Origin of the sequence: Streptomyces sp. NPDC006012, assembly GCF_042871185.1 — a bacterium.
Taxonomy (GTDB): Bacteria; Actinomycetota; Actinomycetes; order Streptomycetales; family Streptomycetaceae; genus Streptomyces.
Genome location: NZ_JBIAIE010000002.1, coordinates 29,878 through 85,438 on the forward strand (window position 1 = coordinate 29,878; position 55,561 = coordinate 85,438).

The following is a 55,561-nucleotide window of genomic DNA, read 5'->3' on the forward strand; positions in this document are numbered from 1 at the left end:
ACCGGGGCGACCGGGGCGACCGGGGCGACCGGGGCGACCGGGGCGACCGGGGCGACCGGGGCGACCGGGGCGACCGGGGCGACCGGGGCGACCGGGGCGACCGGCCAGATCGTCAGCCCCAACTCTTCGACTCGTCCAAGCCGCCCTCGCGGAGCTGAGTGAAGGAGAACCAGTTGCCGGAGTCGTCGCGGAACAGCGCCTCCGTGCCGTACGGACGTTCCTGCGGCTCCTGGAGGAACTCCACGCCGTTCTCCTTGAGGCGCCGGTAGTCGCCGTGGATGTCGTCGGTGGTCAGCACCGCGGCGCCGAGCACCCCCTTGGACACGAGCTTCTTCAGCATCTCGGCGGACTCGGGGTCCATCGCGGACCCGCTCGGCACCATCAGGGTCAGTTCCACGTCGGGCTGGCCCACGGCCCCCACCGTCAGCCAGCGCATGCCGCCCTCGCCCATCGTCATGTCCATACGGACCTCAAGGCCCAGCTTCTGCGTGTAGAACTCCTTGGCCCGTTCCTGGTCGAGTACCCAGACGGTGACGATGCTGAGTCCCTTGATCATGGTGCGCTCCTGTCCGCGGCTGTTGGTGTCCTGCCCGGTCACCGTAGGCAGCGCCGCGCTCAGTCCGCTTCTTCGGAATTGCTCCGTGCCACGCCCGGGCCCTTCCGGAAGCCGCCCGCGTAGAGCATGGCGTAGCACCCCGGTATGAGTGCGGCCCCGCGCCCCACGTGCCGGGTCCGGTACTCGCTGGGGGTCAGCCCGGTCCGGTGCTTGAACCGGGCGGAGAACGTGCCCAGGCTGCTGAAGCCCACCAGATGGCAGATCTCGGTCACCGAGAGGTCGGCGGTGCGCAGCAGGTCCTGCGCCCGCTCGATGCGCCGGTGCGTCAGGTACTGGCCGGGCGTCTCGCCGTACGCCTCCTTGAAGGCCCGGAGGAAGTGGAAGCGCGAATAGCCGGCATGCGCGGCCACCGCGTCCAGGTCCAGGGCGGGGTCGGCCCAGTCGCGGTCCATGGCGTCCTTGGCCAGGCGCAACTGGCGCAGTCTGTCCATGAACCGATGGTGTCACGCGGCACCGACAACACCGCGACCGAGGGAACGGGGAGGGCACCGCGGGCGGCCGAAGGGGAAGGACCCCGGGACGGACACGATGCTGTCGGTTGCTTCGGGCCTGCGCGTGACGTCGGTGTGCGGCCGGCGGCCTGCCTGTGGTGGCCTGCTGACCAGGACGGACGTCATCCGGGCCGCCGAGCGGGGTTCTGGAGGGGACTCGCTTCCGTGTGGCCCGGGCGGGTCGGGGGTGGTGTCGGGCACCGGCCGCCGGGGTGGGTGTACACGGTCGGGCCGGCGCCGGTCGGGCGCAGCGGGGACACCTCGTCGGCGGGGCCCGTGATGGGCTGGTCGCAGCGGCGGCAGATCCTCACGGGGTGCCTCCTCGGTGGCGGGGGCACTGGCAGGGCGGGTAGCCGTCCGCGAGCGGTGGCAGTTCCGCGGCGGGAGGGACGACGACTGTTCGGCCGTCGCGGGTGATCTTCCCGCGGGGGTCCACCTGGTAGACCCGGATGGTCATGTAGCCGAGTCCGGGCATCGCGCGGGCCGGGATTCCGTCCGGGGTCATCGTCGGCAGTCCCTCACCAGCCGGTACAGGCCGCGGCCGACGATGCAGTCGGCGGCCGTTTCCCGTGTCCGGCACAGGCTGCACACGGGCGCGTGCGCGAACAGGCCGCGGTGCGCGCGGTCGGCTACGCAGGCGCGGCAGGCACGGGGGAACCAGTTCTCCTTGTCCCCGGGACGGATCCACCGGCTGGAGGTCCTCTGCTCGCCGAGGTCCACAGCCGTCTCGATCGTCAGCCGCTCGCCGCCCCATACACATGTGCGACCCGCAGAACGGTCCTCGTCCAGGTCGAGCAACACGGGCAGGACGAGGATTTCGAGGACCTCGACGGGGATCTCCCGGTGCGTGGCACTCATGCTGCTCCGGCCTTCGTGCTCGGCCCGACGGCGAGGATGCGCGCGATACGCTCGGCACAGTTCTCTTCGCGTCCGCGCTCCCCGGTCTCGTAGCCGAACGAGGTGACGTAGTGGGTATCGACCGCACTGGTTTGTTCCGTGGGGCAGCCATTGAGCGGGCATGAGGCGTTCGGTTGTTGTCTCGGCTCGGCCCTGGCCACCGTGGGGCTGTGTGCCTCCAGCAGGGCGCCGAGTTCTCTCAGGTCGTCGTTGTCCACGAGTCGACCATCCCAAGCACGGCCCGACCCGGGGATATGACAACCTATGACACGGAGATGATCTTGAGCCGCACTGTGACCATCACGGGCACACGCAGCACAGGCCACCGCGCGCTCACCCAGTACGCTGACCTTTTCGCCACGTACCTGCGGCCTTTTGCCGCGGAGGCCCACTTCTACATCGGCGGGGCCGCAGGCATCGACTCCCTCGCCCTCCTGTGGCTTGCCGGAAACACCTCAGCGGACCTCACCGTCGTCGTACCCGGCACCGTCGAACAGCAGCCGGCTGGGGCACGTCAGGCCATCGCCCGAGTCCGCGACCGGATTACGGAGATCGTGGAACTCGGGGCCCCAGAACTGAGGTCGTCCGCCTACCACGCCCGGAACCGGTGGATGGTCGACCACAGCGGCATGACCATCGGCTTTCCCAGGGACGGCGAGCTTGCCTCCGGGACCTGGCAGACCCTCGACTACACCCGCGACCAGGCGAAACCGCACCTGGTAGTGCCCGTATAGACGCCGGTTGGTGCACCATGCCCCCATGGAAGACAAGGCGGCTGGAGCCGCGACCTTCCGCAGACTGCGAAAGCAACGAGCGCTGTCCCTCGCCGGCCTCGCCCGCGCCCTCACAGCCACCGCTGCGGAACTCCACCACCCCTCGCTCCCGGGAATCGCCAGCGTCCAACGTTCCGTGGCACGCTGGGAGTCCGACAAGCCCACGCTGCCCGACGAGCGATACCAACTGCTGCTCGCGCACTTCTACGCCCGAACCCTCAGTGGTGACACAGCACTCGGTCCCGGCAGCGACTTCGCCGAATGCCTCCACGCGCTCGCCCTGCTCGGCGCGGGCGAGCGCCGAGCCTCCGAGATCAGGACCCTCATTCTGCGCGCGGCCACCGACGCCGGCGGCAGAATGCTCGCCCTGCTGACCCCCGCTGTCCATGCCGGTCTCGCCGCCGCACTCGACAACCCGGCCCGAGCCGACGAGCAGACAGTCGCCGCGCTGGCCTCAGTCGTCACCGACGTCGACACGGAAGTCGGGTCGCTGCCCATGGTCCGGCTCCAACTCCTTCTCACACCGGCCATCGAAGTCACCCGCCGACTCCTTACGGGGGGCCTGCCCAAGCCACTCGTGCCTCGGCTGCGCGAGGTGGCCGTCACCGGCCTGACGCTCGCCGGCCGCCTCGCCTTCGAGGCCCGTGATGACACCGCCTCCCGCGCCCTCTACTCTGCCGCCACTCAAGAGGCGGGCCGGCTCGCGCAGCCCTGGCGGCAGGCGGGCGTCCACATGAGCCACGCCCTCGTCAGCCTCTACTCAACGCGGGGACTCGACGAGGCGCGAAGACTTGCCGACCAGGCCGTCCTGGCCGCGCGCACGGGGGAGAGCACACTCGTGCGCGCTCGCGCCCACGCGTTGCAGGCCGAACTCGCCGCGCGCGGGGGGCACGAGCGGCAGGCACAGGCCGCGCTCGGCCTTGCCTGGTACGACATGGACGCCGACCACACAGGCGATCCGGCCCCCGTCGGCTTCTCCGCCGGGCACCTGCGGGGCTTCGAGGGCGTGTGCGAGCTGTACGTGGGGGACGCGGGCATGGCCCACGACCGGTTCGCCAGGTCGGCTGCGGATCTGAACACGCCGCGTGAGCAGGTGCAGCGGGCGATCGTCACAACCGATCAGGCGCTGGCCCGGATCCGTCTCGGTGACCCGCGGTCCGCAGCCGATCTGCTGCACGAGTGCGTCGCGGCGGCGTCCAGTACGGGTGGCCGGGTGCCCGCTCTGCGGCTGCGGCAGGCGCGCAAGGAGCTACAGCCGTGGCGGCGGGAGGACTGGGTGGCCGACCTGGACGATCATCTGATGGAGGTGCTGGGGAGATGACGACAACACCCCGCCGCCAGAAGGCGAACACCGCCGGCTCGGCAGGAAAAACCTCAGACCACAATCCCACAGCGGTCGGATCGGGCCCACGCCTGGGTAACCAGTGCCAGCCCTGAAGCGGCCGGTCAACAAACTGGTGTTGACGTCGCTCGTCTGTCTGGGGGTACTGACCTGAGCGTGGCTGGACACGGCGAAGTCCAGGTCGGTGTCGGTCACCCCGTCCGTCCCGCTGCTCGGTCTTCCCGCCCCGGCATCGCACGAGGAAAGGCCCCCGCCGCCCCGGACCCTGTCGGTCGGAAGGGGCGTGCAGGGGCCTTCGGCCCGGAAGGCAACCGGCAGGAAGCCGGAAGGACACCGGAGGGACGCCGGAAGGACTCCGGAAGGAAGAACCTCAGATCGCGTCGGCCATCAGCGCCGATGCCTGCGCGGCATCCTGCGCTTCGCCCTTCTGCGGTCCGCCCTTGAGCGGGACCTCCTTGACGAACAGGGACGCGAGCAGCACGAGCACCGCGACCCCCGCGCCGAGCAGGAAGGCGGTGTGCGTGCCCTCGGAGACCGCGTACTGGTACGCCTCGCGCATCGCCGCCGGCAGCTTGGCCAGGCTCGCCGCGTCGAGCTGGGCGGACGGCAGACTGGCGCCCGCGGCGCCGGCCCGCTCGGCCATGACGTCCTGGACCCGGTTGTTGAACAGCGCGCCCATGATGGCGACGCCGAACGAGGAGCCGAGCGTACGGAACAGGGTGGTCGACGAGGAGGCGACGCCCATGTCCCGCATCTCGACGCTGTTCTGCGCGACCAGCATGGTGATCTGCATCAGGCAGCCCATGCCCAGGCCGAGGACGGCCATGTACACGCCGGAGGTGAGGCGGGAGGTGCCCGTGTCCATCATCGACAGCAGGTACAGACCGGCGATCATCAGTACGCCGCCGACGATCGGGAAGACCTTGTAGCGGCCGCTGTTGGTGGTGATCCGGCCCGCGACCATCGACGTGACCATCATGGCGCCGAGCATCGGCAGGAGCAGCAGGCCGGAGTTGGTCGCGGACGCGCCCTGCACGGACTGCTGGTACAGCGGCAGGAACAGCGTGGCGCCGAACATCACGAAGCCGGTGATGAAGCCGATGATCGACATCAGGGTGAAGTTGCGGCTGCGGAAGATGTGCAGCGGCAGCACCGGCTCGGCCGCCCGGGTCTGCCAGAACACGAAGGCGACCAGCGAGACGACGCCGAGGGCGATGAGTTCCGCGATCCGCGCGGACGCCCACGCGTACTCGGTGCCGCCCCAGGTCGTCACCAGCACGATCGCGACGATGCCGACGGTCAGCAGCAGGGCGCCCAGATAGTCGATGCGCGTCTCGGTCCGCTTCTTCGGCAGGTGCAGCACCGCGCTGATCGCGATCAGCGCGACGGCGCCGAGCGGCAGGTTGATGTAGAAGGACCAGCGCCAGCCCCAGTTGTCGGTGATGGTGCCGCCGACCAGCGGGCCGCCGATCATCGCGAGCGCCATGACACCGGCCATCATGCCCTGGTACTTGCCGCGATCACGCGGCGGGATCAGGTCGCCGATGATCGCCATGACGCCCACCATCAGACCGCCGGCGCCCAGGCCCTGCACGGCCCGGAAGGCGATCAGCTCGCCCATGTTCTGGGCCATGCCGCTCAGCGCGGACCCGATCAGGAAAATCACGATCGAGGTCATGAAGGCGCCCTTGCGCCCGTACATGTCACCGAGCTTGCCCCAGATCGGGGTGGCCGCCGCGGTGGCGAGCGTGTACCCGGTGACCACCCAGGAGAGGTGTTCCAGGCCGCCCAGTTCGCCTACGATCGTCGGCATCGCAGTGCCCACGATCATGTTGTCGAGCATCGCGAGCATCATCGCGATCATCAGCGCGAGCAGGACGACGCGCACGCTCCGCTGCTGTTTCTCCTGCTCCGCTGGTTTCCCCTGGCCCGCCGGGGCCGGCTGTGTGTCCGCCATGGTGCGGTACCCCCCTGCGGCGGCTACTTACTTGCCGCCCGGCTAGTTGAGACTACACTGGGACGGTAGACGCAGTACTTGCCGGTCGTCAAGTAAGTTTCGCGGGAGCTCAAGGAGTACCAAAATGGGCATCACCATGGACGGCACCAGGCACCCGCGCCGCGGCAACACCCGCCAGCGCATTCAAGACGTGGCTCTCGAACTCTTCGCCGAGCAGGGGTACGAGAAGACCTCGTTGCGGGAGATCGCCGAGCGGCTGAATGTGACCAAAGCTGCGCTCTACTACCACTTCAAGACCAAGGAAGAGATAATCGTCAGTCTCTTCGAGGATCTGACGAAGCCGGTGGAGGAACTGATCGCCTGGGGCGAGCAGCAGCCGCACACGCTGGAGACCAAGCGGGAGATCGTCCGGCGCTACAGCGAGAGCCTCGCCGGCGCCGCGCCGCTGTTCCGCTTCATGCAGGAGAACCAGGCGACCGTGCGGGAACTGCGCATCGGCGACTCGTTCAAGGACCGCATGCGCGGCCTGCGGGACATCATCATCGACCGGGACGCGGACCTGGTCGACCAGGTCCGCTGTGTGAGCGCCCTCTTCACGCTGCACGCCGGGATGTTCATCCAGCAGGACCTGGAGGGCGACCCCGAGAAGAAGCGCGAGGCCGTTCTTGAGGTCGCCATGGATCTGGTCACCCGGGCGCACAAGGCCACCCGGGACACCGGGGCCTAGGACCCGGCCCCGCACCGGACGCCGGGAGGGGCCGGCGCCCGCCCAGACAGCGCCCGCGCAGACCCGTACGCCGTGGGCGCCCCCTCAGACCCGTACGCCATGGGCGTGCACGCCTCGCTCAGACCCGTACGCCGTGGGCGTGCAGGAAGGCGACCGGGTCCACCGCGGAGCCGTAGTTCGGGGTGGTACGGATCTCGAAGTGCAGGTGCGGACCGGTGGTGTTGCCGGTGTTGCCGGACCGCGCGATGTGCTGGCCGGTGTGGACGACCTGGCCTATCCGTACGTCGACCCGCGACAGGTGGGCGTACTGGGAGTACTGCCCGTTGCTGTGCCTGATCACGATGGCGTTGCCGTACGCGGGACCGTCGCCGGCGCCGTTGCCGCCGGCCTTGACGACGACGCCGTCGTGCGCGGCGACCACGTCGGTGCCTATCGGCACGGCGAAGTCCTGGCCGCTGTGCCTGGCCTTCCACATGCCGCCGGCCTGGTTGAAGCCCGCGGTCAGCGTGTACTTCTGCACCGGGTCGACCCAGGTGGCCGCGCTCTTGGCGGACGCCTGCGCGACGCCGGCCTGCACCGTGGCCGGGTGAGCGGGGGCCTGCGCCGTGGCGGCGGCCGCGACACCGCCTCCCAGTACGGCCGAGGCACCGAGACCTGCGACCAGGACCGCGACACGGCTGCGCAGCGGGGACCTGCGGGAAAGGCGGGACGTGACACGCGGGGACATGGAAACCTCGGGTGGTCGGGAACGGGGAACCCGGCCGGGACACCGATGGCCGCCGGTCGGGCCATCTCTTGGTAACTCCGGACCTCCCTCGCCTCCAAAACCCCCATCTACTACGCGAAGCAGTATTGAAAGCGACTAAATTAGCCACCCTTGACAAAATGCAGATGAATCGGGCACGTCGCCCAACTAGGCCGATCCGCCCCCCTCGCGACATGCCGAATGTTCCGGTTTGCCCATAAATGGAGTTTCACTATCTCGGGTAGTAACGGACATTCTGCCTGTGCGGCATGTCACGGAACCTCCGCCGCGGCACCCCCTCGAATATGACCGGCGCCACACCGTCGGCAGCGCCGACCGCCCTGCCCCGCCCCAGGGTTCGGACCGCGCGGCACGGCTAGGCTCCCCCCGTCCACATGCTGTGCACGATCACGGGGGATACCGGATGGAACCGGCGGTACTGGGCGGCAAACTGGCGTCGAGCCTGATCGGCCCGCTGGTGAGGAAACTGTTCGCCCCGGACGGTCCCGGCGCCGGACTGGTCGACCGGCCCGTCCGGCTGAGGGACCTGGTGTCCTTCCACGGCGAACAGCGCACCCTGGGCGCGAAGCAGGTGCACCGGCTCGCCGGCCGGCTGGTCGAACAGGCCGTGGCGTCCCCCGGCGAAGCACCGTTCCCGGCCGGCGAGGGGACCGCCGTGGCCGACGCCCTGGCCGGACGGCTGCTCGTCCTCGGCGACCTCGACATGGACGACGTACAGGCCGTACGGCTCGGCCACCTGGAACTGGCCCGGCGGCTGCGCGCGGACGGCCTCCCGCCCCGGGCCGGGCTGTCCGCGGACGCCGAGCTGTTCCTCGACTCCGCGACCGAGTGGGCCTGCCTGCAGATCCTGGAGTTCTTCACCAGGCGCTCGGTCTTTGTATCCCGCACCCTCGTCGAGCAGACCCGCACGCTGGCCGAACTCATCGCCAAGGTGGACGAGTTGCTGGCCCGCACCCCGCGGCCCGACGCCCGTGACACGGCGTTCGAGCGGCGCTATCTGCCGTATGTCGCCCGCCGGCACGACCACATCACCATCTACGGTGTCGACCTGCGCGACTCCCCCGACCGCTGGCCCCTGGAAGTCGCCTACCTGAGCCTGGAGGCCACCGGCGACGAGGCCGACACGGCGGGCGCCGCCCTGGATGTCGCACCGGACGGGCGCCAGGGCCCGGCCACCGTCCGCCTCGCCGCCGAGGAGGCGCTGCGCGGCCACGACCGCGTCCTGCTGCGCGGCGACGCCGGCTCGGGCAAGACGACCCTGGTGCAGTGGCTGGCCGTCACCGCCGCCCAGGGCGCCGGCGGCGGGCGCATCCCGTACGTCCTCCCCCTGCGCACCCTGGTCCGAGCGGGCTCCCTGCCGGCACCGGCCGCCTTCCTCACAGCCGTGAACTGCCCGCTGTCCCCGCCCGAGGGCTGGGCGGACCGCGTCCTGAGCGCCGGCCGGGCGCTCGTCCTCGTCGACGGACTGGACGAGATCCCCGCCGCCGAACGCCACCGCGCCCGGGACTGGCTGCTCGCCCTGGTCCACGCCTTCCCCGGCAACCAGTGGCTGCTGACCTCCCGGCCCACCGCCGTACGCGCCGACTGGCTGGCCGCCGAGGGCTTCCGGGAACTGGCGCTGGCCCCGATGCGCGGCCCGGACGTCGCCACCTTCGTACGGCGCTGGCACACGGCCGCACGCGCCGCGGAGTACGAGACGAGGCTGCTGGACGCCCTGCGCACCAAGCGCGACCTGGCCCGCCTCGCCACCAATCCGCTGATGTGCGGGCTGCTCTGCGCCCTGCACCGCGAGCGCCGCGGCTATCTGCCCACCGGCCGCAAGGAGTTGTACGACGCCGCCCTCACGATGCTGCTGTCCCGCCGGGACCGGGAGCGCGGCATGGACCCGCTGGACGAGCCGGAGCTGGGCGAGGGGGCCCAGCTGGAGCTGTTGCAACGGCTGGCGTACGCGCTCGTGCTGAGCGGACGTACCGAGATGGACGTGGAGACGGCCGAGGGGATCGTGGAGCGGTGTCTGCCATCGGTCGCCCTGCCCTCGCAGCAGCGGGAGGCGGCCGGGATCCTGCGGGTGCTGCTGCTGCGCAGCGGGCTGCTCCGCCGGCCCGCCGACGGCATCGTCGACTTCGTGCACCGCACCTTCCAGGACTACCTGGGCGCCCGCTACGCCGTCGAGGAAGGGCATCTGGACGTCCTGACGAGCCACGCCGACGACGCCCAGTGGGAGGACGTGATCCGGATGGCGGTGGCCCACGCCCGCCCCCGCGAACGCGTCACCCTGCTCAGGCAGTTGCTGGTCCGGGACACCCCTCGGCTGACCTTGCTGGCGCTGGCGTGCCTGGAACACGCGACGGCCCTGGACCCCGCGGTGCGGGCGGAGGTGGAGCGGCGGGCCGCGGAACTGATTCCGCCGGGTACGAAGGAAGAGGCGAGGGCCCTGGCCGAAGCGGGACCGCTGGTGCTGGAACTGCTGCCGGGGCCGGAGGGGCTGACGGACGAACAGGCGCGCGGAGTGACGGTGACCGCCTCGCTCCTCGGGGACGAGGAGCCGGAGGGGGCACTCGCGGTGCTGCGGCGGTTCCGGGAGCACCCGGATCTGACGGTGCGTCGCCAGCTGATGGGGACCTGGGGGCGGTTCGACACCGCCGAGTACGCGGCCGAGGTCCTGGACCATCTGGACCGGACCGGCCTCCTCGCGGTCTGCGAGTCCGCCGAACACCGTGCCGCCCTCGCCGGGATGCGCCCCTGGTACGGCATCTCCTTCCGCGGTCCGCACCGTGCCGAGGACATGCTGGCAGCCGTGGCGGCGCCCGAAGCGGTGACGGTGATCGATCTGCGGGACAACTCCCGGCTCACGGATCTGGGTGCGCTGCTGCCGTTCCGCTCGCTGGGCGGACTGTGGCTGAACGACTGCCCGGCGGCCCGGGGCCTGGACCGGCTGTCGGAGCTGCCTCTCGTGACCCTCGTAGCTTCCCTCACCGATGTGACGGGGCTGGACTCCCTGCGGTCCCTCGAACGCCTCTCCCTGGAGCAGGAACTGCCGGGCACCGACCTCACGCATTCGCTGCCGCTCGACGCACCCCTGCAGTTTCTGTTCCTGGGCCGGAACACCACCGATCGGACCGGTCTCGGCGGATTGCGGCACTGGAGGTCTCTGAGCACGCTCAGCCTCGGGCCGCTGGCCACGGAGCTGACGGCCGGCGACTGGCGGGAGGTGGCCGCGCTGCCCGCGCTGACGCACCTCTTCCTGAATGCGCGGATCATCCGGGACCTGCCGCGCTCCCTCAGCCGGATGCCCGGACTCCCCCGGGTCGAAGTCCTCCGGATCCCCGCGATGACCGGCGCCGAGGACCTCTCCGGGCTGGCGTCCAGGCTGCCGAACGTGCGCTCGGTGACCCTGCAGAGCCTGCCGGGCCGTTCCTTTCCGGTGTCCGGCTTCTCGGACCTGTTCCCCGGGGCGGACGTCACCCTGGAACGCCGCTGAGCGCGCCGAAGGGGCCGGTGCCCGAAGGCACCGGCCCCTCTCGGTCGATCTCCGCCGGAGGCTTACGCCTCCTTGCTCAGGTTGGGACCGGCTCCGCCGGCCGCCTGCTCGATCGGCGGGGCGTCGGGCAGCGCGGACTTCTCCTCGCCGCGGAAGGTGAAGGTCTTCGTCTCACCCTCGCCCTCCGTGTCGACGACCACGATGTGACCGGGGCGCAGCTCGCCGAAGAGGATCTTCTCCGACAGCGTGTCCTCGATCTCGCGCTGGATCGTGCGGCGCAGCGGCCGGGCGCCCAGCACCGGGTCGTAGCCCTTCTGGGACAGCAGCTCCTTGGCGGACTGGGACAGCTCGATGCCCATGTCCCGGTCCTTCAGACGCTCGTCCACCTTGCCGATCATCAGGTCGACGATCTTCAGGATGTCGGACTGGGTCAGCTGCGGGAAGACGACCACGTCGTCGACGCGGTTGAGGAACTCGGGCCGGAAGTGCTGCTTCAGCTCGTCCTGGACCTTGTTCTTCATGCGCTCGTAGTTGGTCTTCGTGTCACCCGCGGCGGCGAAACCCAGGTTGAAGCCCTTGGAGATGTCCCGGGTGCCGAGGTTGGTCGTCATGATGATGACCGTGTTCTTGAAGTCCACGACCCGGCCCTGGGAGTCGGTCAGCCGACCGTCCTCCAGGATCTGCAGCAGCGAGTTGAAGATGTCCGGGTGGGCCTTCTCGACCTCGTCGAAGAGGACGACGGAGAACGGCTTGCGGCGGACCTTCTCGGTCAGCTGGCCGCCCTCTTCGTAGCCCACGTAGCCGGGGGGCGAACCGAAGAGACGCGACACCGTGTGCTTCTCGCTGAACTCCGACATGTCGAGGGAGATCAGCGCGTCCTCGTCGCCGAAGAGGAACTCCGCGAGCGCCTTGGACAGCTCGGTCTTACCGACACCGGACGGACCGGCGAAGATGAACGAGCCACCCGGACGCTTCGGGTCCTTGAGCCCCGCACGCGTACGGCGGATCGCCTTCGACAGCGCCTTGACGGCGTCGACCTGGCCGATGACCCGCTTGTGCAGCTCCTCCTCCATGCGGAGCAGGCGGCTGGACTCCTCCTCGGTCAGCTCGAAGACCGGGATGCCGGTGGCGGTGGAGAGGACCTCGGCGATCAGCTCGCCGTCGACCTCGGCGACGACGTCCATGTCGCCGGCCTTCCACTCCTTCTCCCGCTTCGCCTTGGCGGCCAGGAGCTGCTTCTCCTTGTCGCGCAAGGAGGCGGCCTTCTCGAAGTCCTGCGAGTCGATCGCGGACTCCTTGTCCCGGCGGACGCCGGCGATCTTCTCGTCGAACTCGCGCAGGTCCGGCGGCGCGGTCATCCGGCGGATACGCATCCGCGAGCCGGCCTCGTCGATCAGGTCGATCGCCTTGTCCGGCAGGAAGCGGTCCGAGATGTACCGGTCGGCCAGGGTGGCGGCCTGGACCAGCGCCTCGTCCGTGATGGAGACCCGGTGGTGGGCCTCGTAGCGGTCGCGCAGGCCCTTGAGGATCTCGATGGTGTGCGACAGGGACGGCTCGGCGACCTGGATGGGCTGGAAGCGGCGCTCCAGGGCCGCGTCCTTCTCCAGGTGCTTGCGGTACTCGTCCAGCGTGGTCGCACCGATGGTCTGCAGCTCACCGCGGGCCAGCATCGGCTTCAGGATCGAAGCGGCGTCGATGGCGCCCTCGGCGGCACCCGCACCGACCAGCGTGTGCAGCTCGTCGATGAACAGGATGATGTCACCGCGGGTGCGGATCTCCTTGAGGACCTTCTTCAGGCGCTCCTCGAAGTCACCGCGGTAGCGGGAGCCGGCGACCAGGGCGCCGAGGTCCAGCGTGTAGAGGTGCTTGTCCTTGAGCGTCTCGGGCACCTCGCCCTTGACGATGGCCTGGGCGAGGCCCTCGACGACGGCGGTCTTGCCGACGCCGGGCTCACCGATCAGGACCGGGTTGTTCTTCGTACGGCGGGAGAGCACCTGCATGACCCGCTCGATCTCCTTCTCGCGCCCGATGACCGGGTCGAGCTTGGATTCGCGAGCGGCCTGGGTGAGGTTCCGGCCGAACTGGTCGAGGACCAGGGACGTCGAGGGAGTGCCCTCGGCAGGGCCGCCGGCGGTGGCGGTCTCCTTGCCCTGGTAGCCCGACAGCAGCTGGATGACCTGCTGGCGGACACGGTTGAGATCGGCGCCCAGCTTGACCAGGACCTGGGCGGCGACGCCCTCGCCCTCACGGATCAGGCCGAGCAGGATGTGCTCCGTGCCGATGTAGTTGTGGCCCAGCTGAAGGGCCTCGCGGAGCGACAGCTCCAGGACCTTTTTGGCACGGGGGGTGAAGGGGATGTGGCCGGACGGGGCCTGCTGGCCCTGGCCGATGATCTCCTCCACCTGCTGGCGGACCGCCTCGAGCGAAATCCCGAGGCTCTCAAGGGCCTTGGCGGCGACACCCTCACCCTCGTGGATCAGGCCCAGGAGGATGTGCTCGGTGCCGATGTAGTTGTGGTTGAGCATCCGGGCTTCTTCCTGAGCCAGGACGACAACCCGCCGCGCGCGGTCGGTGAACCTCTCGAACATCGTTAATCGCTCCTCAGAGCGGTCAGGCAGTAAGGGGACGCTCCCCTCTCTGTCCTTCCGCAGCTTAGTCCCGCAAGCGGGGACCGCTCATTCCAACTGCCGACACCGTCCGGATCACCTCCGCTCTCGCGGAGACAAGTTGCTGCCTCCTGACTCCGAACGCCGACATGTGCTCCAACCCGATGGTGCGAGACGATGTTCCCGCAGGCCAGACAGTTACCCTCACCATCAGTACGCCGATGGCGAACGTGAGACGGTCCGTTCTGCGCGTCGCCCCTTCCCACTAGGGATGTCTTACCCGCAGGGACTGACACTCCATGCGGAGCGCCCCGGTTCCCTCCGCTATGGGCGAACAACCTTGCGCCTGCTCGGGCCTCACACGCCCCCTCTTCCCGCACTCTGCGCAGCCACCTGGATACCTAGCGTAACCTTCAGGGGGCTTCGGCTGTTGCGCTTGGCATGGCTGGCACCGTCCCCATGGTCCCGTCCCCCCGTCGCCCCGCCGAGCCGGACTCACGGGCCCGGCACTGGTACGAGAACGCGCTGGGGTGGGCCACGGTGCCCGGCGAGCCGCTGCGGCTGCGCACGGGCGTGCGCTTCGACGTCCTGGACGTCCCGGCGGAGGCGGGCGGCGCGGCCCTCAGACACCTGGCGCCGGGCTCCCCGGTGGCCGTCGGCGGTGGCCGGATGCGGTTCCTGGTGGCCGCGGGCAGCGCGGAGGAACTGCCGGGGCTGCTGGAATGGCTCGAATGGGGCTCGCTGCCGCTGGATCTGCTGGCGCTCGGTGCGGACGGCAGCCTGGAGGCGCCGGCTCTCCCGGGGCCCGGTGCGAGCGGACCGCGACCGCTTCCCGCCGACCGTGGCCGACCCGCACTGCCCGCGCACACGCTCCCGGCACTCGCGGTGTCTGCGGTCCCGGCGCCGCGGGCCGCGCGGTCCGTACGTGCTTCCTGTCCCGTACCGCGGGCCTGTCCCGTGCATGTCCACGGGCCTGTCCCCTGCGCGACGGCCCCCTGTCCCGTGCAGGGGGCCGCCGTGTGGTTGCGGCCCCCCGAGCCGGGGTGCGAGGCAGAGACCTCGCTGCCGACGCTGTCGGCCGTGGGGGGCGGTGGGGGCGCCCCCGATCTCGTACGACTGGTGGACACGGTGGCGGCTCACTGCCACCGGATCCGGCTGCGGCGCGGGTGCGCCGGGCCTGCTGCTGTTCAGCCGTTGGCCTTCTCGTAGGCCTCGCGGATGGACGCGGGAACGCGGCCACGGTCGTTGACCTCGTAGCCGTTCTCCTTCGCCCAGGCACGGATCTGCGCGGTGTCCTGGCTGCCGCCGGCCGCGGCGCGGGCCTTTCCACGTCCGCCCGAAGCACGGCCACCGGTACGACGACCGCCCTTCACATAGGCGTCGAGAAGTCCCCGCAGCTTGTCCGCATTCGCGGTCGTGAGATCGATCTCGTACGTCTTGCCGTCCAGCGCGAACGTCACCGTCTCGTCCGCCTCGCCGCCGTCGAGGTCGTCGACAAGAAGGACCTGAACCTTCTGTGCCACCGGATTTCCTTTCATCGATAACGGAGGGCTCGGGGTCTGCGGCGTCCGCCGTTTCGCCGCCCCTTGTTATATGCAGTACTGCAGTACGTCGGAAAGCAAACCGCTTTTGCGGGAAAAACACAAACCCCCGGGAGAGACTCCGGGGTGCTCCGCAGACCGGAAACATGCGCGTTTCGGACATAGGGAACCTGGGCAACGCCGGAGGCGTGGAATACCGGACAAGCCCCGGCGATCGACGATCACAGATGCAGAAGCATCCGGCTGTTGCCCAAGGTGTTCGGTTTCACTCGTTCGAGACCGAGGAACTCCGCGACGCCCTCGTCATAGGAACGCAACAGCTCCGCGTAGACATCGGTGTCAACGGGCGTCTCACCGATCTCCACGAAGCCGTGCTTCCCGAAGAAGTCGACTTCGAAGGTCAGGCAGAATACGCGCCGAACACCGAGCCACCGGGCGGTCAGCAGCAACTTCTCCAGCAACTCGTGACCGACGCCGGCCCCCTTCAGGCCGGGCTTCACGGCAAGAGTGCGGACTTCCGCGAGATCTTCCCACATGACATGCAGGGCACCGCAGCCGACCACCTCGGCGTTGTCGTCGCGTTCCGCGACCCAGAACTCCTGGATGTCCTCGTAAAGCGTCACGGTCGCTTTGTCGAGCAGGATGCGCTCACGGGCGTACGCGTCAAGGAGGCGGCGCACGGCCGGGACATCGCCGGTCCGGGCCCGCCGGACGGTGATGGCTTTTGCGGTGGCTTCGGGACGCTCTGCTGACATGAGCGGACGCTATCGCCCGCCGTCTCCCTGCACCGAGCCGGGGTTCTCGGCCCCGGTATCGGAGACGGTATCCCCGGTTTCCGGGCCCTGGACGATGCGGACGGCGTCCCTGAGGGCCCGGCGCTGTTCGTCGCTCATCATGCCGAAGAAGGCGACGAGAGCCGCCGCCGGGTTGTCGCTGTGCGACCATGCGTCGTTCATCAGGGCGGCCGCGTAGGCGGCCCGGGTGGAGACGGCCGCATATCGATAGGCCCGGCCTTCGGCCTCGCGGCGCACCCAGCCCTTCTGATGGAGATTGTCCAATACGGTCATCACCGTGGTGTACGCGATCGACCGTTCCCGCTGAAGGTCTTCCAGGACTTCCCGAACGGTCACCGGGCGGTTCCACTTCCACACCCGCGTCATGACCGCGTCTTCGAGTTCTCCCAATGGGCGAGGCACACCTCAGAACACTAGTGGGAGAACCCGCCAATGGCGTGCTGGACGGGCACTTTTAGTGACATAGGCGATCAAAAAGGGTGCCGTTGCTGTCCGCGCGGGGTTTGGCAGGGGGCGCACCTGAGGGCTGGGGCGGCCGGGGAGGCCGAGAGAGCCGCGGGGGCGGAACGGGCGGGCGCGCGCCGCCAGGGATGCCGGGAGAGGCGGGGCGGATCGGGTGGACGCCGCCGTCCGGGCCTGGTGGGCTGCGCGCCGTGGGCGCCGAGTGCTCCGGCCGGGGGTGGAGTGCGCCGAGGACTCAGGCGATGTGTCCGCGGCGGCGGGCGGAGCGCCCCGAGGGCGCGGACGGCGGCAGCTCCGCGGTACCGAGCCGGCCTCGGGTGCCGCTGCGGCGCCGGGCAGGTCAGACCTCGGAGCGGGCGGACGCCTGTCGCACTTCCTCCGCGCGGGCGAGGGCGGCGTCGACGGCGGCGTCCTCCTTGGCCTTGGCGGTCCCGCCCTGGGTCTTGACGATCACCCGGACCACGCCGATGAAGAAGATGGCCATCACGACGGGGGGCACGAGCGCGGAGACGTAGTCCATGGCCCCAGAGTAGCCACGGGCGGGCGCCGGGCGGGGACCGCCCCTCACCCGGCGGCGAGCCGCTGGTGAGGGGGACCGGGGTTGGCGGGGGGCTTGGGCGGCTTGCGGCGCGGGAAGACCTCGCCGGGGGTCGGGATGGGCCTCGACGGCTTGCGCGGGGCGGCGGGCCGCGGCCGTTCCGTGGGGCGCTCCGCCGGCCGTTCCCGGGGCTTCTCGCCCTGCTCGCCGTTCCCGCCCTTCTCCCCGCCCGCGCCGCCGGGCAGCGCCATCAGCCGGGCGCTGCGGCGGGAGGCGGGGACGCTCGGCACGGCCGCGCCGGTCCCGCGCGTGCAGCGGTCCAGCAGGGCGGCCGCGGCGGGGTTCCCGCGCAGCGCACCGAGTGCGGCGAGGTCGTCGGCCGCGGGCCGGTGCCCGGCGGCGAGCGCCTCGTCGAGCAGTGCGAGATAGCCGACGACGGTGCCGGGCAGGGCGGCGCGATAACGGGCGAGGTCGGCCACCAGGAAGGCGCGCAGCCGGGCGGCCTCGCGCATCACCTCGTCGAGTGACCCGGCGAGGTGGAGACAGTCCTGGACGTCCTCGGCCGAAGCAGGGCCGGGGTGGAGGGCGAGGGCGAGAGCGCGGCGGAGCACACGCAGCTCCTCCGCACCGAACGCCATGCCGCCGCGGGATCCGTAGGGCGTGGGCATGCTCCGACGATACGCACTAATCAGACAAACCGGGAACAAAGGGGCGCGCGTGGCGTGTGCACCCCACCCACCTGGACGCCGTGCCGGCCCGGTCCGCACCACCGAAGGGACGCGGACCGGGCCGGACGGAGCACGGGCGGGTCAGGGCCGGGACACGTTCCGCTCGTACACGAGGCGCAGCCCGATCAGCGTCAACCACGGCTCGTGCTCGTCGATGACCGACGACTCGCCCAGGACCATCGGCGCCAGCCCGCCCGTGGCGATCACCGTGACGTCGTCGGGGTCGTCGGCCAGTTCCGCGGCCATCCGGCTCACCACGCCGTCGACCTGCCCGGCGAACCCGTACACGATCCCCGCCTGCATCGCCTCCACGGTGTTCTTGCCGATGACGCTGCGCGGCCGGGCCACCTCGATCTTCCGCAGTTGCGCGCCCTTGACCCCGAGGGCGTCGACGGAGATCTCGATACCGGGCGCGATGACCCCGCCGATGTACTCCCCGCGCGCGCTGACCGCGTCGAACGTCGTCGCCGTGCCGAAATCCACGACGACCGCCGGACCGCCGTACAGCTCGACGGCCGCGACCGCGTTGATGATCCGGTCGGCGCCGACCTCCTTGGGGTTGTCGGTGAGGATCGGCACGCCGGTCTTCACCCCGGGCTCCACCAGCACCGCGGGCACGTCCCCGTAGTAGCGCCGCGTCACCTCGCGCAGTTCGTGCAGCACCGACGGGACGGTCGCGCAGATCGCGATCCCGTCGATGCCGTCGCCCAGTTCGTCGCCGAGCAGCGGATGCATGCCCATCAGCCCCTGGAGGAGCACCGCCAGCTCGTCCGCCGTGCGGCGGGCGTCCGTGGAGATCCGCCAGTGCTCGACGATGTCTTCTCCGTCGAACAGACCCAGCACGGTGTGCGTGTTGCCCACGTCGATCGTCAGGAGCATGGCCTTACTCCGCCTCGCGCAGGTCCAGGCCGATGTCCAGGATCGGCGACGAATGGGTCAGGGCACCGACGGCCAGGAAGTCCACGCCGGTGTCCGCGTACGCCCTGGCGTTGCCCAGCGTCAGCCGGCCCGACGCCTCCAGCAGCGCCCGCCCGGCCACCAGGGCCACCGCCTCCTCGCACTCACCGGGCGTGAAGTTGTCCAGCAGGATCAGGTCCGCGCCCGCGTCGACGACCTCGCGCAGCTGGTGCAGGGTGTCCACCTCGACCTCGATCGGCACGTCCGGGAACGCCTCCCGTACGGACGTGAAAGCCTGCCCGACGCCGCCGGCGGCGACCACGTGGTTGTCCTTGACGAGCGCCGCGTCCGACAGCGACATGCGGTGGTTGACCCCGCCGCCGCAGCGCACCGCGTACTTCTCCAAGGCCCTGAGGCCCGGCGTCGTCTTGCGGGTGTCGCGCACCCTCGCCCGGGTGCCGTCCAGGGCGTCCGCCCACGCGCGCGTGGCCGTCGCGATGCCCGACATGCGGCACAGCAGGTTCAGCGCGCTGCGCTCGGCCGTCAGCAGGTCACGCGTGCGCGTGGTGACCGACAGCAGCGGCTGCCCCGCCGCCACCCGGTCGCCGTCCTCCACGTGCCGCTCGACCTCGAACTCGTCCGCGCAGACCACCGAGAGCACGGCCTCGGCGACCCGCAGGCCCGCCACCACGCCCGCCTCGCGCGCGGTGAAGTCGGCGGTGGCCCGGGCGTCCTCGGGGATGGTCGCGACGGTGGTCACGTCCACGCCGCCCGCCAGGTCCTCCTGGACGGCGACGCCCGCGATGTCCTCGACCTCCACCGGGTCGAGCCCGGCGTCGGTCAGGAGCTGGGCGAGCGCGGGGTCGAGCCCGCACTCCAGGTATGCCTCGTCGCCCTCACCGCCGCAGGCGCAGCCGTCGCCGCAGCCACCTGTCGGGGCGAGGGGAAGGTCGGGGGTGCTCACTTCTGTCACTGCTCCTGGGGACGGTACGGCCGGGTCGGGGGGAAGTCTGCGGTGTCGGTGGTGCGCACGGCCAGCGTGCGATCCGGATTCAGCCGTACGACGATGTGGCGCCGCCAGCCGTCGTCGTCGCGGCCGGGCCGGTCCTCGCGCCAGTGGCAGCCGCGGGTCTCCGCGCGCAGCCGGGCGGCGGCGACCAGGACGCGGGCCACGCACAGGAGGTTGGTGGCCTCCCAGGTGCCGACGCCCGGTTCGGCGGTCTTGCCGTCCTCGTCGAGGGCGTCGCGGGCCTCGGTGTCCAGCCGCTGGAGCTGGTCGGCGGCCTTGGCGAGGGATTCCTCCGAGCGCAGGACGCCCGCGCCGTCGGTCATGATCCGCTGGATCGCGAACCGGGCCTCGGACGGGAGCAGCGGGTGCGCGGGGCGGTCCGGCCGGGCCGGGCGGTCAGGACGGTCAGGCTGGTCCGGACGGTCCGGTCGCCCGGCGGCCTCCGGCCGGGGCGGGGTGGGGCCGGGGAGCGCGGGATGCGCGGGATGCGCGGAGAGTGCCTGCTCCCGGTGGTCCGCCTGGTCCGTCAGCTCCGCGTGGTCCGTCTGATTCGTGTGATCCGCCCGCTGCGCGCGGTCCGCCGCGATGTCGGTGGCGATCCGCTCGGCGTAGACCAGTCCCTCCAGGAGCGAGTTGGAGGCGAGCCGGTTGGCGCCGTGCACGCCCGTGCAGGCGACCTCGCCGCACGCGTACAGCCCGGGGACCGTGGTGCGGCCCCGGGAGTCGGTACGGACGCCGCCGGAGGCGTAGTGGGCGGCCGGGGCGATCGGAATCGGCTCCCGGACCGGGTCGATGCCGTGCGCGCGGCAGGCGGCCAGGATCGTCGGGAAGCGGTGCTCCCACATGTCGGCGCCGAAGTGCCGGGCGTCGAGGAACATGTGCTCGGCGCCCTGCTCCTGCATCCGGCGCGTGATGGCCTTCGCGACGATGTCCCGGGGCGCCAGCTCGGCCATTTCGTGCTGCCCGGTCATGAAGCGCACCCCGTCGGCGTCGACCAGATGGGCGCCCTCGCCGCGCACGGCCTCGGAGACCAGCGGCTGCTGGCCCTCCGCGTCGGCGCCGAGGAACAGCACGGTCGGGTGGAACTGCACGAACTCCAGGTCGGAGACCTCGGCGCCGGCGCGCAGGGCGAGCGCGACGCCGTCGCCCGTCGACACCGACGGGTTGGTGGTCGCCGAGAACACCTGGCCCATGCCGCCGGTCGCGAGCACCACGGCCGGGGCGTGCACGGCGCCCACGCCGTCGTGCTGGCCCTCGCCCATGACGTGCAGGGTCACGCCCGCCGTCCGGCCGTCCGCGGCCGTGAGCAGGTCGAGCACGAGCGCGTTCTCGATGATGCGCACGCCCGCCCGGCGCCCGGCACCGTCCTTGGCCGGGAGCGCCTCGCGCTCGCCCTCCCCGACCGCCTGCACGGCCTCCACGAGGGTCCGGGAGACCTCCGCGCCGGTGGCGTCGCCGCCCGCGTGCGCGATACGGCGGCGGTGGTGGCCGCCCTCCCGGGCCAGCTCGATGCCGCCCTCGTCGTCCGTGTCGAAGTGGGCGCCGGTGGAGATGAGCCGCCGGACCGCGCCGGGGCCCTCGGTGACGAGGATCCGTACGGCCTCCTCGTCGCACAGGCCGGCGCCCGCGACCAGGGTGTCGTCCAGGTGTTGTTCGGGGGTGTCGCCCTCGCCGATCGCCGCCGCGATGCCGCCCTGCGCCCAGCGGGTGGAGCCGTCGTCGAGCCGGGCCTTGGTGACGACGACGGTGCTGAGGCCGGCGGCCTCGCAGCGCAGGGCCGCGGTGAGACCGGCGACGCCGGAGCCGACGACCACCACGTCCGCGGTGATGGACCATCCGGGCGCGGGCGCGTGCAGCCGTATGCCTGTGCTGTTGCCGGTGCTGGTGCCTGTGCTGGTCACGAGGCGGCTCCGAGGGGTCCGAAGGTGAGGGGGAGGTTGTCGATCAGCCGGGTCGCGCCGACCCGGGCGGCCACGGCGAGGACGGCCTCGCCGGTGAAGTCGTCGTCGATCTCGGTGAAGTCGGCCGGGTCGACGAGGGCGAGGTAGTCCAGCTCCAGCGGCGGGTCGTAGTGCACGGCCTCGTCCAGGACGGTGCGGGCCGCGACACGGACAACCGCCGCGGCTCCCGGCACGGCCTTGGCCACGGCGTGTGCGTCGGCGGCCGCCCGGGACTCCCCTATGGCGCTGAGCGCCTCGGCACGCGCGCGCGTGGAGGGCACTTCGAGGGCACGCGCGCGCAGCGCCTCCTGCGCGGCATGCCGGTCGCGGCCCGCGAACAGGGCCCGGGACAGGGTGAGCGCCGTGCGCCGCTCGTCGATCGAGAGGTAGCGGTTGCGGCTGGACAGGGCGAGGCCGTCGGGTTCGCGCACGGTCGGTACGGCGACGACGTCGACGCCGAAGTTCAGGTCCCGCACCATGCGCCGGACCAGGGCCAGCTGCTGGGCGTCCTTCTGTCCGAACAGGGCGATGTCGGGGCGGGTGAGGTGGAGCAGTTTGGCGACGACGGTGAGCATGCCGTCGAAGTGCCCGGGCCGTGCGGCGCCCTCCAGCCGCTCGCCCATGGGGCCCGCGGTGATGCCCACCTGGGGCCGGCCGCCCGGGTAGACCTCGTCCACGGAGGGCGCGAACACCGCGTCGGCGCCGGCCTGTTCGGCGATCTTCAGATCGGCGTCGAGGGTGCGCGGGTAGCGGTCCAGGTCCTCGCCCGCGCCGAACTGGAGCGGATTGACGAAGACGGTGACGATGACGCACCCCTTGCCGCCGACGCGCTCGCGCGCCGCCCGGACCAGGGTGGCGTGGCCCTCGTGCAGCGCGCCCATGGTCATGGCGACGGCGGTACCGCCCGGCACCGCGAACCGGTCGCGCAGCCGTGTCAGGTCGTCGGCCGTGGCGGCGAGTTCGAAACGGCGGCGGGTCATCGGTCTTCCCCGTTCCCGGTCAGGTCGGTGCCGTCTCCGCCGTCCCTGCCGTCCCTGCCGTCAGCGAGCACCCCGAGCAGGTCCTCGGCGAGTTCCGGCTTCAGCAGCCCGTGCGCCAGCGCCCGGTCGGCGGTCGCGCGGGCCATCGCCAGATAGCCGGCGAGGCTCTGCGGGGCGTGCTTGCGCAACTCCGCGACGTGCGCGGCGACCGTGCCCGCGTCCCCGCGCGCGACGGGCCCGGTCAGCGCCGCGTCGCCGGAGCGCAGGGCGTTGTCCAGGGAGGCGCCGAGCAGCGGGCCCAGCATCCGGTCGGGCGCCTCGACACCGGCCGCGCGCAGCAGCTCCATGGACTGCGCGACCAGGGTCACCAAGTGGTTGGAGCCCAGGGCGAGCGCCGCGTGGTAGAGCGGGCGCTTTTCCTCGTCGACCCATTCGGGCTCGCCGCCCATCTCGATGACGAGCGCCTCGGCGGCCAGCCGCAGTTCCTCGGGGGCGGTGACGCCGAACGAGCAGCCGGCCAGCCGCTGCACGTCCACGGGGCTGCCGGTGAAGGTCATCGCGGGGTGCAGCGCGAGGGGCAGCGCGCCCGCGCGCAGGGCCGGGTCCAGCACCCGCGTGCCGTACCGCCCTGAGGTGTGCACGAGCAGTTGCCCCGGCCGTACGGCGCCGGTCTCCGCCAGCCCCGCCACGAGGCCCGGCAGGGTGTCGTCCGGAACGGTGAGCAGGACCAGGTCGGCGCGGCGCAGGACCTCGGCGGGCGGCACGACCGGCACGTCCGGCAGCAGCAGCGCGGCGCGGCGTCTGGAGGCGTCGGAGACCGCGGAGACGGCCGCCGGGTGGTGTCCGGCGAGTTGCAGGGACGCGGCCAGGGCCGGACCCACCCGGCCGGCACCGACGACGCCCACAGTCAGCCGCGCTGGGCGGTCCTTGAGGTCTGGCTGTTGGTCTGTATCCACGCGACGGTGACCTTCCCGTTCCAGTCCGCTCCGGGTACCGGACGATTTCTCGTCATGTTAACGCGATCGGGTCGAGGGCCGGCCGGTCGTCCACAGGCTGTGGGTTTCCGTACCCCGGACGACGCGGGCCACCCGGAGTATCCGGACCACTCGGACCACTCGGAGTACGCCGCGCACCCGGAGCAGCCGGAAATGAAGCTGCCCCGCACAGCGGGGCACGGCATGATCCGGGGCATGAATGACACGGCCGGGCAGGACGAAGGCCCCTCCGAGCAGGAGCAGGAGCAGGAGCAGCAGGAACAGCAGGAACAGCAGGAACGGCTGCGGCAGCGGCGTACGGCGGCGAACCGGAAGGCACGGCACGCGCTGGCCCGCGCGAGCATGCGGGCCACGATCCGCGAACGGCTCGAAGAACTGCGGGAGGCCGGCCCCGAGGTGTACGACCTGGACGAACAGGTCGACATGTACGGCGACCGGATCGTCGCCGCGCTGGAGGACCGGGTCGCCGCGCTGCTGGGCACGGAGGCCGCCGCGTTCTTCCCGACCGGCACGATGGCCCAGCAGGTGGCCCTGCGCTGCTGGGCGGCCCGCACCGGCAACACCGCGGTCGCGCTGCACCCGCTGTCGCATCCCGAGGTGCACGAGCGGCACGCGCTCAGCCAGGTCGCCGGCCTGCGCCCGGTCCATGTGACCAGTGCGGCCCGGCTGCCCACCGCCGAGGAGATACGCGCCCTGGCGGAGCCCTTCGGCACGCTGATGCTGGAGCTGCCCCTGCGGGACGCCGGTTTCGTCCTGCCCTCCTGGGAGGAGCTGACCGAGGTCGTGGCGGCCGCCCGGGAGCGGGACGCCGTGGTGCACTTCGACGGGGCCCGGCTGTGGGAGTCGACCGTCCGCCTCGGCCGCTCCCTGGACGAGATCGCGAGCCTGGCGGACAGCGTCTACGTGTCGTTCTACAAGTCCCTCGGCGGCTTGAGCGGCGCCGCGCTCGCCGGCAGCAGGTCGCTGGTGGAGGACGCCAGGGTCTGGCGGCATCGGTACGGCGGCGCGCTGTTCCAACAGTTCCCGGCCGCGCTGTCGGCGCTCGTCGGGCTGGAGCGCGAGCTGCCCCGGCTGCCGGAGTACGTACGGCACGCGCGCGTGGTGGCCGGCGCGCTGCGCGAGGGGTTCGCCGCGGCCGGCCTGCCGTGGGCGAGCGTGCACCCGGAGGAGCCGCACACCCACCAGTTCCAGGTCTGGCTGCCGTACGAGCCGGACGTGGTCGCCGAGGCGGCGGTACGGCAGGCCGAGGAGACCTCGGTCGCCCTGTTCATGAGCCTCTGGCAGTCCGGCGGCCCGGGCCTCGCCGTCACGGAGGTCACCGTCGGGGCGTCCGGCCTGGAGTGGACGGCACAGGACGTACGGACGGCCGTCGCGGAGTTCGCCGCCCGGCTCCCGGAGAGGGCCTCGCGGGACTCCTGATCTGGCCCGGCGCCCGGGGTCGTGCCGGCCCGGCCGCCACCGGGATCGGGCCGGGACCGGGTCAGGATCGGGCCGGGACGCCGCCGTCGGTCGACGGCGGCTCTCGGTCGACGGCGGCGTTGTCAGTGGCGGCGTGCACCATGGGGGCATGAGCGTGCGCATCGACATCGCCGGGCTGCGGCCGGAGCGGATCGTCGTCGCGCCCTCGCCCCTGGCCGAGTTGGGCATGGCGCTGCACGCGCTGGCGGAACCGGGGCACCATCCGGGTCTGCGCGGCTGGGCGACCGACGTGACCGCCCGGCTCGACGCACACCTCGCCGACCGGATGTGCGAGGCGGACTTCCTGTGGCGGACGACGTTCTCGGACCTGTTCATGCCGTTCGCAGGCATCCCCCGCGCCGTCCCGGGCACCATCCTCGCCGAGGAGCTGGACCTGGCCTGGCCCGGCTCAGTCCAAGCGGATGTGCCGCAGCCCGACGCCGGCCTGCCGTACCCGGGTCCGCAGCGGGCCCTCGGTGTTGGGCTGCAGCGTCAGCCCGGCCAGCACCGCGATCCGGTCCGCCGTCTTGGGCACCGTGGAGTGGTCGGTCCACAGATGCTCGGCGAACTCCGGCTCGCGCAGCCGCTCCAGGCAGTGGTCGAGCTGCTGGACGGCCCAGCTCTCCCGGCGCAGCCCGGCGTTCTTCCCGGCGACGTACCGCAACAGGTGGCCCGGGCCGCGCTCGCGCAGCCGCTTCAGCACCGTCTCGCGCTCGGCGAGCAACGTGAAGTGCCGCACGTCGTGGCCGAGTTCGCGCAGTCGGCCGACCGTCTCGGCGAAGTGGCCGGAGTCGGTCACCGTCATCGGCGCGATCACGACGCCGTCGTGCTTGCTCAGGGCGAGGCCGAGCACCTCGACGACGCCCTGCCGCCAGGCGGCCAGATCCTGGAAGTCCGCGCGCAGTTCGGACGGCAGCATCCGGCGCAGCCCGAAGCCGGGGTGCTCGGGGTCGCAGATCACACTGCCGGGCAGGCGGCGCTGGATCTCGTGCGCGGTCTGTGTCTTGCCGCCCCCGAAGGGGCCGTTGATCCACAGGAGCATGCGCAAGACCCTATCGATGCCCTCGCGCGCGGGTCAGCCGTGTCCGCCGGCCCGCACCAGACCCGTCTCGTACGCCAGGACCACCACCTGCACCCGGTCCCGCAGCCCCAGCTTGGTCAGGATGCGGCCGACGTGCGTCTTCACCGTCGCCTCGGACAGCACCAGCCGGGCCGCGATCTCACCGTTCGACAGGCCCTGCGCGACCAGCACCATGACCTCGCGCTCGCGGTCGGTGAGCCGCTCCAGCTCCTTGTGCCGCGGTTGCGGGCCCGCGGTGGGCAGCATCGGCGCGAAGCGGTCGAGGAGGCGGCGGGTGGTGGAGGGGGCGACGACGGCGTCACCGCTGTGCACGGAGCGGATCGCGGACAGCAGCTCGGCCGGCGGCACGTCCTTCAGCATGAAGCCGGAGGCGCCCGCCTTGAGCCCGGAGAAGGCGTACTCGTCGAGGTCGAAGGTGGTCAGGATCAGCACCTTCGGCGGATTGGGCGCGGAGCAGATACGGCGGGTGGCCTCCACGCCGTCCAGCTTCGGCATGCGGACGTCCATCAGAACGACGTCGACGGCGGTGGAGCGCAGCACCTGGAGGGCCTCGACGCCGTCCCCCGCCTCCGCGACGACCTCCATGTCCGGCTGGGCGGCCAGCACCATCCGGAAGCCGGTGCGCAGCAGCGCCTGATCATCGACGAGCAGCACGCGGATCGCCATCGGTTCCTCTTCCGTTCCTCTTCTGTTTCCGGCTTCTCGGGCCGCGGACCTCGGGCCCCGGGCCCCGATCCCCCGCCGGGGTCAATGCGCCGGCTTGAGCGGGAGCAGGGCGCTGATGCGGAATCCTCCGCCCGGGCGGGGCCCCGCGTCGAGGGTGCCGCCGACCATACCGACCCGCTCGCGCATGCCGATCAGGCCGTGGCCGTCGCCGTCGGCGCCGCCCTCGTCGTACAGCTCGTGCGGGGCGCCCCTGCCGTCGTCCTCGACGAGCAGGCCGAGGCCGTCGTCGAAATAGACCAGTCGCACGCTGGCACCCGCGTCCGGTCCACCATGCTTGCGGGTGTTGGTCAGGGCCTCCTGCACGATGCGGTACGCGGTCAGCTCGACACCGCTGGGCAGCGGGCGCGGCGTGCCCTCGACCTTGAAGTCGACGGGCAGCCCGGAGCTGCGGCACTGCTCGATCAGTTCGTCGATCTGCTCCACGTCGGGCTGCGGGACGTACTCGCCGCTCTCCTTGTGCTCCCCGGTGCGCAGCACGCCGAGCAGACGGCGCATCTCGGCGAGCGCCTGGCGGCCGGTGGAGGAGATCGTCTCCAGGGCCTTCTTCGCCTGGTCGGGCGCGGCGTCGAGGACGTACGCGGCACCGTCGGCCTGCACCACCATCACCGACACGTTGTGCGCGACCACGTCGTGCAGTTCGCGCGCGATCCGCGCGCGCTCGGCGGCGACCGCGACCTTCGCCTGCGCCTCCCGCTCCTTCTCCAGCCGGGAGGCGCGCTCCTCCAGTTGCGCGAAGTAGGCGCGGCGCGTGCGCATGGAGTCGCCGAGCACCCACGCGAGGGCGAACGGCACCGTCTGGAAGACCGCCATCGCGATCTGCCCCGCGAAGCTCGCGTCCTCGGCCGGCCAGCGGATCTGGGCGAGGGACGCCGCGCACAGGCCGGCGACCAGGGCGAACCGGGAGGCCCACTGGGCGCCGGTCGCGGCGACGGTGTAGACGATCACCAGCATGGCGAAGTCGGCGACGGTCGTCTCGATGTCCAGGCCGAACTGCGCCGCTCCGGTCGCGGTGGCCAGCAGCAGCATCGGCTCCGGCAGCCGGCGGCGCAGCGCCATGACGACGGACATCACGGCGGACACGGCCAGACCGGCGGCGACCGATCCATGGTGGTGCGACACCCCGTTGATGTTGGAGACACCCACACTGGAGAGCCCGAACAGGACGACGGCCCAGAAGGAGTCGACCAGGGTCGGGTGTGTGCGGAGGTAGTCGTAAAGGCGCTGCACGTAACCCAGAGTAGGGAAGTGTGACGGGTGCAGGGGTCAACCGGAGGGCCGATCCGCACCTGACCCACATACTCCGCTAGGTGGATGCCGTGATCATCTGCCCGCCTAGTCTGGCCGGATGACGGACGGGGCGACGAGCCGGACCGCGGGCCGGACCACAGGCGGAACCGCAGACGAATCCGCAGACGAATCCGCAGACCGGTCCGCAGACCGATCGGTGGACGAAACCGCAGATGGAACCGACGAAACCGTGGAAGAAGTGGCAGAGATCGGGAACGGAACCGCGAACGTGGTCGGGAACGGAACCGCAGACGTGATCGGGGGCGGAACCGGCGGGAGCGCGGGCGGGGCCGGTGGTGCAGGGGCGGGCGACGCGCCGGGTGCGTGGCGTGGCTGGCGGGCGGCCGCCGAGGCGGCGCTCTACGGCCCGGACGGCTTCTACTGGCGGCCCGAGGGCCCGGCTGGCCACTTCCGCACCTCCGTGCACGCGTCGCCGCTGTTCGCCCGTGCGGTGGCGCGGCTGCTGTGCCTGGTCGACGACGCGCTGGGACGGCCCGCGACGCTCGACTTCGTCGACATGGCGGCCGGGCGGGGCGAACTGGTCACCGGAGTGCTCGCCGCGCTGCCCGCCGAGGTGGCCGCCCGCGCGCGCGGGTACGCCGTGGAGATCGCCGGCCGCCCCGCGGGGCTCGACGAGCGCATCACCTGGCTGAGTGAGCCGCCCGCCGGGATCACCGGGCTGCTGTTCGCCAACGAGTGGCTGGACGACGTACCGCTGGAGGTCGCCGAGGTCGACCCCGACGGCGTGCCGCGGCTGGTGCTCGTACGGGAGGACGGGGCCGAGCGGCTCGGCGAGCCCGTGGCGGACGCCGAGGCGGCGTGGCTCGCGCGCTGGTGGCCGCTGCCGCCCGGGGAAGGGCTGCGCGCGGAGATCGGGCTGTCGCGGGACATCGCGTGGGCGTCCGCCGTCGCGTGCGTCGAGCGGGGGCTCGCGGTGGCCGTGGACTACACGCACACCGCGGGGACGCGCCCGCCGTTCGGAACGCTCACCGGGTTCCGGGAGGGGCGCGAGACGGCGCCTGTGCCGGACGGGTCGTGCGACATCACGGCACACGTCGCGCTGGACGCGTGCGCGGCCCTGGACCTGTACGCGGTGCCGAACCCGCACGCGGCACCGGCCACCGGCACGGCAGCGGACACCGGCACGGCGGCGGTCAGCGGTGCGGCGACGGTCAGCGGTGCGGCAGCAGCGGACACCGGCGCGGCAGCGGACGCGTACGACGGGCGGGGCGCCGGTGCGATGTCCCGCACGGCGCGTACGCTCCCGGACGCACGCCTGCTCACACAACGTGATGCGCTGCACACCCTGGGTCTCACCGGCGTACGTCCCCCGCTCGCGCTCGCCTCCACCGATCCCCCGGCGTACGTCCGGGCCCTCGCGAGCGCCGGTGCGGCCGCGGAACTCACCGCGCCCGGCGGCCTGGGCGACTTCGGCTGGCTGCTCCAGCCGGTCGGCATCCCCCACCCCCTCGGCACGGACCCGACCACGCCGGTGACGGACTCGATGCCCCGGTGACGGACCCGGGCCCACCAGTGACGACCCGGGCCCACCAGTGACGGACCCGACGCCCGGTGACGGACCCGGCCATGTCAGCGCTTGCCGCCATGCACCGTCACTCGCCGTTGCCCACCGTCACTTCCCGCCGCTTACCGTCGCCTGCCGTCACTTTTCGTCACTTGCCGTCACTTGTCGATGTCTCCGACCACGAAGAACATCGACCCCAGGATCGCCACCATGTCCGCGACCAGCGTCCCGGGCAGCAGTTCCGTCAGTACCTGGATGTTGTTGTACGAGGCCGAACGCAGCTTGAGCCGGTACGGCGTCTTCTCGCCCTTGCTGACCAGGTAGTAGCCGTTGATGCCGAGCGGGTTCTCGGTCCACGCGTACGTGTGCCCCTCGGGCGCCTTCAGGACCTTCGGCAGCCGCTGGTTGATCGGCCCCGGCGGCAGCTCCGCGAGCCGGTCGAGGGAGGCGTCGGCCAGTTCCAGGGCGTTGTGCGTCTGCTCCAGAAGGCATTCGAAGCGGGCCAGGCAGTCGCCCTCCTGCCGGGTCACCACCCGCAGCGTGTCCTGGAGCTGCCCGTACGCCAGGTACGGCTCGTCGCGCCGCAGGTCGAAGTCGACCCCGGCCGCCCGGGCGATGGGCCCGCTCACGCCGTACGCGTGCACGGTCCGCGGCGCGAGCGTCCCCACGCCGCGCGTGCGCCCGCGGAAGATCTCGTTGCCGAGGACCAGGTCGTCGAAGACGTCCATGCGGGAGCGCACCGCGGCGACGGCGGCACGCGCGCGTGCCGTCCAGCCGGCCGGAAGATCCTCCTTGAGGCCGCCGACGCGGTTGAACATGTAGTGCATGCGCCCGCCGGAGACCTCCTCCATGACGTTCTGCAGCACCTCCCGCTCCCGGAACGCGTAGAAGACCGGGGTGATCCCGCCCAGCTCCAGTGGATAGGAGCCGAGGAACATCAGGTGGTTGAGCACCCGGTTCAGCTCGGCCAGCAGCGTGCGCGTCCACACCGCGCGCGAGGGCACCTCCATGCCGAGCATCCGCTCCACGGCGAGCACCACGCCCAGTTCGTTGGAGAACGCCGACAGCCAGTCGTGACGGTTGGCGAGCATGATGATCTGGCGGTAGTCACGCGCCTCGAAAAGCTTCTCCGCACCCCGGTGCATGTAGCCGATCACGGGTTGCGCCTCAATGATGCGCTCGCCGTCCAGCACGAGCCGCAGCCGCAGCACACCGTGCGTGGAAGGGTGCTGGGGGCCGATGTTGAGCACCATGTCCGTGCTCTCCGCCGCACCGCCGATCCCGACCGTGGTCTCCGTCGTAGGAGTCATGCTTCCAGTCTCCCCTACGTAGGCTGGCTGTATGGAGACGGGGAGCCCGCACGAGGCGGGAACGGCGGGCGCGGCAGGTACGGCGGGCGCAGCGGGGACGGCGCGCGCCGAACCGGTGTGGCACGGGCTGCCGCCGGGGCTGCTGCGGATGCGCCGCATGCTGCTGTCGGTGTGGCTGGGAGCGGCCGCCCTGGCCGCGGGGCTGCTGCCCGGACTGCTCGCCGGGCCGCCCTGGGCCGCGTTCGCGCTGCTGCCGCTCGCCCTGCTGGCCTGGGGCCTGCTGATGCTGGGCCGCAACTGGCGTTCCTGGCGGTACGCCGAGCGCGCCGACGACCTGCTGATCAGCCGCGGGGTCCTGTGGCGCGAGGAGACCGTCGTGCCCTACGGGCGGATGCAGCTCGTCGAGGTGACCTCCGGACCCGTGGAGCGGCACTTCGGGCTGGCCAGCGTCCAGCTGCACACCGCCGCCGCGGCCACCGACGCCACCATCCCGGGCCTCGACCCGGCCGAGGCGGAACGGCTGCGGGACCGGCTCACCGAGCTGGGCGAGGCCAGATCGGCCGGCCTGTGAGCGCGCCGGACGTCGAGGACGGCATACGGCCCGGGCGGACCGTGACCGAGCGGCGGCTGCACCCCGTGACGCCGCTGCGGCGGGCCTGGGCGCCGGTCGCCGTGCTCGCCGGCTGGGCGGTGCACGACCCGAACCAGGCGCAGGAGCAGCTGACCCGGCTGACCACGGCATGGCTCCTCGCCGGGCTCGCCGTGCTGGTCACGGCGGCCGCCCTCTACGGCTTCCTGTCCTGGTGGTTCACGCACTTCGCGGTGACCGACAGCGAACTGCGCATCCGCACCGGCCTGTTGTTCCGGCGCACCGCGCACATCCGGCTGGAGCGGATCCAGGCCGTCGACGTCACGCGTCCGCTCCTCGCGCGCGTGGCGGGCGTCGCGAAGCTGCGGATCGACGTCATAGGAACCGACAAGAAGGACGAACTCGCCTTCCTGAGCGAGCGCGACGCGCGCGCCCTGCGCGCGGAACTGCTCGCGCGCGCCGCCGGGTTCGCACCCGAGACGGCGCACGAGGTCGGCGAGGCACCGCAGCGGCAGCTGATGCAGGTGCCCGCGCGCGACCTCGTGGTCTCGCTCCTGCTGTCCGGCGCCACCTGGGGTTCGCTGGTGGCCGCGCTGGTCGTACCGACCGTGCTCTGGCTGACCACCCACAGCGCGTGGACGGTGCTCGCCACCGGACTGCCGCTGATCGGCGCCGCGGGCGCGCGCAGCACGGGCCGGTTCCTGGCCGAGTACGACTGGACGGTGGCCGAGTCCCCGGACGGGCTGCGGATCGACCACGGGCTGCTCGACCGGGCGCACGAGACGGTGCCGCCGGGGCGGGTGCAGACGGTGCGGATCGTGGAGCCGCTGCTGTGGCGGCGGCGGAACTGGGTGCGGGTGGAACTGGACGTCGCCGGGTCGTCGAACACGTTGCTCGTTCCGGTCGCCCCGCGCGCGGTCGCCGAATCGGTCATCGCGCGCGTGCTGCCCGGCGTGGACGTGCCGCGGTCGGTGCACCGCCCGCCACGGCGGGCCTGGCGGTGCCTGCCGCTGTGGTGGCGGGGGCACGGCGTCGCGGTCTCCGGCGCGGTGCTCGCGTCCCGGCACGGGCTGCTGTGCCGGAGCCTGTCGCTGGTGCCGCACGCCAAGGTGCAGAGCGTACGGCTCACTCAGGGCCCCTGGGAGCGCCTGTGGCGCCTTGCCGACGCGCACGTGGACACCGGGGCCAGTAAGACCGTCACGGTCCGGCTGCGGGACGCACAGGAGGCCGCGGAGTTGCTGCGCGCACAGGCGGAGCGGTCACGGACGGGACGCAAGGACGCGCCACCGGACCGGTGGATGGCCTGAACCCGGAGACGCGCCACCGGCCCGACGGACGGTCCGAACCCAGAGACACACCACCGGCCCGACGGACGGTCCGAACCCCAGGACGCGACCGGTGAACGGCCCGAGCGCGCCCGCCCGTTCAGGACGCCGCGCTGCGCAGGCCCTGCAAGTCGATCTGTTCCGTCTCGTCGTGCGCCGTCAGGTCGATGACCTCGCCGCTGTCGCGCGTCTGCGCGTCGGCGGCCGTCGACGCGACGCCGGTCTCCGCTTCGTGGAGCGCGAGGGCCTCCTGGCCCACCACGTCGGCCAAGTCCTCGTGCTGCACGGCGTCCAGGGACGCCGACGGCGCGTCCGAATGCGCCGGCAGCGTGCCCCTCGCCATGCCGAAGAAGTCGAACCCGCCCTCGACCGCCGGGCGCCGCGTGGGCGCGGCCGGTACGACGGCCACCGCGGTCGGCACCGTGAAGTGCCCCTCGGGCCGCTGCGCAAAACCGGCGGACCCGGCGGCCTCCGGTGTGGTGCCGGCGGCCGCGTGCTCGTGCGCGGCGACCGCCTCGGGCTGCCCCGCCGCCTCGTCCTCCGGGGCGGGCCGATCGGCAGGCCCGGTGGCGGACTGCCCCGTGGACTCCGCGGCGGACTCCGCACGGTCGGCGTTCGGCCGCGTCCCGGCGGCCGTCCGCGTCACGCCGTCGTGCCCGCGCTCCCCTTTGGGCGCGGCGGCCGGGGCGGGCTCGGCGGCGTGACCGGCCGCGGGTGCCTCCCCGCCGCCGGCGAGGCGGGACCCTGACGCCGCCTCCGCATCGGCGGTACGCGCCCCGGACGCCGCCTCGCCGCCGCCGAAGCGGGACAGTGCCGCCCGGGCCCGCCGGAACAGCTCGGAGCCCTCCGGGGAGAACACCGCGAAAGCCGCCGGCCTCTCTTCGTCCCCGGACTGCCCCGCACGCGCCTCGGGTTCGTCGGCCGCGCTGCCGGAATCCGCCGTGCGCGCCTCGGCCACGACCGCCCCGGACGCCACGTCCCGGGAGGGTTCGAGAGCCCTTGCCGTGGTGCCGGGCCCGACCGCCGCCCGAGCCCCGGCAGCCCCGGCCTCGACCGCCCTGAACTCCACGGACCGGGCGCCGGGCGCCCGCGAGTCGACCGCCCGCGACCCGGCCGTACCCGGCACCGGCGGCAACGCGCGCGTGGGCGCGGCCTCCAGCTCCAGCAGCCGGCGGCCCTCCAGGGCGCTGGCGCGCTCGGTCTCCGCCGTGGCGTACCGCCGCAGCAGCGCGGCGTGCTCGTTGCGCAGCCCCGTCAGCTCCGCCCGCTTGGCGCGCAGCCGCTGCTCCAGCTTGCCGCGCAGTGCGCGCGACTCCTCCAGGTCACTCTCCAGTTCGGCGACCCGTTCCTCGTGGCGCCACTCGTCACCGGCACGCGCGCGCGTGAGGTCGGCGACCTGTTTGCCCGCATGTGTGTCCCAGCGGCGCATCACGACCGCACCCACGACCGCCGTCGCCGCGGCGGCCGCGGACAGCGAGCGGAGCACCAGCGGTTCCGAGAACACCCAGGGGCCCGACGCACAGACGAGGGAGACACCGGCGATCGCCGACGGCGGCAACAGCCTGTGCAAAGGCGGGGAATGGCGGTGGCGTCCACGTGGCATGGCCAGAAACTTACCGCGCGTAGGCGAATCGCGGTTACCCACCCCGTAAAAACGCGGTCATTCCGAAACCTTCTCGCCACCTCGGCAACGGCCCGGACGGAGTTCCTCCGCCGAATTCCCCAAGATCGTTTTCAGCGGACGGTCAATCGCCCGCTCAGCCACTGCAACATGGCCGGGATCTCGCGCTTCCAGGTGTTGAAGTTGTGGCCGCCGCTGTCGAGGATGATCGACGAGATCCGGGTCAGGTGCGTGGCTTCCACGCGTTTGATGAATTCCAGCGTGGCCTTGTAGTTGGTCTCGCCGACCTTGCTGCTGCTGACGAGCAACGAAGTGTCGGGCGCGGGTTCGTGGTCGAGGAACCAGCGCAGATCGGCGCGATTGCGCAGCGTCTTGTCGCCGTGGAAGAGATCGCCGGTCGTGGGGTCGATCGGCGCCTTGTAGTAAGGCGACAGACCCGCGCCCGCCGCGTACACACCGGGATGGTGCATCGCGAGCTTCAGGGCGCAGTAACCGCCGGTGGAATCGCCGGCGATCCCGAGGCCGCCGGGTTTTGCGCTCACCCGGTAGTGGGCGCGCAGCGCGTCGGGCAGATCCTTGGCGAAGAACGTCTCGGCGCGCGGGCCGCCGGGAACGTCCACGCACTCGGTGTCCCGGGGCGGCGCCACCGTCGGCCGCAGCATCACCAGGATCATCGGCTCCATGCGCCCTTCCTGGGCGAGTTCCCGCGCGGTACGCGGATAGTGCAGCTTGTCCACCAGGGAACGCGCCGTGCCCGGGTAACCGGTGAGGATGACGGCCGTCGGGAACCTGCGCGTGTGCTGCCCCGGCTGGAAGTACTCGGGCGGCAGGTACACATACGCGGGCGTGACGATGTGCGTCGTCCGCCCCACGACGTTGACCTGCTGCACCTGCCCGGACTTCCGCGGCAGCGATCCGCTCGTCCCGAGCGCGCGCGTGGTGCCGACCACCTGGACCGGGCCGTCGCCGAACCGGCCCGCGTGGTCGACGACGACACCCTGGCCGGTCTCCTGCCCGAACAGGTCGGCCCAACTGGCGTAGAAGCCGAAGGACTGGTTGGCGGCGAGCCCCAGGGAGGCGAACAGCGCCACCTGGGTGGCCAGGAGAAGGGCGACCCGTCCGCTGACGGCCCGCCAGGTCGCGCGGGCCAGCCGCGGCCAGATCCACACGGTGCCCGCGAACAGCAACACCGCGGACCCGACTGCCAGTACCAGCACTTTGTCGCTCGTGAGACCCATGAGCTCTCCCCGCCTGCACTTTCCGCCGCGGCCCGCCGACGCTCTCGTCACGAAGGCTTGCCCCGGGCTTTCCGTTGCCTTTGAACCGGCTTTCCGGTGGGGAGTGAACCTCCCCGGTCGAGACACCGTCCTAGAGGGCGCAATGTCGCCGGATGCCCAGATCGGCACCGGGTTCAAGGTCTCTCGCAGAACTACGGGATGCGATGTCTGTCAGGATAGATGGGGATGTGTCGGGCGAGGTTCCGCGGCGGCCGAGCGCGGCGCGGCGCATACTCCGCGGCCCGCGCCCCGAAGCCGTCCCCGCCCTGATCGGCCGGGCGGGCGCCTTCGTGGGCCTCCTGGACATCGCGGCCAGTGTCTTCCCGCGCTTCCGGCACAGCCGTATGCACGCGCTGGCCGAGGTACTGCCCGGCGCGCTCGGCCCGTTCGCCGCCGCGCTCTCGCTCAGCACCGGCGTGCTTCTGCTGCTGCTCGCGCATGGTCTCAAACGGCGCAAGCGCCGGGCATGGCGGGCCGCGGTCGCGCTGCTGCCGGCCGGCGCCGTGGCGCAGTTCGCCTACCGGCACTCCCTCGTCGGAGCGCTCATCTCGCTGGTGCTGCTCGTGGCACTGCTGCGCCACCGGGACGAGTTCGCGGCCCTGCCCGACCCGCGCAGCCGCTGGCGCGCGGTCGCCAACTTCGTCCTCATGGGGGCCGGTTCCCTCGCCCTGGGCCTGGTCATCGTCAGCGTCCACCCGAGGCGGACGATCGGCGACCCGAGCCTGGCCGACCGCCTGACGCACGTCCTGTATGGCCTGTTCGGCTTCGAGGGTCCCGTCGACTACCAGGGCGCCACCTCCTGGACGGTCGCCTTCTCCCTCGGCGCCCTCGGCCTGCTCACCGCGGTCACCACCATCTACTTCGCGTTCCGCCCGGAACACCCGGCCGCGCGCCTGACCGAGGAGGACGAGGCCCGGCTGCGCGCGCTGCTGGTGAAGCACGGCGGGCGCGACTCCCTCGGCCACTTCGCGCTGCGCCGCGACAAAGCGGTCGTGTTCTCGCCCAGTGGCAAGGCGGCCGTGACCTACCGGGTGGTCTCCGGCGTGATGCTCGCCAGCGGCGACCCGATCGGCGACGTCGAGGCCTGGCCCGGCGCCATCGAGCGCTTCATGGACGAGGCCACGGCCCACTCGTGGACCCCCGCCGTGATGGGCTGCTCGGAGACCGGCGGCGAGGTGTGGACCCGGGAGACCGGCCTGGACGCGCTGGAACTCGGCGACGAGGCGGTGGTGGACGTCGCGGATTTCTCGCTGGCCGGACGCGCGATGCGCAACGTCCGGCAAATGGTCAAGCGGATCGAACGAGCGGGTTACGAAACCCGGGTCCGGCACATTCGTGATCTCAGCGAGGGAGAACTCGAACGCATCCGGCGGGCCGCCGAGGACTGGCGCGGCACCGACACCGAGCGCGGCTTCTCCATGGCGCTCGGCCGCATCGGCGACCCCGCCGACGGCGACTGCCTGATCGCCACCGCCCACCGGTCCGACGAGGCGGGCGGCGGCGCCCCGGGCGACGCACGGAGCGAGGACCAGCCCGGTCCGTACGGCGACCTGAAGGCCATCCTGCACTTCGTGCCCTGGGGCCCGGACGGCGTGTCGCTGGACCTGATGCGCCGCGACCGGACGGCCGACCCGGGCATGAACGAACTGCTGATCGTCGCCGCCCTCCAGGCGGCGCCGAAGCTCGGCATCACCCGGGTCTCGCTCAACTTCGCGATGTTCCGCTCGGCCCTGGCCCGCGGCGAGAAGATCGGCGCGGGACCGGTGCTGCGCGCCTGGCGCGGACTGCTAGTCTTCCTCTCGCGCTGGTTCCAGATCGAGTCGCTGTACAAGTTCAACGCCAAGTTCCAGCCACGCTGGGAGCCACGCTTCGTCGTCTACCGCGCCTCCGGCGACCTGCCCCGCATCGGGCTCGCCGCCATGCAGGCGGAGGGCTTCGTGAACCTCGCCCTGCCGCTGCCCCGCTTCCTGCGGCGCCGCTCGGCCGCCGCCCGCGCGTGCGCCCACAGCGTGCCGGAACGGGACGTACGAGCCGCCTGAGCCGCGCCGGGCCACGCACTCGGCCCGTCCCACCCGGGGCCTACGCTGAGCGTATGAACTACCAGAGCGGTCGCGGCCGAGTGGCGGGCCTTCCGGCATGGGACCGCTGCGCGGTCATGGGCGTCGTGAACGTGACCCCGGACTCCTTCTCCGACGGCGGCCGCTTCTTCGACACGTCCACCGCCGTCAAGCACGGCCTCGACCTCGTCGCCGAGGGAGCCGACCTGGTCGACGTCGGCGGCGAGTCCACCCGCCCCGGCGCCACCCGCGTCGACGAGGCCGAGGAACTGCGGCGGGTCGTCCCCGTCGTCCGCGGCCTCGCCGCCGAAGGCGTCCTCGTCTCCGTCGACACCATGCGCGCCTCGGTCGCCGCGCAGTCCCTCGCGGCCGGCGCCTGCCTCGTCAACGACGTCAGCGGCGGCCTCGCCGACCCCGCGATGATCCCGGTGGTGGCCGACGCAGGCGCCCCCTTCGTCGTCATGCACTGGCGCGGCTTCCTGGAGGGCAGCACCGTCCAGGGCGTGTACGAGGACGTCGTCACCGAAGTCGTCGACGAACTGCACGCGCGCGTGGAGGCCGTCCTCGCGGGCGGCATCGGCGCCGACCGCATCGTCGTCGACCCCGGACTCGGCTTCTCCAAGGAGGCCGGGCACGACCTCACCCTCCTCGCCCACCTCGACCGCCTGCTCACCCTGGGCCACCCGCTGCTCGTCGCCGCCTCCCGCAAACGGTTCCTCGGCCGGGTCCTGGCCGGCCCGGGAAGCGCACCGCCGCCCGCCCGGGAGCGCGACGCCGCCACCGCCGCCGTCTCCGCGCTCGCCGCGCAGGCCGGCGCGTGGGCCGTGCGCGTCCACGAGGTGCGCGCCACGGCGGACGCGGTACGCGTGGCCCGCGCCATGCAGCAGGCGCGCGCCCCGGAGCACCCGGCGCCCGGTACGACGGCCGCGGCCCCCGCACACGGCACCGGAGAAAGCCGGTGAGCGCCGCCCACACCGACGTCGAACAGGTCGAGCTGGCCAACACCGCCTACTACGAGGCAGTGGAAGAAGGAGACTTCGAGAAGCTGTCCTCGCTCTGGCTCGACCCGGCCGACCTGGGCGTCGACGAGGAGTACCACGATCCGGCGGACACCGGCGTGATGTCCTGCGTGCACCCCGGCTGGCCGGTGCTCACCGGCCGCGGCGAGGTCCTGAGGTCGTACGCGCTGATCATGGCGAACACCGACTACATCCAGTTCTTCCTCACGGATGTGCACGTCTCCGTCACCGGTGACACCGCCCTGGTGACCTGTACCGAGAACATCCTCAGCGGCGGACCCGCCCCGGAGGCCGGCGCGGAGCTGGGCCCGCTGGTCGGCCAGCTCGTCGTCGCCACGAATGTGTTCCACCGCACATCCGAGGGCTGGAAGCTCTGGTCGCACCACGCCTCCCCGGTTCTGGCCGAAAACAATGCGGACGAGGACGACGACTCTTCGCCCTGAGCGGGTAGGCGCCTGCCAGGAACCGGGAAGTGGCTGGAATCACGGACCGGCGGGCAGGCCGGCCACCGGCCTGTGAGCCGCCGGGTTCCCCGAGGCGAACACGTGATGAAACCTCCCGGTACCCGGTCGGGCACGCACCCCCCGTGACCCGGCGCTGTCAGTGCCCGCAGGTAGATTCGTCCGTGGCCGGTGCGCCGACCGCACTCGGCAGGACCGGCCGTTACCGACGATGGCAGGAGTGATTCGCGTGGATCGTGTCGCGTTGCGCGGTCTGAAGGCCCGCGGGCACCACGGTGTGTTCCCCGAGGAACGCGAGAAGGGCCAACCCTTCGTCGTCGACCTCGTCCTGGGCCTGGACACCCGGCCGGCCGCTGCCGACGACGACCTGACGAAGACCGTGCACTACGGCATCGTCGCCGAGGAGGTCGTGGCCGTGGTCGAGGGCGAACCGGTGAACCTCATCGAGACGCTCGCCGAGCGCATCGCCCGGACCTGCCTGAAGCACGAAGGGGTCGAGGAGGTCGAGGTCTGCGTCCACAAACCGGACGCGCCGATCACGGTGCCCTTCGACGACGTGACCGTCACCATCACCCGGAGCCGAGTATGACCGCATCCTTCACGCACGGTCCGAGCGACCCGACCGTACAGCCGGTGCCCGCCTCCGTCGTCGAACAGGTCGACGCCGCCGACACCACCCTGCAGAACCCCAAACGCGCCGTGCTCTCCCTCGGCTCCAACCTCGGCAACCGGCTGGAGACCCTCCAAGGTGCCATCGACGCCCTGGAGGACACCCCGGGCGTCCGCATCAAAGCGGTCTCCCCGGTGTACGAGACGGAGCCGTGGGGCGTGGCACCCGGCAGCCAGCCCTCGTACTTCAACGCGGTGGTGGTGCTGCGGACCACCCTCCCGCCGTCCTCGCTGCTGGAGCGGGCGCACGCGATCGAGGAGGCGTTCAACCGGGTGCGGGACGAGCACTGGGGGCCGCGCACCCTCGACGTGGACATCGTGTCGTACGCCGAGGTCGTCTCCGACGACCCGCAGCTCACCCTCCCTCACCCGCGCGCGCACGAACGCGCCTTCGTGCTGGCGCCCTGGCACGATCTGGACCCCGACGCCCAGCTCCCCGGCCGCGGGGCCGTCGCCGACCTGCTCGGCGCCGTCACCCACAGCGGCGTGGCAGCCCGTGCGGACCTGGAACTCCGACTGCCGGAGTAGTCGTTAAGGTCGAGACGACCACGGGACGGACACGCGGAAGCGGCCGCCCACACCACCGCGCGGGGGAGCTGAACAAACACAGTGAAAGAGCTGCGCATCAGGATGCTGGCCGGCGTGTTCGTCGTCGCCGGAGTGCTGTCCTGGGCAGGCGCCCGGCTGTGGAACTCGGTGGGGACGCTCCCCAGCGTCCCGCTGGCCGCTCCCATCGTCCTCGCGCTGATCGCGGTGGTCCTGCTGTCCACGGCGCTGTCGCTGCGCGCCCGCCTCAGGGCCCAGCGGGAGCGCCGCCCGGGCGCCAAGGGCGTCGACCCCCTGATGGCCGCCCGCGCGGTCGTCTTCGGCCAGGCCAGTGCCCTGGTCGCCGCCCTCGTCGCCGGCATGTACGGCGGCGCGGGCGCCTACCTCCTGGAGATCCTCGACATCCCGGCCCGCCGCGACCAGGCGTTCTACGCCGGGTTCTGCGTCGTGGCCGGAGTCGCGGTGATAGCGGCCGCCCTGTTCCTGGAGCGCGTCTGCAAGCTCCCCGAGGACGACGACGACAACGACCACCCGGGAGCGCAGCCGGTGGCCTGACGGCCGCCGGGACCGGTCAGCGCGCCAGTATCAGGCTCATCGCCTCGGCACGCGTCGTGGCGTCCCTGAGCTGCCCGCGCACGGCCGACGTCGTGGTCGTGGCACCGGGCTTGCGGATGCCGCGCACGGACATGCACATGTGCTCGGCCTCGATGACGACGATCACGCCACGGGCTTCGAGGATCCGCACGAGGGAGTCGGCGATCTGCGTGGTGAGCCGCTCCTGCACCTGGAGCCGGCGGGCGAACACCTCCACGAGGCGGGCCAGCTTCGACAGGCCGGTGATCTTGCCGGTCTCGGCCGGGATGTATCCGACGTGCGCGACGCCGTGGAACGGCAGCAGATGGTGTTCGCACAGCGACACGATCTCGATGTCCTTCACCAGGACCATCTCGTCGTGGCCCAGGTCGAACGTCGTCGTCAGAACGTCCTCCGGCTCCTGCCGCAGCCCTGCCAGCAGCTCCCGGTAGGCCCGCGCCACCCGCGCCGGCGTCTCCTTCAGGCCCTCGCGGTCCGGATCCTCGCCGACCGCGATCAGGAGTTCGCGTACGGCGTTCTCGGCGCGTTTCTCATCGAACTCACCGATGGTGCCCTCGCCGTCCAGGGTCACGGGGTCGGTCATGGGGTGCCTCGTTCCTGTAGCTCATGGCGGACACACGAAATGCCGCGGCCCCCCAAGGCTAGAACCCAGGGGGGCGCGGCATTCATCCCGGGCTGGTGTGGCCATGACCACACCAGCAGGTCAGCTCTCCGGGCGGTCCTCCGGCGACGGCTCGACCACCGGGGCGGACTCGGCCGCCGTGGACTTGGCCGTGCTGATCGCCGGCGTGGAGCCGTTCGCACCGTTGGTCAGTGCCAGCTCCTTGGGGGAGAGCACCGGCGGGCGGGTGGACGGCGTACGCCGGGAGGAGCCGGTCCAGGCGGGCCGCGACGGGCGCTTGACGATCGACGCGAAGATCTCGGCGATCTCCTCCTTGCCCAGGGTCTCCTTCTCCAGGAGGGCCAGGACGAGGTTGTCGAGGACGTCGCGGTTCTCGACCAGGATCTCCCAGGCCTCGTTGTGCGCGTTCTCGATGAGCTTCTTGACTTCCTCGTCCACCAGCGCGGCGACCTCTTCCGAGTAGTCGCGCTGATGAGCCATCTCACGGCCGAGGAACGGCTCGGTGTTGTCGCCACCGAACTTGATCGCGCCGAGACGCTCGGTCATGCCGTACTGGGTGACCATCGCGCGGGCCGTGGTGGTGGCCTTCTCGATGTCGTTCGCGGCGCCCGTGGTCGGGTCGTGGAAGACCAGTTCCTCGGCCGCACGACCGCCCAGCATGTAGGCGAGCTGGTCCAGCATCTCGTTACGGGTCGTGGAGTACTTGTCCTCCTCCGGGAGCACCATCGTGTAGCCGAGGGCCCGGCCGCGGGACAGGATGGTGATCTTGTGCACCGGGTCGGAGTTCGGAGAGGCCGCCGCGACCAGGGCGTGTCCGCCCTCGTGGTACGCGGTGATCTTCTTCTCCTTGTCCGACATGATCCGGGTCCGCTTCTGCGGGCCCGCGACCACCCGGTCGATCGCCTCGTCCAGCATCTGGTTGTCGATCAGCTTCCTGTCGCTGCGGGCCGTGAGCAGCGCCGCCTCGTTCAGCACGTTCGACAGGTCGGCACCGGTGAAGCCGGGGGTGCGGCGGGCGACGGCCGAGAGGTCGACGTCCGGAGCGACCGGCTTGCCCTTCTGGTGGACCTTGAGGATCTCCAGACGGCCCTGCATGTCCGGGCGGTCGACCGCGATCTGGCGGTCGAAGCGGCCGGGGCGCAGCAGCGCCGGGTCGAGGATGTCCGGCCGGTTCGTCGCAGCGATGAGGATCACACCGCCCTTGACGTCGAAGCCGTCCATCTCGACGAGCAGCTGGTTCAGCGTCTGCTCGCGCTCGTCGTGACCGCCGCCCAGGCCGGCCCCGCGGTGGCGGCCGACGGCGTCGATCTCGTCGACGAAGACGATCGCCGGGGCGTTGGCCTTCGCCTGCTCGAACAGGTCACGGACCCGGGAGGCACCGACACCGACGAACATCTCGACGAAGTCGGAACCCGAGATCGAGTAGAAGGGGACCCCTGCTTCGCCGGCCACGGCGCGCGCGAGCAGGGTCTTGCCCGTACCGGGCGGGCCGTACAGCAGCACGCCCTTGGGGATCTTGGCGCCGACGGCCTGGAACTTGGCCGGCTCCTGCAGGAACTCCTTGATCTCCTGGAGTTCCTCGACGGCCTCGTCCGAGCCCGCGACGTCCGAGAACGTCGTCTTGGGCGTGTCCTTGGTGATGAGCTTGGCCTTGGACTTCCCGAAGTTCATGACCCGGGAGCCGCCGCCCTGCATCTGGTTCATCAGGAACAGGAAGACGACCACGATCAGGACGAAGGGCAGCAGCGAGAGCAGGACGCCGACGAACGGGTTCTGCTTGGACGGCGACACGGTGTAGCCGTCCGGGATCTGCTTGGCCTGGTACTTGGTCTGCAGCGTGTCCGCAATGGTCACGCCCTGGTCGCCGATGTAGCTCGCCTGGATCTTCGAGCTGCCGTCGACCTTCTGGCCGTTCTTGAGGGTGACCTTGATGCTCTGCTCGTCACCGGTGGTGAGTTTGGCCGACTCCACCCTGTTGTCGTTGATCGCCGCCACGACCTGGCCGGTGTCCACCGTCTTGTAGCCGCCGGACGAGCCGACGACCTGCATCAACACGACCACGGCAAGGACGGCCAGCACGATCCACATGACCGGCCCACGGAAGTATCGCTTCACGTCCATCCATACGGAGCGGTTTCGCCCCGTCCCTCCTGCCATAGTGAGTTTGATAAGACAGTTCTTCTGACGGTACCCCAGCATTGTTGCCCGAAGGCGCACGGACTGCTGGCAATCCCGTCTCTGCATGCTCCAACGGCGCGAGGCCCGCTGGGGTTCCCGGTGGTGCCACGGGCCTGTACCCGAAGGGTTCAGCCGCCGTAGACGTGGGGCGCGAGCGTACCGACGAACGGGAGGTTGCGGTACTTCTCGGCATAGTCGAGTCCGTAGCCGACCACGAACTCGTTGGGAATGTCGAACCCGACCCACTCCACGTCGATGGCGACCTTCGCGGCCTCGGGCTTGCGCAGCAGCGTGCACACCTTGAGGGTGGCGGGCTCGCGCGAGCCGAGGTTGGAGATCAGCCAGGACAGGGTCAGACCGGAGTCGATGATGTCCTCGACGATGAGCACGTGCCTGCCCTTGATGTCGGTGTCGAGATCCTTGAGGATCCGCACCACACCGGAGGACTGGGTGCCCGCGCCGTAGGACGACACGGCCATCCAGTCCATGGTGACAGGGGTGGACAGCGCCCGGGCGAGGTCCGCCATGACCATCACGGCCCCCTTGAGGACACCGACGATCAACAGGTCCTTGCCCGCGTACTCCGCGTCGATCTTCGCGGCCAGCTCGACCAGCTTCGCGTCGATCTCTTCTTTGCTGATGAGCACCTGCTGGAGGTCGGCACCCATGTCTTTCGCGTCCACCCGCATCACTTTCGGTCGTCCCGCAGTTACGGCCCCGGCCCGTCCGGTCCCTCCGCGCGGAGAGGTGGGATTCAGGCTTGCCGGATGACCAGTCTGCCACCCTGCCTCTGGGCGACGACTTTGCCCGGGAGGTTGATGGCTCCCTGGCCGCGCCAACCGGTGATCAGCCGGTCGACCTCCTCGATGTGCCGGGCGAACAGCGAACCGGCCGGTGCGCCCGCGTCGATGGCGGCTCGGCGCAGGACACGGCGGCGCACGGCGGACGGCAGCGCGCACAGCTTGGCGCACTCCAGGAGGCCGGTGGCGTCGCGTACGGCGCTCTCGGCCTGACTGGCCCAGGTGTCCAGGGCGTCGGCGTCGTCGCGGGACAGCTGCGCGGTGCGGGCCAGGGCCTCCACGACGCCCTTGCCGAGCGCCTTCTCCAGGGCGGGCAGCCCCTCGTGGCGGAGCCGGGAGCGGGTGTACGCCGGATCCGCGTTGTGGGGGTCGTCCCAGACCGGCAGGGACTGGACCATGCACGCCTTGCGTGCCGTCTGCCGGTCGAGGTGGAGGAACGGGCGCCGGTAACGGCCGCCGGCCCCCGAGACCGCGGCCATGCCGGACAGGGAGCGGATGCCGGAGCCCCGGGCGAGGCCGAGCAGGACGGTTTCGGCCTGGTCGTCACGGGTGTGGCCGAGCAGGATCGCGAGGGCGCCGTGGCGGTCGGCGGCGGCGTCGAGGGCGGCGTAGCGGGCGTCGCGGGCGGCGGCTTCCGGGCCGCCCGAGCGGCCGACCCGCACGCTGATGGATTCGACCGGTTCGAGACCGAGTTCCCGCAGCCGCAGCACGACCTCGCCGGCGCGGGCGTCGGAGCCGGGCTGCAGGCCGTGGTCGACGGTGATGCCGCCGGCGCGGATGCCGAGTTTGGGGGCCTCGAAGGCGAGGGCGGAGGCGAGGGCCATGGAGTCGGCGCCGCCGGAGCAGGCCACGAGCACGAGCGGGGACGGGGAACGCTCGTACACGGCGCCGCGGACGCCGCCGCGCGGGACCGCGCGCCGGTGCCCGGCCGCCGCGGATGCGGGGGTTTCGCGGGCGAGGAGGTCGGTCAGGACGCGGCGGACCGCCAGGCGTATCGCCGCGACCGCAGGATGGGGACCCATGTCCGGTTCCCTTCATGAAGTTTTCGGGGGGTGAGCCCGATGCCGGTCACTCAGAGTGTGTCGATGGTGACAGAAACGGGCCGTTCCCCGAGCATTGCACGCCTACCCATGGCACACGGTCCCTCGGACGGGTGATTGAAGGGGCGTTCGCCTGCCGCGGACCGGATCGGTTTCACGACGCCCGCGCGCCGTTCACGACTCCGTCCTGCCGTGCACCCGCGTGACCCAGTCCGCCGGTTTGGCGATCTCCGCCTTGGTGGGCAGGGTGTTCGGGGACGTCCACACCCGGTTGAAGCCGTCCATGCCGACCTGCTCTACGACGGCTCGTACGAACCGTTCGCCGTCACGGTACTGCCTGAGTTTGGCATCCAGGCCGAGCAGCTTGCGCAGGGCCATGTCCAGCCGGGAGGCGCCCTTGGCCCGGCGCTGCTGGAACTTCTCGCGGATCTCGGCGACGCTCGACACGACCTCCGGGCCGACCCCGTCCATCACGAAGTCGGCGTGCCCCTCCAGCAGCGACATGACGGCGGTGAGCCGGCCCAGGATCTCCCGCTGGGCGGGCGTCTGCACCAGTTCCACGAAGGACCGGCCGCCGTCCTCCTCCTCCGCCTCGGGGCGCCCGCCGGCCAGCGACTGGGCGGCCTCACGGATGCGTTCCAGGACGGTCATGGGGTCGACGTCGGTCTCCGCGAGGAACGCCTGGATCTCGCCCTCCAGGTGGTCGCGCAGCCAGGGCACCGCGGAGAACTGCGTACGGTGCGTCTCCTCGTGCAGGCACACCCACAGCCGGAAGTCGTGCGGCTGGACATCGAGTTCCCGCTCCACGTGGACGATGTTCGGCGCGACCAGCAGCAGCCGGCCGCCGCCGTTCTCGGCCGCCGGGAGGTCCCGGCCGGAGGGGGCGAAGGTCTCGTACTGGCCGAGGACGCGGGAGGAGAGGAAGGACAGCAGCATGCCGAGTTCGACGCCGGTGACCTTGCCGCCGACGGCACCGAGCACCGCGCCGCCCGGCATGCTGCCGCGTCGCTCCTGCATCTTGTCGAGCAGCGGCCGCAGGATCTCCCGGAACCCGGCGACGTTCGCCCGGATCCAGCCGGGGCGGTCGACGACGAGCACGGGGGTGTCGTGGATGTCCTCGCCGCCCATCCGGGTGAAGCCCCGGACGTGCTCCTCGGACGCCTTCGCGTGCCGGCGCAGCTCCGCGACGACGGCCCGGGCCTCGTCGCGGCTCACCTCGGGGCCCGGCCGTACGAGCCGCGTCGCGGTCGCGACCGCGAGATTCCAGTCGACCATCCCAGAAGAAGCGGCACCGCCGATGCTCGTCATGCGTCAACGGTACGTGAGCGTTACCACTTGGGGCAGGCCGTACGGGGCGCTTGCCGCGAGGGTGAGCGGGGAGGGGTGCGTGGTCGTCCGTCGTCACCCGCGGGTGCGTCGTGGCTGGGCGCGCAGTTCCCCGCGCCCCTGACGGGGCGCTGCCGGCCGTCGCGCGGCATCACGTGAAAGCAGGGCAGGGCGGGGCGGGCACCCGTCGTCACCCGCAGGTCCGTCGTGGTTGAGCGCGCAGTTCCCCGCGCCCCTGACGGGGCACTGGCCGTCGCGCGGCGCCAGTGCGCGGGGTCAGTTCGTGAGGGCTGTGGCCGTTGTGTCCAGGGCTGTCTGGGCCTCGGTGGGGTTTGTCGTGTTCGATGCGAGGAAGGCGAACGCCAGCAGTCGGCCGTCTCGGGCGACCACGGTTCCGGCCAGTGAGTTCACGCCCGTCAGGGTGCCCGTCTTGGCCCGTACGAGGCCCGCCGCGGCGTTCTTGTAGCGGTCGCTGAGGGTGCCGGAGAAGCCGGCCACGGGGAGGCCGGTGAGGACCGGGCGGAGGTCGGGGCGGGCCGGGGAGGCGGCCTTGGCCAGGAGGGCGGTGAGGAGATGCGCCGTCAGCCGGTCGTCGCGGTTGAGGCCGCTGCCGTCGTGGAACACGGCGCCGGCCGTCGGCAGGCCCAGCTTCGTCAGCTGGGCGGCGATCGCCCGTCCGCCGCCGGCGAAGTCCGCGCGGACGCCGGTGGCGACGGCGGTCTGCCGGGCCAGGGCCTCGCCGAGGTCGTTGTCGCTGTTGGTCAGCATCCGTTCGACCACCTCGGACAGAGGCGGTGAGAAGACGGTGGCAAGGGTCTCGGCGCGGGCCGTGGCCTTGGCCTTGGCCGGAGCGGACGCGGTCGTCCGGACGCCGGCGTCGGCCAGGAGACCGGCGAAGGTGCGGGCCGCGGCCGCCGCGGGGTCGGACACCCGGGGCGCCGGGCCGCTCGCCGAACCGTCGGTGCGGCCCTCGTCGGCCATCAGGGCGTCGACGCGGGCGAGGTTGTCGTTGACGCCTATGGGGTGCAGGCCGGAACCCGCGTACAGGGTGCTGTCGTGGGACAGGGTGACCTGGCGGACGCCGCGGGCGCGCAGTGCCTTCGCGGTGTCGGTGGCGAGCGTGCGCAGGCTGGCCCAGCCGCCGGCTTCCTTGCGGGCGGTGAGGGTGGGGTCGCCGCCGCCGACCAGGACGAGCCGGCCGGTGCCGGGCTCCAGGGCGGTGCGGGTGGTCAGGCGGTGGTCGGGGCCGAGGGCGGAGAGGGCGGCGACCGCCGTGGCGATCTTCGTGGTGGAGGCGGGGGTCAGCGGCTTGTCCGCGCCGCTGCCGTACAGCCGTTCCCCGGACGCGGCGTCGACGACCGCGGCAGCGTGCGCGGCGCCGAGCGCGGGGACGTCCAGCAGCGGGCCGAGGACGTCCGCGAGGGGTTTTCCTCCGTGGGCGGCGTCCGCGGCCTGCGCGGTGCCGCCGAGGCCGGTCAGCACGGGCGCCGCGCTCGGGGCGGGCCGGGGCGGCGCGGCGGCCGTGCCGGAGTCACCACCGTGATCTGTGCCACCTGCCCGGCCCAGGGCGGCGGCCCGGTCGCGCTCGGCCGTACGCTGACCCGTGGCGTCCCAGGGGCCGGCGGCCGTCACCACCCCGACGGCCAGTGCCAGCCCGGCGGTGGCGGCGCCCGCTGTGTACTGCCAGGTCCGCGCGGCCCGGGGCCCGGGGATCCGCGCGAGTTGCGGTTTCACGGTCCGTACGAGTCGTGTGAGCTGCGGCTTCACGGTCCGAACAAGCCGCGCGAGATGCGGCTTCACGGTCCGTACGAACCACGGTTCCAGGGTTCGTACGAGCCGCGCGAGCCGCTGCCGGGCGGTCGTCGCGGCTCCTGCCAGACGCGGTCGTACGGCGTTCGCGATCCGCACCAGATGCGGTCTCGCGGCACGCCAATGCCTCGGCTCTGGCATGACCACCAACCCCTTTCGCGATCACACAGCGGCGTGAGGGACACTTAACCACCAGAACTATGTGCTGATCATGGAGGAGCCACCGGTGGAGTTCGACGTCACGATCGAGATCCCGAAGGGTTCGCGGAACAAGTACGAGGTGGACCACGAGACCGGTCGTATCCGCCTGGACCGTCGCCTCTTCACCTCGACCGCCTACCCGGCCGACTACGGCTTCGTCGAGAACACCCTCGGCGAGGACGGCGACCCGCTGGACGCGTTGGTCATCCTGGAGGAGCCGACCTTCCCGGGCTGCCTGATCCGCTGCCGCGCGATCGGCATGTTCCGCATGACGGACGAGGCGGGCGGCGACGACAAACTGCTGTGCGTGCCGGCCACCGATCCGCGGGTGGAGCACCTGCGTGACATCCACCACGTGTCCGAGTTCGACCGCCTGGAGATCCAGCACTTCTTCGAGGTCTACAAGGACCTGGAGCCCGGCAAGTCGGTCGAGGGCGCCAACTGGGTGGGCCGCACGGACGCCGAGGTGGAGATCGAGCGGTCCTACAAGCGCTTCAAGGAGCAGGGCGGTCACTGAGCCGCAGCTCCACGGACGGGCCGCACGCGCACGCGTGCGGCCCGTTGGTGCGTCCCCGCGCATACCGGGGCTTTCGGAGGGTTCCGTTCCGGAGCGTTGTCGCCCAGGATCTTCCTCCAAGGCTCTCCAGGATCGTCCGGAGAGTGTCGTCGTCCAGGGGACCTTGTCGTTCAGGGGGCGTTGAGGAGTGACGGAGGCAGCCGACCGCAAACCTCGCTCGGACGAGGCGCGGACCACGTACGACCCCGAGCTCACGTCGGAGTTCACCGTTCCCGAGGGCCTCGCGGTGCCCCGGAACGGCGGTGAGTCCGACACGACCTCCGAGTTCGCCGTGCCGAAGGGCCTCGACGCGCCCCATCCGTCGGGCGCCGAAGCGGAAGGGTCGGCGTTCACCCCGCCCAGCGGCTACAGCATCCAGCACGGCCCGACCGCGTTCACCCCACCCAACGGTTTCCCGGCCGTCAGCCTGACCAAGGACGCGCCCTGGCAGGACCGGATGCGCACGATGCTGCGCATGCCGGTGGCCGAACGCCCGGCGCCGGAGCCGGTGCAGAAGGCGGAGGAGGGCGCCCCGGCCGTCCCGCGCGTGCTCGACCTGACCCTGCGCATCGGCGAACTGCTGCTGGCGGGCGGCGAGAACGCCGAGGACGTGGAGGCCGCGATGTTCGCGGTCTGCCGGTCCTACGGGCTCGACCGGTGCGAGCCCAGCGTCACCTTCACCCTGCTGTCGATCTCGCACCAGCCGTCCCTGGTGGACGACCCGGTGATGGCCTCGCGGACGGTTCGCAGGCGCGGCACCGACTACACGCGTCTGGCGGCCGTCTTCCGGCTCGTGGACGACCTGACCGACCCGGAGACCCACATCTCCCTGGAGGAGGCGTACGGGCGGCTCGCGGAGATCCGCCGCAACCGGCACCCGTACCCCGGCTGGGCGCTCACCTCGGCGAGCGGGCTGCTGGCCGGTGCCGCCTCGGTCCTGGTCGGCGGCGACCTGGTCGTGTTCTTCGCCGCCGCGCTGGGCGCGATGCTCGGCGACCGGCTCGCCTGGCTGTGCGCGGGGCGCGGGCTGCCGGAGTTCTACCAGTTCACCGCGGCCGCGATGCCGCCGGCCGCGATCGGGGTGATGCTCACCGTGGCGCACGTCGACGTACGGGCGTCGGCCGTGATCACCGGTGGGCTGTTCGCGCTGCTGCCGGGGCGGGCGCTGGTGGCGGGCGTGCAGGACGGTCTGACCGGCTTCTACATCACCGCGTCCGCGCGGCTGCTGGAGGTCATGTACTTCTTCACCGGCATCGTCATCGGGGTGCTGACGATCCTGTATTTCGGGGTGAAGCTGGGCGGCCGGCTCAACCCCGAGGCGGCGGTGAACATCGAGGGCCGGCCGCTGCTGCAGATCGCCGCGTCGATGCTGCTGTCGCTGACCTTCGCCGTGCTGCTCCAGCAGGAACGATCCACCGTGCTGGCCGTCACCCTCAACGGGGGCGTCGCCTGGACGGTGTACGGCGCCATGCACGACGTCGGCGGCATCTCACCGGTCGCCTCCACAGCAGTGGCGGCGGGTCTGGTGGGCCTCTTCGGACAGTTGCTGTCGCGCTACCGGTTCGCTTCCGCGCTGCCGTACACGACGGCCGCGATCGGGCCGCTGCTGCCGGGTTCGGCGACCTATTTCGGCCTGCTGTCCATCGCGCAGAACGACATCGACAAGGGGCTGGTGTCGCTGGCGAAGGCCGTGTCCCTCGCCATGGCCATCGCGATCGGGGTCAACCTCGGGTCGGAGATCTCGCGGCTGTTCCTGCGGGTCGGTTCCGCCCGGAAGCGGCGGGCGGCCAAGCGGACCAGGGGCTTCTGACCCGCTTGTGCCCGGGTGTCGTGCGGTCGGGTCGCTCAGGGGCGGTGGTCGCCCTGGCGGGAGTCGTACGGGTACTGCTGGCGGCCGTATCCCCCATTGCCGTGGCCCTGCTCGCCGTAGCCCTGGTCGCCATAGCCCTGATCGTTGTAGCCCTGGTTTCCGTGGCCCTGGTTTCCGTGGCCCTGGTTTCCGTGGCCCTGGCTGTCGTAACCCCGGCCGTCCTGGCCCTGGTTCCAGCCGCCGTACGGGTCCTGGGGCTGCTGGGGCTGCTGGGGGTGCTGCGACTGCTGGCCGTAAGGCTGCTGAGACTGCTGTCCGTAGGGCTGCTGCGGCTGCTGCGGCTGCTGGCCGTAAGGCTGCTGCGGCTGACCGCCGTAGGACGGCTCGACGCGGCGCAGCTGGGTCGTGGCGTCGTCCATGGCCGGCGGCTGCTGCTGGAAGGGCTGCGCGGCGGCCTGCCCGGCGGGCGGGTTCTTCTTGCTCTTGGCGCGGGCGCGCAGGAACTCGATGATGAGCGGAACCACCGAGACGAGGACGATCAGGATCAGGATCGCCTCGATGTTCTTGTTGACGAAGTCGATCTTGCCGAGCCAGGACCCGAGCAGGGTCACGCCCGCGCCCCACAGGACGCCGCCGATGACGTTGAAGGTCAGGAACGAGCGGTACTTCATGCCGCTGACGCCGGCGATGATCGGCGTGAACGTGCGCACGACGGGCACGAAGCGGGCCAGGATCAGGGACTTCGGGCCGTACTTCTCGAAGAACTCGTGCGCTTTGGTGACGTTCTCCTGCTTGAAAAGACGGGAGTCCGGACGGTTGAAGAGGCTCGGGCCGACCTTCTTGCCGAACATGTAGCCCGCCTGGTCGCCGAGGATCGCGGCGACGCAGATGAGGGCGATGGCGCCCCACAGCGGGAAGTCCAGCTGGCCCGAGGTGATCAGCAGCCCGGCCGTGAACAGCAGCGAGTCGCCGGGCAGGAAGAAGCCGATGAGGAGTCCGGACTCGGCGAAGACGATGAGCAGCAGACCCCAGATGCTGTAGGTGTCCAGCAGGTAATTGGGGTCCAGCCAGCTCGGGCCGAGGGCAAGCGGCATCACGGTTCCGGACTCCTGAGGAGGTGAGGGCGTTGGTGACGGTGGTGGCGTGCAAGTACGACCGCACAAAGCTATCAACGCCTTGCGTACGCCCCCGGTTCCACCGGTGGCCCCAGGATGCACGGTGGGCCGGCCCCGGCAAAGCTGTGGACCATGAGTATCGATGAATACGGCGGTGGCCAGGGACCCCAGCCCGACGTGCTGGTCGTCACGACGAACGACGTTCCCGGGTACCGGGTGCGCGAGGTCATCGGCGAGGTCTTCGGGCTGACCGTGCGCTCCCGGCACCTGGGAAGTCAGATCGGCGCCGGTCTGAAGTCGATGATCGGCGGTGAGCTGAAGGGGCTCACCAAGACGCTCGTGCAGACCCGCACCCAGGCCATGGACCGGCTCGTCGCGCAGGCACGCGCGCGTGGCGCCAATGCCGTCCTCGCCTTCCGGTTCGACGTGACCGAGGCGGCCGACGCGGGAACGGAGGTCTGCGCGTACGGGACGGCGGTGATCATCGACAGGGCGTAGTGCCTAGCCGGCGGGGGTGCCGTGCCGGGTCGCGTTCGCGTCGATCGCGGCGCTCAGGTGCTCGGCCATGCCGGGCCGCATGGAGTCGTAGAAGGCCTTGAAGCGCTCGTCGGCCACGTACATCTCGCCGAGGCAGCGGTGCATGGCGTAGGGGCACTCGTAGAACCACGCAGAGATGTGCCCCCGGTGCTCCTCGGCCAGGTCCATGGCCGGCTCGCCGACCGGGTCGGCGCCCGCGTCCACCAGAGCCACGTACCGCTCGCTCCAGTCGTCGGACTCGGCCTGCATCCGCTTCCAGTCCTCCTTGGTGTAGCGGGCGGCGCGGCGCTGCGACTCGGCGTACGCCTCCGTGTTGCCCCAGCGTGCCTCCGTCTCCTCCGCGTACTGCTCGGGATCGTTGTCGCCGAAGACCTCGAACCGCTCCTGTGGCGTGAGGTTGATGCCCATCCTGCGTGCCTCCATGGCGTTCTCCACGGCCGCGGCCATCTGTTGCAGCTTCTCGATCCGGGCGGTCAGCAGTTCGTGCTGGCGGCGAAGGTGCGCGCGCGGGTCCGCGTCCGGGTCGTCGAGCAGGGCCGCGACCCCGTCGAGCGGAAAGCCGAGTTCCCGGTAGAACAGGATCTGCTGCAACCGGTCGAGGTCGGTGTCGCTGTAGCGCCGGTGGCCTGCTTGGCTGCGTCCGCCCGGCACCAGCAGGCCGATCTCGTCGTAGTGGTGCAGGGTGCGCACCGTGACTCCGGTGAATCCGGCGACCTGTCCCACGGAATAGCTCACTTCCGCTCCTTCTTCTGGTACGCGCCCCACGGTGCCGCCTCACGTGACGTGAGGTGCAAGTCCGTTCCTTGAGGTGCAGGCTTGGCCACTTTCGGGATGTTCGCTCACTTATGTCGTTTTTCATGGGCCCGCTCCCCTATCGTGAGCCCGTTCACTGCCGCGGTGCACGTCGCGTCGCCCACGGCCCCGCGCCGCCTCGCGCAGCGCCGCGCCGCGCCGCCGCGCACTGCACCACACCGCCCCGCCGACGGCCACCGGGCGTCCGGATGACCGGGCGTCCGGAAGACCGTGGATGCCCGCTCCCGACCCTCCAGGAAGGCACCTCAATGGCACTGCACAAAGGTCCGCAGAAACACGAACAACACCGGCAGTTGTCCGTCAACCCGTTCTTCGGTGAGGCCAATCCGGTCGGCGGCATGACCGAGGCTCCGCCCACCAGCCGGCTGCCGAAGGAACCGCTGGCTCCCTCCACGGCGTACCAGCTGGTGCACGACGAGCTGATGCTGGACGGCAACTCCCGGCTCAACCTGGCCACCTTCGTCACCACCTGGATGGAGCCACAGGCCGGCGTCCTGATGAGCGAGTGCCAGGACAAGAACATGATCGACAAGGACGAGTACCCGCGCACGGCCGAACTGGAGCGGCGCTGCGTGGCGATGCTCGCCGACCTGTGGAACGCGCCGGACCCGTCGGCCGCCGTGGGCTGTTCGACGACCGGCTCCAGCGAGGCGTGCATGCTGGCCGGCATGGCGCTCAAGCGGCGGTGGATGCAGCACAACGCCGACCGCTACCCGTCCAGCGGGGTCCGCCCCAATCTCGTCATGGGGGTGAACGTCCAGGTCTGCTGGGAGAAGTTCTGCAACTTCTGGGAGGTCGAGGCCCGCCAGGTGCCGATGGAGGGCGAACGGTTCCACCTCGACCCGCAGGCGGCTGCCGAGCTGTGCGACGAGAACACCATCGGGGTCGTCGGGATCCTCGGCTCCACCTTCGACGGGTCGTACGAGCCGATCGCCGACCTGTGCGCGGCCCTGGACACCCTCCAGGAGCGGACCGGCCTGGACGTGCCGGTGCACGTGGACGGCGCGTCCGGCGCCATGGTCGCGCCGTTCATCGACGAGGACCTGGTGTGGGACTTCCGCCTGCCGCGGGTGGCCTCGATCAACACCTCGGGGCACAAGTACGGCCTGGTCTACCCCGGTGTCGGCTGGGCGCTGTGGCGGAACCAGGAGGCGCTTCCGGGGGAACTGGTCTTCCGGGTCAACTACCTGGGCGGGGACATGCCGACCTTCGCGCTGAACTTCTCCCGGCCCGGCGCGCAGGTGGTCGCGCAGTACTACACCTTCCTGCGGCTGGGCCGCGAGGGCTACCAGGCCGTGCAGCAGTCCACCCGGAACGTGGCGCGCGCGCTCGCCGAACGGATCGAGGCGTTCGGCGACTTCCGGATGCTGACCCGGGGCGACCAGTTGCCGGTGTTCGCCTTCACCACGGCCCCGGACGTGACGTCGTTCGACGTCTTCGACGTCTCCCGGCGGCTGCGGGAGGGCGGCTGGCTGGTGCCCGCCTACACCTTCCCGCCGCACCGGGAGGACCTGTCCGTCCTGCGGATCGTGTGCCGCAACGGGTTCTCCACCGACCTCGCCGACCTGTTCGTGGAGAACCTGGGCCGCCTGCTGCCGGAACTGCGCCGGCAGCCGCATCCGCTGACGCGGGACAAGGTGGCGGCTACCGGTTTCCATCACTGAGCGGT

51 protein-coding genes and 1 pseudogene are annotated in these 55,561 nt (G+C 71.5%); 20 read left to right on the top strand and 32 right to left on the bottom strand.

Annotated elements, in window-relative coordinates; translation table 11 throughout:
* Positions 1-112: 112 nt before the first annotated feature.
* The 5 genes from ACFYPJ_RS04275 to ACFYPJ_RS04295 all read right to left on the bottom strand — a co-directional run bounded on the left by ACFYPJ_RS04275 (position 113) and on the right by ACFYPJ_RS04295 (position 2,222).
* Positions 113-556, bottom strand: coding sequence for a VOC family protein (locus ACFYPJ_RS04275; RefSeq protein WP_389010245.1), 444 nt, complete (start codon positions 554-556; stop codon positions 113-115).
* Between the two features lie 59 nt (positions 557-615).
* Positions 616-1,047: a helix-turn-helix transcriptional regulator gene (locus ACFYPJ_RS04280; protein WP_389010248.1), complete on the bottom strand. Its 432-nt coding sequence runs from the start codon at positions 1,045-1,047 to the stop codon at positions 616-618.
* Between the two features lie 367 nt (positions 1,048-1,414).
* Positions 1,415-1,612: a hypothetical protein gene (locus ACFYPJ_RS04285; protein ID WP_389010251.1), complete on the bottom strand. Its 198-nt coding sequence runs from the start codon at positions 1,610-1,612 to the stop codon at positions 1,415-1,417.
* Positions 1,609-1,965: a hypothetical protein gene (locus tag ACFYPJ_RS04290; RefSeq protein WP_389010254.1), complete on the bottom strand. Its 357-nt coding sequence runs from the start codon at positions 1,963-1,965 to the stop codon at positions 1,609-1,611. Before ACFYPJ_RS04290 ends, ACFYPJ_RS04285 begins: the two co-directional genes overlap by 4 nt.
* The gene (locus ACFYPJ_RS04295) at positions 1,962-2,222 is read right to left on the bottom strand and encodes a hypothetical protein (RefSeq protein ID WP_389010256.1); all 261 of its coding nucleotides are present in this window, start codon (positions 2,220-2,222) and stop codon (positions 1,962-1,964) included. The genes ACFYPJ_RS04290 and ACFYPJ_RS04295 overlap by 4 nt, the downstream gene beginning before the upstream one ends.
* 57 nt (positions 2,223-2,279) lie before the next feature.
* Here ACFYPJ_RS04295 and ACFYPJ_RS04300 point away from each other — a divergent pair, with 57 nt between their 5' ends.
* A complete protein-coding gene (locus ACFYPJ_RS04300; RefSeq protein ID WP_389010259.1) occupies positions 2,280-2,738 on the top strand; it encodes a hypothetical protein in 459 nt (152 codons plus the stop codon).
* Positions 2,739-2,763: 25 nt separating this feature from the next.
* The gene (locus tag ACFYPJ_RS04305; protein WP_389010262.1) at positions 2,764-4,098 is read left to right on the top strand and encodes a hypothetical protein; all 1,335 of its coding nucleotides are present in this window, start codon (positions 2,764-2,766) and stop codon (positions 4,096-4,098) included.
* A gap of 391 nt (positions 4,099-4,489) precedes the next feature.
* Here the strand turns inward: ACFYPJ_RS04305 and ACFYPJ_RS04310 are convergent, their stop codons facing one another.
* Positions 4,490-6,076 (bottom strand): MDR family MFS transporter, encoded by a 1,587-nt coding sequence (locus ACFYPJ_RS04310; protein ID WP_389010265.1) that lies wholly within the window; start codon positions 6,074-6,076, stop codon positions 4,490-4,492.
* 124 nt (positions 6,077-6,200) lie between these two features.
* Between ACFYPJ_RS04310 and ACFYPJ_RS04315 the strand changes: the two genes are divergently transcribed.
* Positions 6,201-6,803: a TetR/AcrR family transcriptional regulator gene (locus ACFYPJ_RS04315; RefSeq protein WP_389010268.1), complete on the top strand. Its 603-nt coding sequence runs from the start codon at positions 6,201-6,203 to the stop codon at positions 6,801-6,803.
* 118 nt (positions 6,804-6,921) lie between these two features.
* On the opposite strand, the gene ACFYPJ_RS04320 is transcribed toward ACFYPJ_RS04315, so the two are convergent.
* Positions 6,922-7,530, bottom strand: coding sequence for a M23 family metallopeptidase (locus tag ACFYPJ_RS04320; protein ID WP_389010271.1), 609 nt, complete (start codon positions 7,528-7,530; stop codon positions 6,922-6,924).
* Between the two features lie 442 nt (positions 7,531-7,972).
* On the opposite strand from ACFYPJ_RS04320, the gene ACFYPJ_RS04325 reads away from it, so the two are divergent.
* Positions 7,973-11,050 (top strand): NACHT domain-containing protein, encoded by a 3,078-nt coding sequence (locus ACFYPJ_RS04325; protein WP_389010274.1) that lies wholly within the window; start codon positions 7,973-7,975, stop codon positions 11,048-11,050.
* Between the two features lie 62 nt (positions 11,051-11,112).
* Here the strand turns inward: ACFYPJ_RS04325 and ACFYPJ_RS04330 are convergent, their stop codons facing one another.
* Entirely contained in the window at positions 11,113-13,638 is a 2,526-nt protein-coding gene (locus tag ACFYPJ_RS04330; protein ID WP_389010277.1) for an ATP-dependent Clp protease ATP-binding subunit, read from the bottom strand.
* A gap of 459 nt (positions 13,639-14,097) precedes the next feature.
* On the opposite strand from ACFYPJ_RS04330, the gene ACFYPJ_RS04335 reads away from it, so the two are divergent.
* Positions 14,098-14,865 carry an SCO3374 family protein gene (locus tag ACFYPJ_RS04335; RefSeq protein ID WP_389010280.1) on the top strand — a complete coding sequence of 256 codons (768 nt, stop codon included), beginning with the start codon at positions 14,098-14,100 and terminating at the stop codon, positions 14,863-14,865.
* On the opposite strand, the gene ACFYPJ_RS04340 is transcribed toward ACFYPJ_RS04335, so the two are convergent.
* The 10 genes from ACFYPJ_RS04340 to ACFYPJ_RS04385 form a co-directional block, all read right to left on the bottom strand.
* Positions 14,844-15,179, bottom strand: coding sequence for an Lsr2 family protein (locus tag ACFYPJ_RS04340; protein WP_376537164.1), 336 nt, complete (start codon positions 15,177-15,179; stop codon positions 14,844-14,846). The two genes, ACFYPJ_RS04335 and ACFYPJ_RS04340, sit on opposite strands and share 22 nt — an antisense overlap.
* A gap of 239 nt (positions 15,180-15,418) precedes the next feature.
* Entirely contained in the window at positions 15,419-15,952 is a 534-nt protein-coding gene (locus tag ACFYPJ_RS04345) for an amino-acid N-acetyltransferase (protein ID WP_389010282.1), read from the bottom strand.
* A 9-nt stretch (positions 15,953-15,961) separates the two neighbouring features.
* On the bottom strand, positions 15,962-16,357 hold the full coding sequence (locus tag ACFYPJ_RS04350; protein WP_389011572.1) for a BlaI/MecI/CopY family transcriptional regulator: 396 nt from the start codon (positions 16,355-16,357) through the stop codon (positions 15,962-15,964).
* Positions 16,358-16,793: 436 nt separating this feature from the next.
* Positions 16,794-16,973 (bottom strand): hypothetical protein, encoded by a 180-nt coding sequence (locus ACFYPJ_RS04355; protein ID WP_389010285.1) that lies wholly within the window; start codon positions 16,971-16,973, stop codon positions 16,794-16,796.
* Between the two features lie 44 nt (positions 16,974-17,017).
* Positions 17,018-17,659, bottom strand: a complete 642-nt coding sequence (locus ACFYPJ_RS04360) for a hypothetical protein (RefSeq protein ID WP_389010287.1) — start codon at positions 17,657-17,659, stop codon at positions 17,018-17,020.
* Between the two features lie 141 nt (positions 17,660-17,800).
* The gene (locus ACFYPJ_RS04365; protein ID WP_389010289.1) at positions 17,801-18,598 is read right to left on the bottom strand and encodes a type III pantothenate kinase; all 798 of its coding nucleotides are present in this window, start codon (positions 18,596-18,598) and stop codon (positions 17,801-17,803) included.
* 4 nt (positions 18,599-18,602) lie between these two features.
* Positions 18,603-19,580: a carboxylating nicotinate-nucleotide diphosphorylase gene (gene nadC / locus ACFYPJ_RS04370; RefSeq protein ID WP_389010291.1), complete on the bottom strand. Its 978-nt coding sequence runs from the start codon at positions 19,578-19,580 to the stop codon at positions 18,603-18,605.
* A 5-nt stretch (positions 19,581-19,585) separates the two neighbouring features.
* Positions 19,586-21,526, bottom strand: a complete 1,941-nt coding sequence (locus ACFYPJ_RS04375) for an L-aspartate oxidase (RefSeq protein ID WP_389010294.1) — start codon at positions 21,524-21,526, stop codon at positions 19,586-19,588.
* Positions 21,523-22,545, bottom strand: coding sequence for a pantoate--beta-alanine ligase (panC, locus tag ACFYPJ_RS04380; protein WP_389010297.1), 1,023 nt, complete (start codon positions 22,543-22,545; stop codon positions 21,523-21,525). Before panC ends, ACFYPJ_RS04375 begins: the two co-directional genes overlap by 4 nt.
* Positions 22,542-23,501, bottom strand: coding sequence for a Rossmann-like and DUF2520 domain-containing protein (locus tag ACFYPJ_RS04385; RefSeq protein WP_389010300.1), 960 nt, complete (start codon positions 23,499-23,501; stop codon positions 22,542-22,544). The genes panC and ACFYPJ_RS04385 overlap by 4 nt, the downstream gene beginning before the upstream one ends.
* Positions 23,502-23,735: 234 nt before the next feature.
* Between ACFYPJ_RS04385 and ACFYPJ_RS04390 the strand changes: the two genes are divergently transcribed.
* Together ACFYPJ_RS04390 and ACFYPJ_RS04395 are read left to right on the top strand one after the other, a co-directional pair.
* On the top strand, positions 23,736-24,959 hold the full coding sequence (locus ACFYPJ_RS04390; protein WP_389010303.1) for a threonine aldolase family protein: 1,224 nt from the start codon (positions 23,736-23,738) through the stop codon (positions 24,957-24,959).
* Between the two features lie 148 nt (positions 24,960-25,107).
* Positions 25,108-25,395: pseudogene (locus ACFYPJ_RS04395) on the top strand (DUF5937 family protein); the annotation flags it as partial.
* A 12-nt stretch (positions 25,396-25,407) separates the two neighbouring features.
* Here the strand turns inward: ACFYPJ_RS04395 and ACFYPJ_RS04400 are convergent.
* The 3 genes from ACFYPJ_RS04400 to ACFYPJ_RS04410 all read right to left on the bottom strand — a co-directional run bounded on the left by ACFYPJ_RS04400 (position 25,408) and on the right by ACFYPJ_RS04410 (position 28,032).
* Entirely contained in the window at positions 25,408-26,040 is a 633-nt protein-coding gene (locus tag ACFYPJ_RS04400; RefSeq protein ID WP_389010306.1) for an AAA family ATPase, read from the bottom strand.
* Between the two features lie 33 nt (positions 26,041-26,073).
* Positions 26,074-26,745: a response regulator gene (locus ACFYPJ_RS04405; RefSeq protein WP_389010309.1), complete on the bottom strand. Its 672-nt coding sequence runs from the start codon at positions 26,743-26,745 to the stop codon at positions 26,074-26,076.
* Positions 26,746-26,826: 81 nt separating this feature from the next.
* Positions 26,827-28,032, bottom strand: a complete 1,206-nt coding sequence (locus tag ACFYPJ_RS04410; RefSeq protein WP_389010312.1) for a sensor histidine kinase — start codon at positions 28,030-28,032, stop codon at positions 26,827-26,829.
* A gap of 316 nt (positions 28,033-28,348) precedes the next feature.
* Here ACFYPJ_RS04410 and ACFYPJ_RS04415 point away from each other — a divergent pair, with 316 nt between their 5' ends.
* Positions 28,349-29,608 carry an SAM-dependent methyltransferase gene (locus ACFYPJ_RS04415; protein WP_389011575.1) on the top strand — a complete coding sequence of 420 codons (1,260 nt, stop codon included), beginning with the start codon at positions 28,349-28,351 and terminating at the stop codon, positions 29,606-29,608.
* A 167-nt stretch (positions 29,609-29,775) separates the two neighbouring features.
* Here ACFYPJ_RS04415 and ACFYPJ_RS04420 read toward each other — a convergent pair whose 3' ends face one another.
* Complete coding sequence (locus ACFYPJ_RS04420; protein WP_389010314.1) at positions 29,776-30,927, bottom strand: NADH-quinone oxidoreductase subunit D; 1,152 nt, start codon at positions 30,925-30,927, stop codon at positions 29,776-29,778.
* A gap of 31 nt (positions 30,928-30,958) precedes the next feature.
* On the opposite strand from ACFYPJ_RS04420, the gene ACFYPJ_RS04425 reads away from it, so the two are divergent.
* Positions 30,959-31,498 (top strand): PH domain-containing protein, encoded by a 540-nt coding sequence (locus ACFYPJ_RS04425; protein ID WP_389010317.1) that lies wholly within the window; start codon positions 30,959-30,961, stop codon positions 31,496-31,498.
* The gene (locus ACFYPJ_RS04430) at positions 31,495-32,823 is read left to right on the top strand and encodes a PH domain-containing protein (RefSeq protein WP_389010320.1); all 1,329 of its coding nucleotides are present in this window, start codon (positions 31,495-31,497) and stop codon (positions 32,821-32,823) included. The genes ACFYPJ_RS04425 and ACFYPJ_RS04430 overlap by 4 nt, the downstream gene beginning before the upstream one ends.
* A 118-nt stretch (positions 32,824-32,941) precedes the next feature.
* Here the strand turns inward: ACFYPJ_RS04430 and ACFYPJ_RS04435 are convergent, their stop codons facing one another.
* Both ACFYPJ_RS04435 and ACFYPJ_RS04440 read right to left on the bottom strand, forming a co-directional pair.
* A complete protein-coding gene (locus ACFYPJ_RS04435; RefSeq protein WP_389010322.1) occupies positions 32,942-34,444 on the bottom strand; it encodes a hypothetical protein in 1,503 nt (500 codons plus the stop codon).
* Between the two features lie 131 nt (positions 34,445-34,575).
* Positions 34,576-35,700 (bottom strand): alpha/beta hydrolase, encoded by a 1,125-nt coding sequence (locus ACFYPJ_RS04440; RefSeq protein ID WP_389010325.1) that lies wholly within the window; start codon positions 35,698-35,700, stop codon positions 34,576-34,578.
* A 227-nt stretch (positions 35,701-35,927) separates the two neighbouring features.
* Between ACFYPJ_RS04440 and ACFYPJ_RS04445 the strand changes: the two genes are divergently transcribed.
* From ACFYPJ_RS04445 to ACFYPJ_RS04470, 6 genes are all read left to right on the top strand, one after another.
* Positions 35,928-37,778, top strand: coding sequence for a phosphatidylglycerol lysyltransferase domain-containing protein (locus ACFYPJ_RS04445; protein WP_389010328.1), 1,851 nt, complete (start codon positions 35,928-35,930; stop codon positions 37,776-37,778).
* A 53-nt stretch (positions 37,779-37,831) separates the two neighbouring features.
* Complete coding sequence (gene folP, locus ACFYPJ_RS04450) at positions 37,832-38,758, top strand: dihydropteroate synthase (protein WP_389010331.1); 927 nt, start codon at positions 37,832-37,834, stop codon at positions 38,756-38,758.
* A complete protein-coding gene (locus ACFYPJ_RS04455) occupies positions 38,755-39,258 on the top strand; it encodes a nuclear transport factor 2 family protein (RefSeq protein ID WP_389010334.1) in 504 nt (167 codons plus the stop codon). Before folP ends, ACFYPJ_RS04455 begins: the two co-directional genes overlap by 4 nt.
* A 247-nt stretch (positions 39,259-39,505) precedes the next feature.
* On the top strand, positions 39,506-39,865 hold the full coding sequence (gene folB, locus ACFYPJ_RS04460; protein ID WP_389010337.1) for a dihydroneopterin aldolase: 360 nt from the start codon (positions 39,506-39,508) through the stop codon (positions 39,863-39,865).
* Positions 39,862-40,473, top strand: a complete 612-nt coding sequence (folK, locus tag ACFYPJ_RS04465) for a 2-amino-4-hydroxy-6-hydroxymethyldihydropteridine diphosphokinase (protein WP_389010340.1) — start codon at positions 39,862-39,864, stop codon at positions 40,471-40,473. Before folB ends, folK begins: the two co-directional genes overlap by 4 nt.
* Before the next feature lie 81 nt (positions 40,474-40,554).
* A complete protein-coding gene (locus tag ACFYPJ_RS04470) occupies positions 40,555-41,046 on the top strand; it encodes a DUF3180 domain-containing protein (protein ID WP_389010343.1) in 492 nt (163 codons plus the stop codon).
* A gap of 16 nt (positions 41,047-41,062) precedes the next feature.
* On the opposite strand, the gene folE is transcribed toward ACFYPJ_RS04470, so the two are convergent.
* The 6 genes from folE to dacB all read right to left on the bottom strand — a co-directional run bounded on the left by folE (position 41,063) and on the right by dacB (position 49,001).
* Positions 41,063-41,668, bottom strand: a complete 606-nt coding sequence (folE, locus tag ACFYPJ_RS04475; protein WP_389010346.1) for a GTP cyclohydrolase I FolE — start codon at positions 41,666-41,668, stop codon at positions 41,063-41,065.
* Between the two features lie 120 nt (positions 41,669-41,788).
* Positions 41,789-43,828 carry an ATP-dependent zinc metalloprotease FtsH gene (gene ftsH / locus ACFYPJ_RS04480; RefSeq protein WP_389010349.1) on the bottom strand — a complete coding sequence of 680 codons (2,040 nt, stop codon included), beginning with the start codon at positions 43,826-43,828 and terminating at the stop codon, positions 41,789-41,791.
* A gap of 185 nt (positions 43,829-44,013) precedes the next feature.
* The gene (hpt, locus tag ACFYPJ_RS04485) at positions 44,014-44,574 is read right to left on the bottom strand and encodes a hypoxanthine phosphoribosyltransferase (protein ID WP_389010352.1); all 561 of its coding nucleotides are present in this window, start codon (positions 44,572-44,574) and stop codon (positions 44,014-44,016) included.
* A 65-nt stretch (positions 44,575-44,639) separates the two neighbouring features.
* On the bottom strand, positions 44,640-45,707 hold the full coding sequence (gene tilS / locus ACFYPJ_RS04490) for a tRNA lysidine(34) synthetase TilS (RefSeq protein ID WP_389010355.1): 1,068 nt from the start codon (positions 45,705-45,707) through the stop codon (positions 44,640-44,642).
* 192 nt (positions 45,708-45,899) lie between these two features.
* Positions 45,900-47,033, bottom strand: coding sequence for a zinc-dependent metalloprotease (locus tag ACFYPJ_RS04495; protein WP_389010358.1), 1,134 nt, complete (start codon positions 47,031-47,033; stop codon positions 45,900-45,902).
* Between the two features lie 294 nt (positions 47,034-47,327).
* Positions 47,328-49,001 carry a D-alanyl-D-alanine carboxypeptidase/D-alanyl-D-alanine-endopeptidase gene (dacB, locus tag ACFYPJ_RS04500; protein WP_389010361.1) on the bottom strand — a complete coding sequence of 558 codons (1,674 nt, stop codon included), beginning with the start codon at positions 48,999-49,001 and terminating at the stop codon, positions 47,328-47,330.
* A gap of 85 nt (positions 49,002-49,086) precedes the next feature.
* Here dacB and ACFYPJ_RS04505 point away from each other — a divergent pair, with 85 nt between their 5' ends.
* Complete coding sequence (locus ACFYPJ_RS04505; RefSeq protein ID WP_389010364.1) at positions 49,087-49,578, top strand: inorganic diphosphatase; 492 nt, start codon at positions 49,087-49,089, stop codon at positions 49,576-49,578.
* A 187-nt stretch (positions 49,579-49,765) separates the two neighbouring features.
* Positions 49,766-51,427, top strand: a complete 1,662-nt coding sequence (locus ACFYPJ_RS04510) for a threonine/serine exporter ThrE family protein (protein WP_389010367.1) — start codon at positions 49,766-49,768, stop codon at positions 51,425-51,427.
* A gap of 35 nt (positions 51,428-51,462) precedes the next feature.
* On the opposite strand, the gene ACFYPJ_RS04515 is transcribed toward ACFYPJ_RS04510, so the two are convergent.
* Entirely contained in the window at positions 51,463-52,524 is a 1,062-nt protein-coding gene (locus tag ACFYPJ_RS04515) for a VTT domain-containing protein (protein WP_389010370.1), read from the bottom strand.
* A gap of 150 nt (positions 52,525-52,674) precedes the next feature.
* Here ACFYPJ_RS04515 and ACFYPJ_RS04520 point away from each other — a divergent pair, with 150 nt between their 5' ends.
* Positions 52,675-53,040 (top strand): YbjQ family protein, encoded by a 366-nt coding sequence (locus ACFYPJ_RS04520; RefSeq protein ID WP_389010373.1) that lies wholly within the window; start codon positions 52,675-52,677, stop codon positions 53,038-53,040.
* A gap of 3 nt (positions 53,041-53,043) precedes the next feature.
* On the opposite strand, the gene ACFYPJ_RS04525 is transcribed toward ACFYPJ_RS04520, so the two are convergent.
* Complete coding sequence (locus tag ACFYPJ_RS04525; protein WP_389010375.1) at positions 53,044-53,814, bottom strand: MerR family transcriptional regulator; 771 nt, start codon at positions 53,812-53,814, stop codon at positions 53,044-53,046.
* Between the two features lie 326 nt (positions 53,815-54,140).
* On the opposite strand from ACFYPJ_RS04525, the gene ACFYPJ_RS04530 reads away from it, so the two are divergent.
* On the top strand, positions 54,141-55,556 hold the full coding sequence (locus ACFYPJ_RS04530; RefSeq protein WP_389010377.1) for a glutamate decarboxylase: 1,416 nt from the start codon (positions 54,141-54,143) through the stop codon (positions 55,554-55,556).
* The last annotated feature ends 5 nt before the right edge of the window (positions 55,557-55,561 follow it).

Excerpts from the sequence above, each read along its gene's own strand:
- tilS (WP_389010355.1), bottom strand. The coding sequence starts at position 45,707 with ATGGGTCCCCATCCTGCGGTCGCGGCGATACGCCTGGCGGTCCGCCGC.
- folE (WP_389010346.1), bottom strand. The coding sequence starts at position 41,668 with ATGACCGACCCCGTGACCCTGGACGGCGAGGGCACCATCGGTGAGTTC.
- ACFYPJ_RS04420 (WP_389010314.1), bottom strand. The coding sequence starts at position 30,927 with ATGACTCCTACGACGGAGACCACGGTCGGGATCGGCGGTGCGGCGGAG.
- ACFYPJ_RS04300 (WP_389010259.1), top strand. The coding sequence starts at position 2,280 with ATGATCTTGAGCCGCACTGTGACCATCACGGGCACACGCAGCACAGGC.
- ACFYPJ_RS04315 (WP_389010268.1), top strand. The coding sequence starts at position 6,201 with ATGGGCATCACCATGGACGGCACCAGGCACCCGCGCCGCGGCAACACC.
- ACFYPJ_RS04360 (WP_389010287.1), bottom strand. The coding sequence starts at position 17,659 with ATGCCCACGCCCTACGGATCCCGCGGCGGCATGGCGTTCGGTGCGGAG.
- ACFYPJ_RS04390 (WP_389010303.1), top strand. The coding sequence starts at position 23,736 with ATGAATGACACGGCCGGGCAGGACGAAGGCCCCTCCGAGCAGGAGCAG.
- ACFYPJ_RS04355 (WP_389010285.1), bottom strand. The coding sequence starts at position 16,973 with ATGGACTACGTCTCCGCGCTCGTGCCCCCCGTCGTGATGGCCATCTTC.
- ACFYPJ_RS04520 (WP_389010373.1), top strand. The coding sequence starts at position 52,675 with ATGAGTATCGATGAATACGGCGGTGGCCAGGGACCCCAGCCCGACGTG.
- ACFYPJ_RS04305 (WP_389010262.1), top strand. The coding sequence starts at position 2,764 with ATGGAAGACAAGGCGGCTGGAGCCGCGACCTTCCGCAGACTGCGAAAG.
- hpt (WP_389010352.1), bottom strand. The coding sequence starts at position 44,574 with ATGCGGGTGGACGCGAAAGACATGGGTGCCGACCTCCAGCAGGTGCTC.
- ACFYPJ_RS04365 (WP_389010289.1), bottom strand. The coding sequence starts at position 18,598 with ATGCTCCTGACGATCGACGTGGGCAACACGCACACCGTGCTGGGTCTG.
- ACFYPJ_RS04425 (WP_389010317.1), top strand. The coding sequence starts at position 30,959 with ATGGAGACGGGGAGCCCGCACGAGGCGGGAACGGCGGGCGCGGCAGGT.
- dacB (WP_389010361.1), bottom strand. The coding sequence starts at position 49,001 with ATGCCAGAGCCGAGGCATTGGCGTGCCGCGAGACCGCATCTGGTGCGG.
- ACFYPJ_RS04320 (WP_389010271.1), bottom strand. The coding sequence starts at position 7,530 with ATGTCCCCGCGTGTCACGTCCCGCCTTTCCCGCAGGTCCCCGCTGCGC.
- ftsH (WP_389010349.1), bottom strand. The coding sequence starts at position 43,828 with ATGGACGTGAAGCGATACTTCCGTGGGCCGGTCATGTGGATCGTGCTG.
- panC (WP_389010297.1), bottom strand. The coding sequence starts at position 22,545 with ATGACCCGCCGCCGTTTCGAACTCGCCGCCACGGCCGACGACCTGACA.
- folK (WP_389010340.1), top strand. The coding sequence starts at position 39,862 with ATGACCGCATCCTTCACGCACGGTCCGAGCGACCCGACCGTACAGCCG.
- ACFYPJ_RS04325 (WP_389010274.1), top strand. The coding sequence starts at position 7,973 with ATGGAACCGGCGGTACTGGGCGGCAAACTGGCGTCGAGCCTGATCGGC.
- ACFYPJ_RS04285 (WP_389010251.1), bottom strand. The coding sequence starts at position 1,612 with ATGACCCCGGACGGAATCCCGGCCCGCGCGATGCCCGGACTCGGCTAC.
- ACFYPJ_RS04440 (WP_389010325.1), bottom strand. The coding sequence starts at position 35,700 with ATGGGTCTCACGAGCGACAAAGTGCTGGTACTGGCAGTCGGGTCCGCG.
- ACFYPJ_RS04530 (WP_389010377.1), top strand. The coding sequence starts at position 54,141 with ATGGCACTGCACAAAGGTCCGCAGAAACACGAACAACACCGGCAGTTG.
- ACFYPJ_RS04290 (WP_389010254.1), bottom strand. The coding sequence starts at position 1,965 with ATGAGTGCCACGCACCGGGAGATCCCCGTCGAGGTCCTCGAAATCCTC.
- ACFYPJ_RS04275 (WP_389010245.1), bottom strand. The coding sequence starts at position 556 with ATGATCAAGGGACTCAGCATCGTCACCGTCTGGGTACTCGACCAGGAA.
- ACFYPJ_RS04335 (WP_389010280.1), top strand. The coding sequence starts at position 14,098 with ATGGCTGGCACCGTCCCCATGGTCCCGTCCCCCCGTCGCCCCGCCGAG.
- ACFYPJ_RS04310 (WP_389010265.1), bottom strand. The coding sequence starts at position 6,076 with ATGGCGGACACACAGCCGGCCCCGGCGGGCCAGGGGAAACCAGCGGAG.
- ACFYPJ_RS04350 (WP_389011572.1), bottom strand. The coding sequence starts at position 16,357 with ATGACGCGGGTGTGGAAGTGGAACCGCCCGGTGACCGTTCGGGAAGTC.
- ACFYPJ_RS04400 (WP_389010306.1), bottom strand. The coding sequence starts at position 26,040 with ATGCTCCTGTGGATCAACGGCCCCTTCGGGGGCGGCAAGACACAGACC.
- folP (WP_389010331.1), top strand. The coding sequence starts at position 37,832 with ATGAACTACCAGAGCGGTCGCGGCCGAGTGGCGGGCCTTCCGGCATGG.
- ACFYPJ_RS04405 (WP_389010309.1), bottom strand. The coding sequence starts at position 26,745 with ATGGCGATCCGCGTGCTGCTCGTCGATGATCAGGCGCTGCTGCGCACC.
- ACFYPJ_RS04330 (WP_389010277.1), bottom strand. The coding sequence starts at position 13,638 with ATGTTCGAGAGGTTCACCGACCGCGCGCGGCGGGTTGTCGTCCTGGCT.
- ACFYPJ_RS04495 (WP_389010358.1), bottom strand. The coding sequence starts at position 47,033 with ATGACGAGCATCGGCGGTGCCGCTTCTTCTGGGATGGTCGACTGGAAT.
- ACFYPJ_RS04435 (WP_389010322.1), bottom strand. The coding sequence starts at position 34,444 with ATGCCACGTGGACGCCACCGCCATTCCCCGCCTTTGCACAGGCTGTTG.
- ACFYPJ_RS04345 (WP_389010282.1), bottom strand. The coding sequence starts at position 15,952 with ATGTCAGCAGAGCGTCCCGAAGCCACCGCAAAAGCCATCACCGTCCGG.
- ACFYPJ_RS04280 (WP_389010248.1), bottom strand. The coding sequence starts at position 1,047 with ATGGACAGACTGCGCCAGTTGCGCCTGGCCAAGGACGCCATGGACCGC.